The organism is Henriciella litoralis (genome assembly GCF_002088935.1).
In the GTDB taxonomy this organism is placed as follows: Bacteria; Pseudomonadota; Alphaproteobacteria; order Caulobacterales; family Hyphomonadaceae; genus Henriciella; species Henriciella litoralis.
The window spans coordinates 1456311-1512254 of record NZ_NCSS01000006.1; the positions used below are offsets into that span (position 1 = coordinate 1456311).

57 protein-coding genes (2 of these 57 running past the window's edge) are annotated in these 55944 nt (G+C 60.2%); 32 read left to right on the forward strand and 25 right to left on the reverse strand.

The features are described from left to right. From B8783_RS10485 to B8783_RS10510, 6 genes are all read right to left on the reverse strand, one after another. On the reverse strand, positions 1-830 hold the 5' portion of the coding sequence (locus tag B8783_RS10485) for an FMN-binding glutamate synthase family protein (protein WP_084422057.1). The gene continues 760 nt to the left of window position 1, outside the view; the window shows 830 of its 1590 coding nt (coding positions 1-830); the start codon lies at positions 828-830; the stop codon falls past the left edge of the window. 303 nt (positions 831-1133) lie between these two features. Continuing rightward, positions 1134-2270, reverse strand: a complete 1137-nt coding sequence (locus tag B8783_RS10490) for an acyl-CoA dehydrogenase family protein (RefSeq protein ID WP_084420076.1) — start codon at positions 2268-2270, stop codon at positions 1134-1136. A 68-nt stretch (positions 2271-2338) separates the two neighbouring features. Further along, entirely contained in the window at positions 2339-3553 is a 1215-nt protein-coding gene (locus B8783_RS10495; protein ID WP_084420077.1) for an acyl-CoA dehydrogenase family protein, read from the reverse strand. 132 nt (positions 3554-3685) lie between these two features. Beyond that, complete coding sequence (locus tag B8783_RS10500; protein ID WP_139792329.1) at positions 3686-3913, reverse strand: hypothetical protein; 228 nt, start codon at positions 3911-3913, stop codon at positions 3686-3688. After that, positions 3883-5403 (reverse strand): glycosyltransferase, encoded by a 1521-nt coding sequence (locus B8783_RS10505; RefSeq protein ID WP_139792330.1) that lies wholly within the window; start codon positions 5401-5403, stop codon positions 3883-3885. Before B8783_RS10505 ends, B8783_RS10500 begins: the two co-directional genes overlap by 31 nt. A 23-nt stretch (positions 5404-5426) precedes the next feature. Further along, complete coding sequence (locus B8783_RS10510; RefSeq protein ID WP_084420080.1) at positions 5427-6395, reverse strand: NAD(P)/FAD-dependent oxidoreductase; 969 nt, start codon at positions 6393-6395, stop codon at positions 5427-5429. 114 nt (positions 6396-6509) lie between these two features. Between B8783_RS10510 and B8783_RS10515 the strand changes: the two genes are divergently transcribed. Next, entirely contained in the window at positions 6510-6671 is a 162-nt protein-coding gene (locus B8783_RS10515; protein ID WP_084420081.1) for a DUF2256 domain-containing protein, read from the forward strand. 495 nt (positions 6672-7166) lie between these two features. Here the strand turns inward: B8783_RS10515 and B8783_RS10520 are convergent, their stop codons facing one another. Continuing rightward, the gene (locus B8783_RS10520) at positions 7167-7685 is read right to left on the reverse strand and encodes a SixA phosphatase family protein (protein ID WP_169711777.1); all 519 of its coding nucleotides are present in this window, start codon (positions 7683-7685) and stop codon (positions 7167-7169) included. Between the two features lie 123 nt (positions 7686-7808). Between B8783_RS10520 and B8783_RS10525 the strand changes: the two genes are divergently transcribed. Further along, positions 7809-8444, forward strand: coding sequence for a peroxiredoxin (locus tag B8783_RS10525; protein ID WP_084420083.1), 636 nt, complete (start codon positions 7809-7811; stop codon positions 8442-8444). 309 nt (positions 8445-8753) lie between these two features. On the opposite strand, the gene B8783_RS10530 is transcribed toward B8783_RS10525, so the two are convergent. Further along, positions 8754-9644: a branched-chain amino acid aminotransferase gene (locus B8783_RS10530; protein WP_084420084.1), complete on the reverse strand. Its 891-nt coding sequence runs from the start codon at positions 9642-9644 to the stop codon at positions 8754-8756. Between the two features lie 53 nt (positions 9645-9697). On the opposite strand from B8783_RS10530, the gene B8783_RS10535 reads away from it, so the two are divergent. From B8783_RS10535 to B8783_RS10545, 3 genes are all read left to right on the forward strand, one after another. Beyond that, positions 9698-10174 carry a MarR family winged helix-turn-helix transcriptional regulator gene (locus B8783_RS10535; RefSeq protein WP_169711778.1) on the forward strand — a complete coding sequence of 159 codons (477 nt, stop codon included), beginning with the start codon at positions 9698-9700 and terminating at the stop codon, positions 10172-10174. Beyond that, positions 10171-10848, forward strand: a complete 678-nt coding sequence (locus B8783_RS10540) for a response regulator (RefSeq protein ID WP_084420086.1) — start codon at positions 10171-10173, stop codon at positions 10846-10848. Before B8783_RS10535 ends, B8783_RS10540 begins: the two co-directional genes overlap by 4 nt. A gap of 107 nt (positions 10849-10955) precedes the next feature. Next, positions 10956-12269, forward strand: a complete 1314-nt coding sequence (locus B8783_RS10545) for a sensor histidine kinase (RefSeq protein WP_084420087.1) — start codon at positions 10956-10958, stop codon at positions 12267-12269. A 3-nt stretch (positions 12270-12272) separates the two neighbouring features. Here B8783_RS10545 and B8783_RS10550 read toward each other — a convergent pair whose 3' ends face one another. Continuing rightward, complete coding sequence (locus B8783_RS10550; RefSeq protein WP_084420088.1) at positions 12273-13322, reverse strand: class I SAM-dependent methyltransferase; 1050 nt, start codon at positions 13320-13322, stop codon at positions 12273-12275. Positions 13323-13364: 42 nt separating this feature from the next. Continuing rightward, positions 13365-14342: a prolipoprotein diacylglyceryl transferase gene (gene lgt / locus B8783_RS10555; protein ID WP_084420089.1), complete on the reverse strand. Its 978-nt coding sequence runs from the start codon at positions 14340-14342 to the stop codon at positions 13365-13367. A gap of 86 nt (positions 14343-14428) precedes the next feature. On the opposite strand from lgt, the gene B8783_RS10560 reads away from it, so the two are divergent. Further along, positions 14429-14668: an accessory factor UbiK family protein gene (locus tag B8783_RS10560; RefSeq protein ID WP_084420090.1), complete on the forward strand. Its 240-nt coding sequence runs from the start codon at positions 14429-14431 to the stop codon at positions 14666-14668. A gap of 6 nt (positions 14669-14674) precedes the next feature. On the opposite strand, the gene modC is transcribed toward B8783_RS10560, so the two are convergent. The 3 genes from modC to modA are packed head-to-tail and all read right to left on the reverse strand — an operon-like array spanning position 14675 to position 17218. Then, a complete protein-coding gene (gene modC / locus B8783_RS10565; RefSeq protein ID WP_169711779.1) occupies positions 14675-15775 on the reverse strand; it encodes a molybdenum ABC transporter ATP-binding protein in 1101 nt (366 codons plus the stop codon). After that, positions 15765-16436: a molybdate ABC transporter permease subunit gene (gene modB, locus B8783_RS10570; protein ID WP_084420092.1), complete on the reverse strand. Its 672-nt coding sequence runs from the start codon at positions 16434-16436 to the stop codon at positions 15765-15767. Before modB ends, modC begins: the two co-directional genes overlap by 11 nt. Next, positions 16436-17218, reverse strand: a complete 783-nt coding sequence (modA, locus tag B8783_RS10575) for a molybdate ABC transporter substrate-binding protein (protein ID WP_084422058.1) — start codon at positions 17216-17218, stop codon at positions 16436-16438. Before modA ends, modB begins: the two co-directional genes overlap by 1 nt. A gap of 222 nt (positions 17219-17440) precedes the next feature. Between modA and B8783_RS10580 the strand changes: the two genes are divergently transcribed. From B8783_RS10580 to B8783_RS10615, 8 genes are all read left to right on the forward strand, one after another. After that, positions 17441-17944, forward strand: a complete 504-nt coding sequence (locus tag B8783_RS10580; RefSeq protein WP_084420093.1) for a type III secretion system chaperone family protein — start codon at positions 17441-17443, stop codon at positions 17942-17944. Then, the gene (gene proC, locus B8783_RS10585; protein WP_084420094.1) at positions 17931-18737 is read left to right on the forward strand and encodes a pyrroline-5-carboxylate reductase; all 807 of its coding nucleotides are present in this window, start codon (positions 17931-17933) and stop codon (positions 18735-18737) included. Before B8783_RS10580 ends, proC begins: the two co-directional genes overlap by 14 nt. Before the next feature lie 3 nt (positions 18738-18740). After that, complete coding sequence (locus B8783_RS10590; protein ID WP_084420095.1) at positions 18741-19403, forward strand: hypothetical protein; 663 nt, start codon at positions 18741-18743, stop codon at positions 19401-19403. Between the two features lie 179 nt (positions 19404-19582). Continuing rightward, on the forward strand, positions 19583-22225 hold the full coding sequence (locus B8783_RS10595) for a TonB-dependent receptor (RefSeq protein WP_084420096.1): 2643 nt from the start codon (positions 19583-19585) through the stop codon (positions 22223-22225). Between the two features lie 74 nt (positions 22226-22299). Then, positions 22300-23187, forward strand: a complete 888-nt coding sequence (locus tag B8783_RS10600; protein ID WP_084420097.1) for a hypothetical protein — start codon at positions 22300-22302, stop codon at positions 23185-23187. A 59-nt stretch (positions 23188-23246) separates the two neighbouring features. Further along, positions 23247-24026 carry a peptidoglycan editing factor PgeF gene (gene pgeF, locus B8783_RS10605; protein WP_233355749.1) on the forward strand — a complete coding sequence of 260 codons (780 nt, stop codon included), beginning with the start codon at positions 23247-23249 and terminating at the stop codon, positions 24024-24026. A gap of 112 nt (positions 24027-24138) precedes the next feature. Continuing rightward, positions 24139-25071, forward strand: coding sequence for a ribose-phosphate pyrophosphokinase (locus B8783_RS10610; protein ID WP_084420099.1), 933 nt, complete (start codon positions 24139-24141; stop codon positions 25069-25071). A 186-nt stretch (positions 25072-25257) separates the two neighbouring features. Beyond that, positions 25258-26655 (forward strand): NAD-dependent succinate-semialdehyde dehydrogenase, encoded by a 1398-nt coding sequence (locus tag B8783_RS10615; protein WP_084420100.1) that lies wholly within the window; start codon positions 25258-25260, stop codon positions 26653-26655. Between the two features lie 88 nt (positions 26656-26743). Here the strand turns inward: B8783_RS10615 and B8783_RS10620 are convergent, their stop codons facing one another. Together B8783_RS10620 and B8783_RS10625 are read right to left on the reverse strand one after the other, a co-directional pair. Beyond that, a complete protein-coding gene (locus tag B8783_RS10620) occupies positions 26744-28180 on the reverse strand; it encodes a M23/M56 family metallopeptidase (RefSeq protein WP_084420101.1) in 1437 nt (478 codons plus the stop codon). Continuing rightward, entirely contained in the window at positions 28177-28578 is a 402-nt protein-coding gene (locus tag B8783_RS10625; RefSeq protein ID WP_084420102.1) for a BlaI/MecI/CopY family transcriptional regulator, read from the reverse strand. Before B8783_RS10625 ends, B8783_RS10620 begins: the two co-directional genes overlap by 4 nt. 201 nt (positions 28579-28779) lie before the next feature. Between B8783_RS10625 and B8783_RS10630 the strand changes: the two genes are divergently transcribed. The 4 genes from B8783_RS10630 (at position 28780) to B8783_RS10645 (ending at position 32047) form a co-directional block, all read left to right on the forward strand. Further along, positions 28780-29463, forward strand: coding sequence for a 50S ribosomal protein L25/general stress protein Ctc (locus B8783_RS10630; protein ID WP_084420103.1), 684 nt, complete (start codon positions 28780-28782; stop codon positions 29461-29463). Between the two features lie 77 nt (positions 29464-29540). Then, positions 29541-30149 carry an aminoacyl-tRNA hydrolase gene (gene pth, locus B8783_RS10635; RefSeq protein ID WP_084420104.1) on the forward strand — a complete coding sequence of 203 codons (609 nt, stop codon included), beginning with the start codon at positions 29541-29543 and terminating at the stop codon, positions 30147-30149. Positions 30150-30253: 104 nt separating this feature from the next. After that, positions 30254-31351 carry a redox-regulated ATPase YchF gene (gene ychF / locus B8783_RS10640; RefSeq protein ID WP_084420105.1) on the forward strand — a complete coding sequence of 366 codons (1098 nt, stop codon included), beginning with the start codon at positions 30254-30256 and terminating at the stop codon, positions 31349-31351. A 204-nt stretch (positions 31352-31555) separates the two neighbouring features. Further along, positions 31556-32047: an NAD(P)H-dependent oxidoreductase gene (locus B8783_RS10645; protein ID WP_084420106.1), complete on the forward strand. Its 492-nt coding sequence runs from the start codon at positions 31556-31558 to the stop codon at positions 32045-32047. A gap of 12 nt (positions 32048-32059) precedes the next feature. On the opposite strand, the gene B8783_RS10650 is transcribed toward B8783_RS10645, so the two are convergent. Further along, the gene (locus tag B8783_RS10650) at positions 32060-32293 is read right to left on the reverse strand and encodes a BolA family protein (protein WP_084420107.1); all 234 of its coding nucleotides are present in this window, start codon (positions 32291-32293) and stop codon (positions 32060-32062) included. Between the two features lie 77 nt (positions 32294-32370). Between B8783_RS10650 and B8783_RS10655 the strand changes: the two genes are divergently transcribed. Both B8783_RS10655 and B8783_RS10660 read left to right on the forward strand, forming a co-directional pair. After that, on the forward strand, positions 32371-33327 hold the full coding sequence (locus B8783_RS10655; RefSeq protein ID WP_084420108.1) for a M20/M25/M40 family metallo-hydrolase: 957 nt from the start codon (positions 32371-32373) through the stop codon (positions 33325-33327). A 57-nt stretch (positions 33328-33384) separates the two neighbouring features. Next, a complete protein-coding gene (locus B8783_RS10660) occupies positions 33385-33891 on the forward strand; it encodes a thermonuclease family protein (protein ID WP_233355750.1) in 507 nt (168 codons plus the stop codon). A 54-nt stretch (positions 33892-33945) separates the two neighbouring features. On the opposite strand, the gene B8783_RS10665 is transcribed toward B8783_RS10660, so the two are convergent. Next, complete coding sequence (locus tag B8783_RS10665) at positions 33946-35811, reverse strand: M2 family metallopeptidase (RefSeq protein ID WP_084420109.1); 1866 nt, start codon at positions 35809-35811, stop codon at positions 33946-33948. 219 nt (positions 35812-36030) lie between these two features. Here B8783_RS10665 and B8783_RS10670 point away from each other — a divergent pair, with 219 nt between their 5' ends. Then, the gene (locus B8783_RS10670; RefSeq protein ID WP_084420110.1) at positions 36031-36537 is read left to right on the forward strand and encodes a DUF1993 domain-containing protein; all 507 of its coding nucleotides are present in this window, start codon (positions 36031-36033) and stop codon (positions 36535-36537) included. Positions 36538-36786: 249 nt separating this feature from the next. Here the strand turns inward: B8783_RS10670 and purL are convergent, their stop codons facing one another. Then, the gene (gene purL / locus B8783_RS10675; protein WP_084420111.1) at positions 36787-39066 is read right to left on the reverse strand and encodes a phosphoribosylformylglycinamidine synthase subunit PurL; all 2280 of its coding nucleotides are present in this window, start codon (positions 39064-39066) and stop codon (positions 36787-36789) included. Between the two features lie 134 nt (positions 39067-39200). Here purL and B8783_RS10680 point away from each other — a divergent pair, with 134 nt between their 5' ends. From B8783_RS10680 to B8783_RS10690, 3 genes are all read left to right on the forward strand, one after another. Further along, entirely contained in the window at positions 39201-39566 is a 366-nt protein-coding gene (locus tag B8783_RS10680) for a hypothetical protein (RefSeq protein WP_084420112.1), read from the forward strand. 108 nt (positions 39567-39674) lie between these two features. After that, entirely contained in the window at positions 39675-40286 is a 612-nt protein-coding gene (locus tag B8783_RS10685) for a hypothetical protein (RefSeq protein WP_084420113.1), read from the forward strand. A 174-nt stretch (positions 40287-40460) separates the two neighbouring features. Then, positions 40461-41576 (forward strand): FAD-dependent oxidoreductase, encoded by a 1116-nt coding sequence (locus B8783_RS10690; protein ID WP_084420114.1) that lies wholly within the window; start codon positions 40461-40463, stop codon positions 41574-41576. 17 nt (positions 41577-41593) lie between these two features. Here B8783_RS10690 and B8783_RS10695 read toward each other — a convergent pair whose 3' ends face one another. Further along, the gene (locus B8783_RS10695; RefSeq protein WP_084420115.1) at positions 41594-42862 is read right to left on the reverse strand and encodes a DUF3089 domain-containing protein; all 1269 of its coding nucleotides are present in this window, start codon (positions 42860-42862) and stop codon (positions 41594-41596) included. A 158-nt stretch (positions 42863-43020) separates the two neighbouring features. Here B8783_RS10695 and B8783_RS10700 point away from each other — a divergent pair, with 158 nt between their 5' ends. Continuing rightward, complete coding sequence (locus B8783_RS10700) at positions 43021-44178, forward strand: GNAT family N-acetyltransferase (protein ID WP_084420116.1); 1158 nt, start codon at positions 43021-43023, stop codon at positions 44176-44178. On the opposite strand, the gene purQ is transcribed toward B8783_RS10700, so the two are convergent. Then, on the reverse strand, positions 44167-44829 hold the full coding sequence (gene purQ / locus B8783_RS10705; RefSeq protein ID WP_084420117.1) for a phosphoribosylformylglycinamidine synthase subunit PurQ: 663 nt from the start codon (positions 44827-44829) through the stop codon (positions 44167-44169). The two genes, B8783_RS10700 and purQ, sit on opposite strands and share 12 nt — an antisense overlap. Before the next feature lie 175 nt (positions 44830-45004). Between purQ and B8783_RS10710 the strand changes: the two genes are divergently transcribed. The 4 genes from B8783_RS10710 (at position 45005) to B8783_RS10725 (ending at position 47267) form a co-directional block, all read left to right on the forward strand. Next, positions 45005-45145, forward strand: coding sequence for an entericidin A/B family lipoprotein (locus B8783_RS10710; protein ID WP_084420118.1), 141 nt, complete (start codon positions 45005-45007; stop codon positions 45143-45145). 81 nt (positions 45146-45226) lie between these two features. Continuing rightward, on the forward strand, positions 45227-46198 hold the full coding sequence (gene trhO / locus B8783_RS10715) for an oxygen-dependent tRNA uridine(34) hydroxylase TrhO (protein ID WP_084420119.1): 972 nt from the start codon (positions 45227-45229) through the stop codon (positions 46196-46198). Next, positions 46198-46599 (forward strand): GFA family protein, encoded by a 402-nt coding sequence (locus tag B8783_RS10720; protein WP_084420120.1) that lies wholly within the window; start codon positions 46198-46200, stop codon positions 46597-46599. Before trhO ends, B8783_RS10720 begins: the two co-directional genes overlap by 1 nt. Before the next feature lie 2 nt (positions 46600-46601). Next, positions 46602-47267: a glutathione S-transferase gene (locus B8783_RS10725; RefSeq protein WP_084420121.1), complete on the forward strand. Its 666-nt coding sequence runs from the start codon at positions 46602-46604 to the stop codon at positions 47265-47267. On the opposite strand, the gene alaS is transcribed toward B8783_RS10725, so the two are convergent. Further along, positions 47264-49915: an alanine--tRNA ligase gene (gene alaS, locus B8783_RS10730; RefSeq protein ID WP_084420122.1), complete on the reverse strand. Its 2652-nt coding sequence runs from the start codon at positions 49913-49915 to the stop codon at positions 47264-47266. The genes B8783_RS10725 and alaS overlap by 4 nt on opposite strands. Before the next feature lie 214 nt (positions 49916-50129). Between alaS and B8783_RS10735 the strand changes: the two genes are divergently transcribed. Beyond that, positions 50130-50975 (forward strand): class I SAM-dependent methyltransferase, encoded by an 846-nt coding sequence (locus B8783_RS10735; RefSeq protein ID WP_084422060.1) that lies wholly within the window; start codon positions 50130-50132, stop codon positions 50973-50975. Positions 50976-51083: 108 nt separating this feature from the next. Beyond that, positions 51084-52076: a sodium:calcium antiporter gene (locus B8783_RS10740; protein WP_267889694.1), complete on the forward strand. Its 993-nt coding sequence runs from the start codon at positions 51084-51086 to the stop codon at positions 52074-52076. A 10-nt stretch (positions 52077-52086) separates the two neighbouring features. On the opposite strand, the gene B8783_RS10745 is transcribed toward B8783_RS10740, so the two are convergent. Beyond that, the gene (locus tag B8783_RS10745) at positions 52087-53076 is read right to left on the reverse strand and encodes a helix-turn-helix domain-containing protein (RefSeq protein WP_139792331.1); all 990 of its coding nucleotides are present in this window, start codon (positions 53074-53076) and stop codon (positions 52087-52089) included. A 106-nt stretch (positions 53077-53182) separates the two neighbouring features. Between B8783_RS10745 and B8783_RS10750 the strand changes: the two genes are divergently transcribed. Continuing rightward, complete coding sequence (locus tag B8783_RS10750; RefSeq protein WP_084420125.1) at positions 53183-53449, forward strand: tetratricopeptide repeat protein; 267 nt, start codon at positions 53183-53185, stop codon at positions 53447-53449. Between the two features lie 9 nt (positions 53450-53458). On the opposite strand, the gene B8783_RS10755 is transcribed toward B8783_RS10750, so the two are convergent. From B8783_RS10755 to B8783_RS10765, 3 genes are all read right to left on the reverse strand, one after another. Next, the gene (locus B8783_RS10755) at positions 53459-53896 is read right to left on the reverse strand and encodes a hypothetical protein (protein WP_084420126.1); all 438 of its coding nucleotides are present in this window, start codon (positions 53894-53896) and stop codon (positions 53459-53461) included. A 65-nt stretch (positions 53897-53961) separates the two neighbouring features. After that, complete coding sequence (locus tag B8783_RS10760) at positions 53962-55158, reverse strand: serine hydrolase domain-containing protein (RefSeq protein WP_084420127.1); 1197 nt, start codon at positions 55156-55158, stop codon at positions 53962-53964. 117 nt (positions 55159-55275) lie between these two features. Then, positions 55276-55944, reverse strand: the 3' portion of a protein-coding gene (locus B8783_RS10765) for a LytTR family DNA-binding domain-containing protein (protein ID WP_084420128.1). 135 nt of this gene lie beyond the right edge of the window; 669 of the gene's 804 nt are visible here — the last part of the coding sequence; its start codon lies off the right edge, out of view; the stop codon is at positions 55276-55278.

A 55944-nucleotide genomic window follows, 5' to 3' on the forward strand; every position in this document is an offset into this window, starting at 1 on the left:
GGCGGCGACACGCAGGTTTCACCGACGGCAACGCCCCGTGCTTCTGAAATTTCCTCTGTCACTTTTGCGCCGGGCAAAACGCCGCCATGTCCGGGCTTTGCACCCTGGCTGAGCTTGATCTCGATCATTTTGATCTGATCGTCCTGCGCGACGTCGGCAAACCTCGCCGCGTCGAAACTGCCATCCTTCTGGCGGCAGCCGAAATATCCGCTACCGATCTCCCAGACGAGGTCACCGCCGCCGGCTTTATGGTAGCGCGAGACACCACCTTCTCCGGTGTCGTGATAAAAGCCGCCCTTCGCCGCACCGCGATTGAGAGACTCGATCGCCTTGCCGCTCAGCGCGCCAAAACTCATCGCTGAAATATTGTAGACGCTGGCTGAATAAGGTTTGGCACAATGGTCAGCGCCGACCATGACTCTCGGATCACGATCCTCGGTTTTGCGCGCTGCAATTGAGTGGGACAGCCACTCATAAGGCGGGCGATCCATATCCAGTTGCGACCCGAACGGCTCGACACTGGAGACGTCCTTTGCGCGCCTGTAAACCATGGCCCGCTGCTCATGGTCGAAAGGACGCCCCTCTGTCTCGCTTTCGACCAGATAGGCCCGGAAGAACGGTCTGAGCGCCTCCATGATCCAGCGGATACGCCCGATGATCGGGAAGTTCCGCCAAAGTGTGTGACGCGTCTGGAAGTGATCATAAAGCCCCAGCGCAAGGCACACGCCGACGATAACAAGGCCAATTGCAAACCATGCGGAGACCTGCAGCAGCCACGCAAAAACGACGAACAACAGAATGGCGAGAAGAAGGGGAATGTAACGATGCATATGAGGCGTCCGAATGATTGAGCGATCCAAACTAGACCACTTAGCCCACACCTCAATGATTCATTGCGCAATCGCCCGGTTAGGATATGCTAATCGCAAGTGCCGACGGGTGATATTGCAACCAGACCGAGATCTACATCAGCCCGCCGGGAACCTGACCATCATCGATCCGTTGATCGGACAGGATTCAGGCATCAGGATTCCATGCATGCGTATCCGGACCATTCACAAGTGCATGGATGTTGGGCCGGAGCTCTTTTGAGCTCCGGTCCTTTTTCGTTTCAACGCTGAAGTCTTCCGGCCCTAGAAGCCGTTGATCCGGGCAAACCGGTCACGGTGGAAGCTGGCAGACCCAAGCAGGGCTTCCTGAACGCGGGCCCGCTTCATGTAGAAGCCGGAATCATGATCATCGGTCATGCCGATACCGCCATGCATCTGCACCGTCTCATTCGACACCAGATGCACCGTTTCACCGGCGCGGGCCTTTGCAAGGCTGGCCAGTTCGGAAATGTCGTTGCGTTGCTCATCCACGGCCGTCAATGCCGCGCCGACGCAGGATTTGGTCAGCTCCAGCTCGGTGAACATCTTGGCAGCCCGGTGCTGCATGGACTGGAACGAACCGATCAGCTGACCGAACTGTTTGCGCGTCTGCAGATATTCATGCGTCAGCTCAAACGCTGCCGTCGCAGAGCCCAGCATTTCAGCTGCCAGGGCAATCCGCCCACGGTCGAGAACCGGCTCCAGAAGGTCCATGCCCTTGTCCGGCGCGCCAAGCACATGGCTTTCAGGCACGTGCACATCTTCCAGTGTCAGATGCGCGGCGCCATGGCTGTCGACCGTATTGAGCGACTTGACCGTCAGGCCCTTGGCATCGCGCGGGACCAGGAACAGCGTCAGGCCATGCGTGTCGCCAGCCTCACCAAATGTGCGTCCAACGACAATGAACACATCGGCATGGTGACCGTCAGAGACATATTTCTTCGCGCCGTTCAGCGTATAGCCCTGGCCGTCGCGTTCAGCTTCCGTCGCAACGCCCGCAGGGCTGTGGTGTGAGCCTTCGTCCAGCGCCAGCGCCGTCGTGACTTCACCGGAGGCGATCTTTGGCAGCCATTCCTTCTTCTGCTCTTCAGTGCCGCCCAGCAGGATGGCCGAAGCGCCCATGCAGGCGGTTTGCAGCAGAGCCGTCGCCGCCAGCGTGCGGCCTTGCGCTTCCATGACCTGGCCGAGCGCGACCATGCCCATGCCAACGCCGTCATACTCTTCCGGGATCAGCACACCGAAGAAGCCAAGCTCAGCGAGCTTCTGGCGCCCTTCAGCGTCCACCCCGTTCTTGCCGCTATCGCGCAGGCTGCGCAGATGCTTCACCGGCAGCTCATCACGGGTAAAATTCACTGCGGTATCGCGCAGCATTTCCTGGTCTTCAGTCAGTACAAAAGTCATTTCTGGTTTCCTTCAAACAGCGCGCCTTTGCCGGTCTGCGCTGGTAAATCCGATCAAGCGATGAGTGGCTACTGGTGGTCGCGCAGGCCGAGCACGCGCTTGGACACAACGTTGAGATTGATCTCGCTCGTCCCGCCTTCGATCGAATTGCCCTTCGAGCGCAGCCAGGCGCGGGTCGCCATCTTCGCGCCCTTGTCAAAGCCTTCGCCTTCCCAGCCAAGACCTTCGGTGCCGAGCGCTTCAATCATCAGCTCGAACTTGTCCTGGTTCATCTTGGCGGCAGCATATTTGATGATCGACGCGGTGTGACCAACTTCCTGACCAGCCTTTGCCTGCTCGCCAGACCGTTTCACCGTCAGGCCAAAGGCCTTGGCGTACATCATATGGTCAGAGATGCGCCCGCGAAGATCGCCGTCGAGCAGTGCGCCATCCTTATCGGTGCCGACATGGATTTTCGCATACTCTTCAAGACCAAGCATGCCCGATCCGCGCGCCGCGCCGAAGCCGGACGCAGAGATCGATGAACGCTCAAACTGAAGAAGGCGCTTGGCGATTTTCCAGCCGCCATTCACGTCGCCGACGAGCTGGTCTTTTGGCACTTTCACATCCGAGAAGAATGTCTCGCAGAAGGGCGACGAACCGGAGATCAGTTTGATCGGTCGGGTCTCGACGCCTTCGCTTTCCATATCGAACAGGATGAAGCTGATGCCTTCATGCTTGACGGTGTTGTCGGTGCGCACGAGGCAGAAGATCCAGTCAGCCTGGTCGGCATAGGAGGTCCACACCTTCTGACCATTGATCAGATAGTGGTCGCCCTTGTCCTCACATTTGGTCTGCAGACCGGCAAGGTCAGAGCCGGCACCTGGCTCGGAATAGCCCTGGCACCAGCGGGTGCGACCATGAATGATGTCCGGGATGAAGCGCTTTTTCTGCTCTTCATTGCCAAACTCCAGAAGCGCCGGGCCGAACATCCAGAGACCGAAAGAATGCAGCGGAATACGCGCATTGATACGGCCCATCTCCTGATGAAGGATTTTTGTCTGCTCACGGTCCAGTCCGCCGCCGCCCAGTTCCTTTGGCCATGTCGGCGCGGTCCAGCCCTTTTCGGCCATACGCTCCAGCCAGACTTTGGAGTCCGGGTTCTTGAACTTCTCACGGCGCCCGCCCCAGACAACCTCGTCTTCCGGTTGCGGCGTGCGCATCGATTTTGGGCAATTTTCTTCCAGCCACTCACGAACTTCCTGGCGGAAGGCTTCTGGGTCGGACGGTGTATCGTAAGGCATGGTCGGTCTCCCTCGACTGCTTATTCTGGATTTCGCGGCAAACTTTAGCGCGCCAGTTCAGCGAGGTCACGGCTTACTTTGCGATAGGCTGCTATATATTTCAGTTGTGAAGTAAATTTCAGGCGCGTGCGCTCAAAATCGCCCGAACAGGCTGTGCTCCGGGCCGGTCTGAAGACCGAACACGTTCAGCAAATGCACAATGGAGATGAAAATGCCCATGGCGCAGAACACCATGACGAAGCCCCATGGCACCTGGTTTGGCCGTCCATCTGCCCTTGGCTTCCCCATACGGCGATTGGCCTGGTAGATGCCGCCAGCCATCACAGCGATTATGATTGTCGGGATAATCCAGTCGAGCACGTGACGTCATCCAAGGTGTCATCGGGTTGATGCGGCGTCTTTGCCCAGAAGAATGGGCGCACCGCAAGTCCGTAAACCGCTTTTCCTGCAGCGATCATATGCAGGGGCCAATAGAGCGGCCGCGTCACCACCGCCAGAATGCGCATCAAGGACCATCGTCCCGGCGCCAAAAGATCCGCGAGGCCGCAGGTCAACCAGCCCGATATGAAGAGCAATAAGTCGGAGGTCGACAGGGTCCATCCCGGCGCGATCAGGCTGATCGCTACGAGCATGGTCATTGGTCCATTCAGCGCGGCGCTGGCCAGGGCACCCCCAAGCGTCAGCTGAAGGCTAAGCCATCTAACCGGCCCAAGCTCCCGCAAGAGCTGGATCGGCGCGCGCCAACACACCAGCCAGGTCTGCAGGAAGCCTTTTATCCAGCGACTACGCTGCGCGAGCCAGATCTTTGTTCGGGTCGGCGCCGCTTCGAGTGTTGGGTTGTTGATCGTCTGCGTCGTACCGGCGAGCCGCGCCAGTCTGAGCCCCAGATCTGCGTCTTCGGTCACGTTCCACGCATCCCAGCCCCCGGCCATCAGGAGGCTCTCGCGCCGGAAATGATTGCTCGTCCCGCCCAGCATGATCGGCAAGCGCATCTTGGCCATAACCGGCATATGGAGGCGAAACTGGACATCATATTCCAGCGCCCACTGCGCGCTAAGCCACGCCTTCTCCCCATTTGAAGCGACGAGCGGTGCCTGAACACACATCAAGTGCTCTGGACCAACGCAGAACGCCTCATGGGCCGCGCGCAGTTGTCCGAGGTCAGGACGATCCTCGGCGTCATAGACGGTGATATAGCGTCCACGCGCATGGGCGAGGCCATAATTGAGAGCGCGCGGCTTTGTCATCGGGTTGCCCGGAGGCACTTTCAGCAACAGCGTCCCCTTCGGGAAGTCAGCGCGCGCGGCGGCCGAATAGGTGGCGGTGTCGTCTTCCTCGATGAGCAGAATGATTTCCAGCTTGTCAGCAGGCCAGTCCAGCCGGGACAGATTGGCCGCCAGCTGTCTCATCATTGCCGCCTCATCGCGCAGCGCAATCAGGACCGAATAGACGGGCAGCAATTCATCCGGAACACGCACCACGTCGCCAGACGACAGGTTTGAAAGCCGCGCCGCGCCGCCAAAGACGGTCAGCAACAGGCGCCAGACGACGGTGAGCGAGAACAGGCCCCAAAGCCCGACATAAAGCGTCAGATACAGGACGTGTATCGACAGGACCAGACAACAACCGGAGGCGAAAACCAGACCCCCGCAAAACTCCCACTGGGCCCGGCTGAGGCCCAATCGGCTACTGAGCTCGGGTGGCAGGGCCGCCGACCGGGACACAGCATCGAGGAGCGAAGGCGCACCGGGCCCAAGAGAGGCCAGCAGTACAGCTCCATCCTTCTCAGGCCAGACAAGCGAATCATCTGTGGTGAGCCCCGAACGCATGGCGCGAATACGGGCACACAAGTTTTAATTCATAGTTGCGAGGCTCAATCCTTGAGAAAATCAGCGATCGCCCTCCCGCTTTCCCAGGCCGCTTCTATGCGCGGCGCGATCCGCCAGTCGCCTACGGCTCCAATGCCCACATCAGCATCCCAGCCAAAGGGCGAGCCTGCCCCCTGCTCTACTTGCGCCAACAGCCATCTATGCGCACCACAATACACCGGAGCAGGCGCGCCTGTTTTCTGCTGAAACAACGACCATAGCGTTTCGGCCACGCTCGACGCATCGGCATCGACATGGGCCCGGCTCCAGTCAGCGGAGGCATGAAGGATCCACGTTTCGGCGTCCCCGCGTCCCGGCTTGCTGGCATTGCGCGCGGCCCAGGAGATGGGCGCGCCCTCGAAAGCAGCCGCATCCCAGCTGGTCTCCAGCTTCTCATCGAAGGCCAGCATGACGGCCCAGCAGGGCGCAGACCGGACAGCGGCCGCTTCGCCCGCCAGCTTATCGCTGACCCCGGCGAGCAGCTCTGCTGCCTGCTCAGCTGGAATGGCGACAATCACGCGATCGAAAGGCCCTTCCAGTCTGCCGTCTTCAAAACGCAGCTGCTTGCCTTCAGGTGATACGGCAATCTCTGAGACGCGGCGCCCCCATTCGACATCCAGATCAGATGCCATCGCCTTGATCACGGCATTCATACTTGGCGTGCCGACATATTTGGTATCGCTTTTCCCCGGCGCGGCTTCGCTGTCAGCAAGCATCCGAGGTGACCAGGCCGCGACGGCGCCCGCCTCCATCATCTGTTTTGTAAATGTTCGAAAGCCTTCGCTACGTGCGGTGAAGAACTGCGCACCATGGTCCCAGCGTACTTCGCCGATTGGCGTCTGCGCCCGCCGCGTCGATAGGCGCCCACCTGGCCCGCGTCCCTTGTCATATAAAGAGACGTCATGTCCGGCAGCCACCAAAGGGCGTGCCGCCGCCAGTCCCGCCATTCCAGCCCCAATGATTGCGATCTTCATATTGTCCGTCCCTCAGTCTCAACAGCTGACATAGACCGCCGCATGATTTGGCAAGCGCCTCGACAGAGGACGGCAGCTGCCTAAGTCCATCCGGCGCTTTGAAGAAAGAGACCCATGGCTGGCAAACAGAAACGCCCCGGCGCTCGCGGTAAGACGCACTTGCCGGAGAAATCCTGCGCCAGATGTGGGCGCCCGTTCAAGTGGCGGCGCAAATGGGCCGACGTCTGGGATGACGTCAGATATTGTTCTGATCGCTGCAAACGCAGCCGGGACTAATGGCTACCCAGTTATTATCGAAAAACAACATATTTTAGATATCTGAATCTATTCGGTTTTTTAATTTTTCGCATTGTTTTTCAATAATCACATATTGTTTTTCAATAAACCGCATCCTATCTCTGTTTTGTCGATGACACGGGAAAGCCCGGCGCCGACAAACCTAACCAGCCGGCAAAGACCGGTAACTTGCAAAGAAGGATGAAATCACATGCAAACGCTCGCCTCCCAGACCCCCGCCACCACCATAGCGGTCAACCGTGCTCCGGCTTCTGCCCTCGCAAAATTTGCACTGGGACAAGCCTCCATCAGCCCGGCTAATGACAATAAAGCAGGCTGGCGTCCAACCCTCCTGGTGCGCCGTCGCCGCCGGATGACACGACGCGGCAGCTTTGCCTGACCCCATTCGGAGCTGAAGCCGGTTTAACATCGCACCCGGCCGGCCAGATGTTCCGATACGAGCCGCCCTGCCCCGCCCGGCAGGGCGGTTTCAATTTATGAGGAGAGCGATTTTGGACGCAGGAAGTCCTGCAGCTTGAAATAGACAGGCAAGAAGATGCTGTCCTCGTCAGCCGCGAAGAGCGCAGCCGCGCCCGTCGGAAATTTCTCAGACAATTTGACCGATGCCCGGTGATTCTCACTGCCGGCATCTCTCAGCAGAAGTCTTGCAAAGTCATGCAGGCCCGGATTGTGACCGAGGATGAGCAAAGTATCGCAATCGCTGGCGGCAAGCTTCACCAGTGCTTCCAGAGCGGGCAGTCCGGCGAGATAGAGATCATCCGTGATCAACAGGCCGCACGAGGTAAACGTCTCGGAAAGATGGCGCCAGGTTTCCCGTGTGCGACGCGCCGAGGACACAATCGCCTGATCAGGGGCCCAGCCGATACGCTCAAGCTCAGTCGCCATAAGCACGGCGTCATCATGTCCCCGCTCAACCAACTTCCGGTCACGGTCACGAATCCCGTCATTCCAGGGTTCGGTCTTTGCATGGCGCATCACGATCAGACGTTTCATATGAAGTCCCACCAGACCCGCTGGCATTAGTAAAGGTAAAGACCTGAATCAGCGACGCAAACTTGTCGCCCCCCTTGGAACGGCCCATCTATCGGCAAGATAAAGCAATCAGCGGAGAATTCCATGAGCCTTCTGCTTGGCGATACAGCCCCAGATTTTGAAGCCGAAACAACTAAGGGAAAAATCAATTTCCATGAATGGATTGGCGACGACTGGGTCGTTTTCTTTTCACACCCGGCCGACTTTACCCCCGTCTGCACAACTGAGCTAGGCTACACAGCCAAGCTGAAAGACACGCTCGCTGAGCGGAACGCAAAAGCGATTGTCATTTCGGTTGATTCTGTTGAGCAGCACCAGGCCTGGATCAAGGACATTGACGAAACCCAGGGCGCCCATGTCGATTTCCCGATCATCGCGGACACCGAGAAAAAGGTGGCGTCGCTCTACAACATGATCCACCCGAAGGCCGATCCGAAGGTCACCGTGCGGGCCGTCTACGTGATCGACCCGAACAAGAAGATCCGTGCCTCGATCATCTATCCACCGAGCGCTGGCCGCAACTTCGACGAGATCGTTCGCCTGATTGACTCGCTTCAGCTGACCGACAATTACAAGGTCGCGACGCCAGTGAACTGGCAGCAAGGCGACGATGTCATCATCGTACCAAGCGTCTCTGATGAAGATGCCGACAAGCTGTTCCCGAAGGGCTACAAGACCGTGAAGCCTTACCTGCGCACCACACCGCAGCCGAATAAATAGGCGCTACCAAAAGGCGGATTGCCTTCACAGAAAATAGAAAAGCCACGCCGGTCATCCTGGCGTGGCTTTTTCTTTTTGGATGGTTTGTCTGCCTAGCGGACCAGCAAACTCAGCAATTTTCGCTTCGGGCTGATCGAACGCCGCTTCAGGCCCAGTCTCTTGCGAACAGATTTGGGCTGGTGCGTGATAGAGCGCAGCACGCGAAGACGCGCAAGCGCGCTGGATGACCGGGTTTTCTTGCTGAAACGGGCGATGGTGACCTCACTTCCTTGCGCGCTTTATAGCACAGAATGGTCCGTCACCGAACCCTCAGGCCGGCATTTTCATCTTGCCATTCACCAGATCCGAATAGTCGGTCACAAGCGCTTCGGTCGCCGCGGCAGGTTTGTAATTGAACTCACCGATCTGACGCACCGGCGTAATCTCTGCTGCCGTGCCCGTGATGAAGCATTCGGAGAACGTGCCGAGTTCTTCCGGCATGATCGTGCGCTCAATGACCTCGATCTGGCGCGCCTTGGCGAGCTTCACCGCCGTCTGACGCGTGATCCCGTTCAGGAAGCAGTCCGGTGTCGGGGTATGCAGCGCGCCATCGCGCATGAAGAAAATGTTCGCGCCCGTCGCCTCAGCAACGTGCCCGCGCCAATCAAGCATCAGCGCATCAGCAAAACCATCGCGCTCTGCGGCATGCTTGGACAGGGTACAGATCATGTAGAGACCGGCCGCCTTGGCTTCACAAGGCGCAGTCTTCGGGTCCGGGCGACGCCACTGGGCATGTGTCATCGCAATGCCCTTCATCTTGTCAGCGAAATAGTCGCCCCAGTGCCAGACAGCGATCGCGAGATGGATCGTGTTGTTCTGCGCCGAAACGCCCATCATCTCAGACCCGCGCCAGGCAATCGCCCGCACATAAGCGCTGTCGAGCCCAGACTTGGCCAATGTCTCAACTTTCGCCGCCTCAATCTCATCGACGGTGAACGGGATGTCGAAGCCCAGAATGCGCGCAGAATTATGCAGTCGCTCTGAGTGCCTGCGTGATTCGAAGATCTTGCCGCCATAGGCGCGCTCGCCCTCAAACACAGAAGAGGCGTAATGCAAGCCGTGCGTCAGGACGTGGACCTTCGTATCGCGCCACGGCACGAACTCGCCGTCCATCCAAATGTAGCCATCTCGATCATGGTACGCAGCGGTGTCGGCAGCCATATTTTTACGTCCTTGCTTGAACTCTTACTGGAAAACCGCTCCATTCTCAGATTGTGGCATCCGAAGTCAACCAGAAGCCGGGCGAAACGGGGCGGGTAGACCCGCGACTCTTTCTCAGGGAGGAAGAGCTTGACCATGGTATTGCCTTGTTACTGGCCAGTGAGCGCGCCCTTGGAGAGGCCATCCGCAAGGGCCGTCGCTCAACAGGTCTGAACGCATCGGGCCTGCGCCTGCTGATCACAATCCGCTTCCGGCCGGGCCTAACCGTGACTGAACTTCGGGCCCTCACTGGCACGACAACACCGACGATGGCGCGAATCCTTGGCGAACTCGACAAACAGAATCTGGTTGTGAAAACCCAAGGCGGGCGTGATGCCCGGCGACGGCGACTCACTATATCCGAAGATGGGGAAGCGCTGATCCGCCCGGTCGTCGAGAATCTGCGCGCGGCGCTGCGCGAAGCATACCGCGATGCTGGCGCAACAGCCGTGGCCGGCACACGTGCCGTTCTGGAGGCACTGACGAAATGAGCGAAGCTCAGCACCTGCTCGTCGTTGATGACGACAATAGAATTCGGGATCTTCTGAAGAAGTATCTCATCAGCAATGGCTACCGCGTCAGCGCGGCCGCCAATGCCGCAACCGCGCGCAAACTCATCACCACCTTCGACTTCGATCTGGCTATCTTCGACATCATGATGCCGGGCGAGACGGGGTTGGAGCTGCTTGAAAGCCTGCGCCAGGGCGGCGTGCGTGTCCCCGTCCTGCTGCTGACAGCACGCGGCGAGACCTCTGACCGGATTGAAGGGCTGAAAAGCGGCGCGGATGACTATCTCGCCAAGCCGTTTGAGCCTGAAGAACTTATGCTGCGCGTCGCAGCAATCTTGCGCCGCACGCATGTTGAGCCGCCGCCCGAAGAGATCGAAATGTCGGGGCTGGTCTTCAACGCCAAACGCGCCGAGCTGAATGATGGCGAGCATCATGTGCGCCTCACCGAGGCCGAAACGCATCTTCTCTCGATGTTGGCGGCAAAAGCTGGAGAACCGGTCAGCCGCGAGGAACTTGCTTCAAAGTCCCCCGGCAGCACGGAACGCTCGATTGACGTGCAGGTCACGCGCCTGCGCCGCAAGATCGAGCCGGACCCGAAACAGCCCATCCACATCCAGACCGTACGCGGCATTGGCTACCGTTTGATGCCGGACTGATCATCCCCTCAGCGCAAAAGACCGATAAGCCGCATCTTCGCCAACTATTTCGCGCCTGCATCAGTCTGATGCTTTCGCATCCGCCCGCCTGCGGCTAAGCCAATGATATGGCCTCACTCTTCAAGCTGCGTTTGAGAGACATCACCCCCCGCGGGCTCTATCCGCGGTCGGTGCTGATGGTCGTGCTGCCAGTTGTGCTGCTGCTAACAGCGGTGACCTATATCTTTTACGACAGTCATTGGCGCCACACCTCCCGCAAGCTCAGCCAGACGATCTCCAGCGAGATCCAGTTCATGGTGATGCTGCGCCACCAATATCCTGACCAGTTTGCCCTGCTCAGCGACGAAGCGCGCATTGCCATGCAGCTCGAAGTCGAGGTCCTGCCTGACACTCAATTACCGACCGAGCAGAAACAGCTGTTCTTCACCGCCCTCGATGAAATCCTGTCGCGCGAGCTCGACGTCTCGCTGGAGGCGCCGTTCTGGTTTGACCTCTCCGGCTATAGCGAAAAGGTCGAAATCCAGGTCCAGGACGGGCCGGATGTCCTGCGCTTCTTCGCTGAACGCGACCGCACCTTTTCGACCACCGGCCATATTTTCATCGTCTGGGTGATCGGGGCGACAGGCATTTTGGTGGCGCTGGCGCTCGGCTTCCTGCGCAATCAGGTCCGCTCCATCCTCAGACTGACCGAGGCGGCAAAGGCCTTCGGACGCGGGCGTGACACCTACCCCTACCGCCCGTCCGGGGCGACCGAGATCCGGGACGCCGCAAAGGCCGTTCTCGACATGCGCACCCGGCTGACCACGTTCGCAGATGAGCGCACCGAAATGCTGGCCGGCATCAGCCATGACCTGCGCACACCGCTCACCCGGCTAAAACTCCAACTCGCCATGATGGAACAGACCGAGGACATCAAATCAGCCCGGGGCGACCTTGCCGAAATGGCCGCCATGCTCGACGAGTATCTCGCCTTTGCGAGCGGAAGCGAAGGCGAACAGCCGGTCGAATTCAGGCTGGACGATCTGGTCGAGGAGGTGGTGGGCGCCTTGGGCAACAAGTCCGACATCCGGGCCAGCGAGCCGATCACGCTGATCGCCCGCAAAAGCCTGATGCGCCGCGCTGTCTCCAACCTCATCTCCAATGCGCAGGGCTTTGCGACCAAGGTCGAGATCCACGTGATCAAAGGCCCGCATATGGCAGAGCTTATTGTCGATGATGATGGCCCCGGCATCCCGGAAGATCAGCGCGAAGAAGCCTTCAAACCGTTCCGGCGGCTCGATGTTTCACGCAATCAGAATGTCCCCGGCACAGGTCTCGGCCTGTCGCTGGCCCGCGACACAGCCCGTCAGCATGGCGGCGATATCCGCCTTGAGGACAGTCCCCTTGGCGGCCTTCGCGTCCGTCTTCGTTTGCCGATCTAGCGTCTAGAAGCCTGCAGGGCGCGCGAGCCCCGGCGCGCTGATACAGATCACCTTGAAGCGGCTACCGAGCTCCGCCGGATCGACCAGGCGGCGCACGCCCTCATAAATCGCTTCGGCCTTCGCCGGATTGGCCGCGACCAGCGCCTGCATCCGTGCCTCGGCGCCTAGCGCCATCAGAAACCCGCCTTGTTCGATCGGCCCTGACACCTCCAGCCCAGCCTTCTGCGCCATGCGCGCCAGCCGTCCAAAGTCGATATCGACGGTCAAATCCGTCTCGCCCGGCGCCTCAAATGGACTGACCTGCTTACCATTCCGGAACGCCCGCAAGGTGTCACCCGGTGCGCCGTCCGATGGACCATAATCGATAAACAGCGCCCGGCCCGGCACACGCGCGAATGCGTCTTTCAGACTGTCGACCAGCGTCTCCAAAGCAGGCTGCACTTCGACGACACGCTGGTTTTCCGCTGCCTCTGCATCCAGCGCAACCGCTCCGTCCGCAGCAATACCAAGCGACACCTCACCAGCCTCATTCAGGCCGACCACCCGCTCCTGCCAGTTCTCGCCTGAGCGCACGAACTGGCGCGCCGGCAGACAGTCCAGCCACTCATTGGCGAACAGCAAAAACGGTGTTTCACCGATCTGGTTGAACGCACCCAGAAAGTCTGGATGAAAATCCGAGAGGCGCGTTCTCTGGGCCTTTGAATAGACCGGGCTCGCTTCGCTGATCGCCAGGCTGAAATTGCCCCCCGAACCAGTTTGCCCGATGGCGCGCATCATGTCGGCCATCATCGTGCCCCGGCCCGCGCCCACCTCGCACAGCGTAAAGGGCTGCGGCGCGCCAAGCCCCTGCCATTCATTGAGGCACCATAGCCCCAGCAATTCGCCAAACACCTGGCTGATCTCGGGCGCGGTGATGAAATCGCGGCCAATGCCCGGACGGGTCGCGTAATAGCCATGCTGCGGGTCATGCAGGCAGGCATTCATATAGGCCGACAGCGGCAAGGGCCCGCCCGCCTTAATGAGGGATGCCAGTTTCGCTTTCAGCTCGCTCACATCAGTCCTCGCGGGGCGCCCGGGCAGCGCGCCTTCACAGCTTTAGGGATTGGTCGCAGGCACACCGCCGCCGGGCGGCTTGCGCAGTGCATTCCACACCAGCAACGCGCCGCCGATCCACATTGGCAGCGACAGAAGCTGTCCCATCGTTACCCAGTCCGGCAACACGCCCAGCGTAAAGCTGTCTGGCATGCGGAACTGTTCAGAGATCGACCGGCCTGCCGCATAGAACAGCAGGAACATGCCCGCCGCGAGACCCGGCCGTTTCAGGATGCCTGACTTCCAGACAAGGAATGAGATAATCAGCGCCGGGATAAGCCCTTCCAGAACCGCCTCATAGAGCTGGCTCGGATGGCGCGGCATTTCTGCTTCGCAAAGACGATAGGCCGGGTTCTGATCGGCGCAGTAGACCCATTCATTAGTCTGCCAGTCATAGGCCGACGGCGTGCCGCCCGTATTCGCCTCAGGGAACACCATACCGATGCTCGCATCAGTATGACGGCCATAAAGCTCGGCATTTATAAAGTTGGCGAGGCGTCCAAACATCAGGCCGAACGGCGTCACCACACCGGCAATATCTGCGATGGACAACAGCTTGATGCCGCGTTGGCGCGTCACTAGCAAGATCGCAATCGCGACCCCCAGCAATCCGCCATGGAAAGACATGCCGCCTTCCCAGATGCGCAACAGCCCCCACGGGTCCCGCATGATGCTGTCGAACTGGAAGGGCAGCTGGTAGAACAGGATATAGCCGATACGCCCGCCAAGGATCACACCGAGCGTAATGTAGAAGATCAGATCATCGACATCGTCGCGCGAGGCTGGCGGTTTTCCTGCCCAAAGCCGTTCCTTGCTGACCAGCAGCAGCGCATAGCGCCAGCCGATCACGAGGCCCGCAATATAAGCCAGCGCGTACCAGCGAATGGGGAAACTGCCGAGCCCAAGAAAGCCAAGATCGATCTCAACCAGCGCCGGGCTGAACTCCGGAAAGCTCATTGCGGCTGTATAAAGTGCGTGCATGCGTCGTCTTTTCCCTGTCGGAGACCTGGCTTATCTGTCAGGAAACCGCCTAGTCAGTCCCTTTATTGGCGGCAAGGAGTAACCGCATGGCCAACACAAATCCACTGCTTGATGACCTTGCTGGTCTGATGACCGGCGCAATGGGCGCTGCAAAAGCTGCTGGCGACGAAGCCCGCACCGCGATGCAGGCGCGCGTCCGCTCGCTCATCGCCGACATGGACCTTGCAGAACGCGACGAGATCGAAGCCGTCCGCGCCATCGCCGTCAGCGCGCTGGAGCAGGTCGAGGCGCTGGAAAAGCGCGTCGCAGCCCTCGAAGCCAAATAGGCAGCTTCAGCCAAGCTCACCGGCGAGGCGAACGCTCTTGATCAGCGCGTAAACCTCGCGGCCGGGCGCGAGCGCCAGATCGGCGACCGCCGCTGGCGTCAGGCTGGAGCGAAGGCGTTGATCCCCCAGCGCCAGCTCCACCGTGACAGACCTCGCCTGCTCGTCGGGCGTGATCCGCTCAATCTTCGCGGCCACAATATTGCGAATGCTGATCTGCTCAGGCTTCTGAAGCGCGATCGACACATCACCCGCATGAATATTCACGCGGACCAGCGAGCCAACTGACAGCGACCGGTTCAGCGGCAGCCAGAGCGTTTCATCACCCACGCCAAGACGCGTCAGCCCCGCCTGCCCGTCATGGCCACGCACCAGCCCTTCGATGATCGCGCCTTGCCCCCCTGCCATCGACAACGGCATCAGGTCCATCAGCCGCGAAACCTCGACAAGCCGTCCATGCGCTTTCACCCGCCCATCACCGAGGATCATGATGTGATCGGCCAGCGCCGTGATCTCTTCCACGTCATGCGTGACATGGATCACCGGCAGAGCGAACCGTTTCGGTAGGTCGCGGATCATCGCCAGCAAGGTGCGCCGCGCTGGCCGGTCCAGCCCGGTCAGAGGTTCATCCAACAGCAGGAGTTTCGGCCGCGACAGCAAGGTCCGCGCGAGTGCCACTCGCTGCGCTTCGCCGCCCGACAGCGTCTCGACCCGTTTGTCCAGCAAATCGCTGAGCCCTGTCGCGCTGACGGCCTCATCAAACGAGATGTCGTTCGCGCCCTTCGTGCTGCGCCGATCGGCAAAGGCAAGATTTCCGCGTACGTCGAGATGGCTGAACAGACGCGGCGTCTGGAACATGTATCCCGCGCCTCGCTTGTGCACCGGAACGTCAACGCCTGCCGCGCGATCGTACCAGGTCTCTTCGCCAAACTGGATATGCCCGCCGCCCGGCCGGTCCAGCCCGGCAATCGCGCGCAGCAGGGTCGTCTTGCCGCTGCCACTACGCCCGAACACCGCCGTGATGCCGGAGAGCTCCAGCGGCTCGCAAACGGCCAGCTCAAACCCGCCACGCTTGCAAACGACATCAAGAAGGAGGCGATCAGCTGACACGCAGACGATACCTCCCATTCAACGCATAGACGCCCAGCAGCGTCACGAAGGAGAAGACGAGCAGGCCAATCGACAGAATATGGGCCTCTGCATATTCGATATTCTCGACATGCTCATAGACCGCGATTGAAATGACGCGCGTGCGCTCGGGAATATTCCCGCCGACCATCAGCACGACGCCAAACTCCCCAATCGTGTGCGCAAAGGTCAGGATGCAGGCGGTCAAAAGCCCCCGCCGCGATTGTGGCAGCACGACACTTCGAAACGTATCGAAGGGCGACGCGCGCAGGATGGCTGCCGCCTCACGCTGGTCCCGCCCCACACTCTCAAACGCGGTTTGAAGCGGCTGCACCATGAAGGGCAGCGAATAGACCACCGACGCAATCACCAACCCCGCGAACGAGAAGCTCAGCGTCCCCCCGGTGAGTGATACCCACAACCCGCCAATCGGGGCTTCAGGATTGAAAAGAACAAGCAGGTAAAACCCGATCACCGTCGGTGGCAGCACAAGCGGCAGCGCCGTCACCGCCTCGATAATCGGTTTCGCCTTTGAGCGCGTCGACGACAGCCACCAGGCGAGCGGAATACCGAGCGCCAACAGCACCAGCGTCGTCACCAGCGCCAGTTGCAGGCTGAGCAGAACGGCGCCGAAATCAGGCATCACTCCTCAACCCCATAGCCGCTGCGCGCGATGATGCGGCGCGCTCTCTCGCTGCCAAGATAGGCCAGAAACGCCGCCGCCGCCGGATTGTCCGCACTTCCGGTCAACAAAACACCATCCTGTCTGATCGGCGCATAGAGCATGCTCGGCACCTCCCAGAAATCGCCCTGTAAATCGTCGCCCTGCGCCATCATTTGCGAGAGCGCGACAAACCCCATCTCGGCATTCCCGGTCGCAACAAGCGCATAGACCTGCCCGACATTCTGCCCCCGCACGAGCTGCCCCTGCAATGCCTCTTGAAGGCCAAGCGCCTCAAGCACTTCGATTGCCGCAGCGCCATAGGGCGCAAGGTCCGGATTGGCGATGGCGAGCGCGCGAAAATCCCCATTGCGCAGCCTCGCGTCCACGCCATCCGGGCCGCCCACCTCATCACGGCTCCAGAGCGCCAGACGCCCGATCGCATAAGTGAAGCGCGAGCCCTCCTGCGCATAGCCCGCCTCTTCCAGCATCTCAGGCCGCCGTTGATCAGCCGCGAGGAAGATGTCGTACGGCGCGCCATGCGTAATCTGCGTGTAAAGCTGCCCCGTCGAGCCACTGACGAGATTGACCGCCACATCCGACTGGCCCTCGAAATCGCGTTCCAGCGCTTCAGCAACGCTCAGGAAATTGGAAGCCGTTGCCACCATCACGGGCTGCTCTGCCCCGCGCGAACACGCGCTGATACAGGCGATCGCTGCCCAAAGGGCGATCATCGCGAACCGGGGACCCTGTCTGAGCGGCATAAATTCGCCTAGCATCGCACTCTTGCCGCGGCAACAAGATCGCCGAGCCTCAAAGCTGCACCATTAACTGCACTCGGCGATTGCAGTGACCCGCGCCTGCATGCGACGAAACTTTCTGGGCGCTTCCACAACCGAAAAGGGAAGTGCGGTTGCAGGGGACCCTGCCCGTGTTACCGTCCTGTCCAGTGGCAGCCCGCCACGTTGATTCGGAGGACATAGCCGATGAACCTCAACCTCGATCACGCCCGCGATGTTCAAGCCGATCCGCTGGATCTCGTCGAAGCCTGCCTGGAAAATGCCGGCTGGGAACATCAGCGCGACGAAGACACCAGCCTGCAGTGCATTGCCCAGTCCCGTTGGGGCGAAATGGGTGCGCTGTTTGCCTCGCGCCGCGAGCCACCTGCCCTGCACTTCACGGTCACGCTCGACCTGAAACCGACAGCTGCTCGCGCCAATGCAATCTCGAAACTGGTTCTGATGGCGAATGAGCGTCTCTGGCTCGGCCACTTCGACTACTGGATGGAGGACAATCTGCTCCTCTTCCGCCACACCATTCCGATGCTGGACCGCGACGAACCAGAGCCGGGCGAAATCCGCGCCGTGCTCGCCGCGGCAACCGATGCGGTGAACATGTTCGTGCCAGCCTTCAACTTCGTGATCTGGGCCGGCAAGACGCCTGAAGAGGCCATTGACGGCGCGATGTTCGAAACCGATGGCGAGGCCTGAGCCGGGACTGACCCTGATCGGCGGGGGCCGTATGGGATCGGCCCTTGCTGGCGGCTGGATCAAGTCCGGCTATGAAGGCCCGATCTCAATTCACGATCCCAAACCGTCTGACCTGCTGACTGAGTGGCAGGCCGCTGGCCATATCGCCCTCAACCCAGATCCGACCCCGGCGGCGACGCTGGTCATCGCCGTCAAACCGCAAGTCTATCCCGATATTCTCGGCGCCATCCGCGCATTGGTTGGTCCGGACACGCTCGTTCTCTCCATCATGGCTGGCGTCACTCTGGACGCGCTCGCCCGCGATGTCGGCACGCGCCGCGTTGCCCGCGCCATGCCCAATACGCCCGGCCTTGTCGGCGAAGGCATGACGCTTCTCTGCCCGCCCGCCGATGCAAGCGACGAAGACACTGCCTATCTGCATGACCTTTTGACCCCGCTTGGCGCCGTCGAAGGCCCGATTGGCGAGGACCAGATTTCCGCCGCCACCGCCATTTCAGGCTGCGGCCCGGCCTACGCTTTCCTGCTCGCCGAAGTCATGGCGGCTGCCGGCCGCGCGCATGGCCTCGACGAAGGCCTTGCCCTTCGCCTCGCGCGCAAAACGGTACAGGGCGCGGGCGTCCTGATGATGGACAGCGAGGACCCGCCATCTCGCCTCCGCGAGAACGTTACCTCGCCCGGCGGCGTGACCAAGGCTGCCCTCGATGTCTTGATGCGTGACGGCGCGATGCCATCTCTCATGGAAGAAGCTGTAGGAGCTGCGATCCGCCGAGATCGCGAACTCTCTGGAGAGTAAACCATGACCGATCTTCGCAAGGACACCGTCGAAAAATGTGTCCGCGCCGCCCTGACCCTCGCCGCCAAAAAGCCCTGGCCTGAGCTGACGCTTGCCGAGGTCACGAAAGAAGCGGGCGTTTCCCTGGAGGATGTTCGCGGCCTGATGGACAAGAACAAGCTCGCTGACGAAATCGACAGCTTTTTCGACAGGGCGATGAGCGAAGGCGCTTTCGATGATGATGAGAGCCCGCGCACGCGCCTCTTTGATGTCATCATGATGCGGTTTGAAGCGATGGAGCCTCATCGCGAGGCGCTTCTTTCCTTGATGGAATGGCGCAAGACACAGCCGCTGCGCCTGATCAGCCTGATCGCCGCGCGCGAAGACACCGCCAACTGGGCGCTCGCCTGCACCGGTCTCGACAAGACAGAAGACCTGCCAAAACCGGTCCGCACTGCCTCTGTCGGCTGGGCCATCACCCGGGCTGAGCGCGCCTGGCGCAAGGAAGACAGCGCAGACCTTTCTCGCACCATGGCAAGCCTCGATGGAGAGCTGCGCAAGATGGAAGAGCGTGAAGGCTGGCTCAACAAATGGCGCGGCAAACTCAGCGGTAAATCTGAAGATGAGACCGCCGAACGCTCGCCCACCGACGACACCGAACCGACCACAGAACAACAGCCAAGCTAAGCTGTATTCGGGGACGCCTTCGGCCTCAAACACCTCACGTTTTCATCCATAAGGATTTGATTTAACGCCGTAGTTTTGCGCCCCTGAAGCTGTATTAAATGTTTCAGCAAACCGTCATCAAATCGATGCCAATCCATCTTTAACAGCGGCCCCGTCAACCAAGTTGAGGGGCCTGATCCATGCTGAAAACATTACTATTCGCGACGAGCGCACTAAGTCTTGCTGGGCTAACCGCCCCGGCATTCGCGCAGGACGCATCCACACCGGACGAGGACGAGTACAAGCTCGACACCGTCACGGTTTCCGGTTCACTTCTCGCCCGCCAGCGCGGCATCGGCGAGAAGCGCGATGCACTGCAGGTCATCGAAGCGCTCGGCTCTGATGAGCTCGGCCAGTTGCCAGACAATAATGTCGGCGAAAGCCTCAACCGCCTCGCCGGGGTCTCGATGCTCGTCGAGAAAGGCGAAGGCCGCTACGTCCAGATCCGCGGCATCAATCCTGCCCTCAACAATGTCACGATCAATGGCGCCAATCTTGGCTCCCCCGAGACCGAAGGCGGCGGCCGCAATGCCCCGCTCGACATTATTGCAGGCGGTGTCCTCGGCTCTGTGCAGGTCATCAAGGCGCCCACCCCGGACATGGACGCGCAGGGCATTGGCGGCACTGTCAATGTTGAGACCAAATCCCCATTTGACCGGACAGATGATTTCTACGGCTATCTTACCGCCCGCTATGGCTTCGATGAAATAGAGCCGAAGGACGGCGCCTATGGCGGCGAGAACCCTTATGCCATTGATGCCACGCTGTCTGGCAAGACGATGGGCGGCAAGCTTGGCTGGCTGGTCGGCGCGTCATGGTCGGACCGGGAATATATCGCGCCCGGCTATTACAATGATGACTGGGTCAGCTATGACCCGGACCCTGCCTCCGGATCGATCGGCGGTTCCGCCCCGGAAAACGTCAAGAACAATTACTATGTCATCGGCCGCGAGCGCCTGAACATCAATCTCACCGGGGAGTACCGCCCGGACAGCAATTCAAAGTATTTTGCCCGCGCCTTCTACGCCAGCTGGGACGAATTCCAGCACCGCAACCGCTATGAACAGAATTTCGACAATGATGTCGTCTTCACCACGCCAACCAGCGGAACGCTCGGCCTCAACCGTATCGCAATCAATTTGCGGCTCGAAGATGCCGAGAAAGAGGTCATCACGCTCGCGGCGGGCGGTGAGAATGTCTTCGGCGATTTCACGCTGAACTATGAAGTTACCGGCAATGAGAACTCGATAAATGAGCCATACTCCTATTGGGAGTGGCGCTCGGGCCGAAGCTTCGGACCCTCCAGCTTTGACATTTCTGGAGACGGCATTGTCACCATCACGCCAGATGCCGGCGCCCTCGACCGCCAGGACCCATCCCTGATCGACTTCCGCCGCGCCCGCTTCCGGGACTCCGACATGGAAGAAACCGGACTCGCCGGTCAGGTCGATCTACGCTGGGACATGGATGAGCAGACATGGTTCAAGGCAGGCCTGAAAGCGCGCACCGCAGACCGCGACTGGGACTTCCAGACCGTGCGCTATGATGGCGGCGCGCTGGACCTTGACCTTGGCACCGCGCCTTCCTTCACCAATGGCGCCTTCTTCAATTGCTTTGAGAAAGGCTGCGGACCGAACATCTTCCTGGATGTCGATGCCATGAACGCCTTCCTCGCCGACCCGCAGAATGCAGGTTACTTCGCGGTCAATGATGGCGACACCTTCATTCGAGATTTCGCATCGGACTATGAGATTGAGGAAACCGTGCTCGCTGGCTATGCGATGGGCGTGCGCCAGTTCGGCCCTGTCGAGGTAATCGGCGGTGTTCGCATCGAGGCGACTGACATCTCATCTTCGGGCTATCTGCTAAACGGCGACACGGCGCAGAAAATCCATGATGGCAGCGACTATATCACGGTCCTTCCAGCGCTTTTGACGAACACCCGTCTCACGGACTCGCTGAAACTGCGCGCTTCGGTCACCCGCGCACTTGGCCGCCCGGACTATGACGCCATCGCGCCCCGGTCGAGCTATGATGAGGAGTTTGGTGTCGCCCGACTTTCCATCGGCAACCCCGATCTGGAAGCGCGTGTATCCTGGAACTATGACGCAAGCCTTGAATGGTACCCCAATGACCTGACGCTTCTCTCGGCGGCCGTCTTCCTGAAGGACATTTCAGATGATCTGGTTGGCCTTTCGGAGCGTTACACGACGCAGGCCGACATCGATGCCGCCCTCGCCCAGCGCGGGCTTGCAAATACGGTCGATACCTCACAGCTCACCGAGCTTAATATCTCCACGACAGTCAATGGCGGCAGCAGCGAACTGAAAGGTCTCGAACTCATCGCGCAGACCCAGTTCGATCCCTTCCTGCCAGAGGCGCTCGCCGGTTTCGGTGCGTCCGCATCGGTAACGTTCCTCGACGGGGAAACCGAAGTGAACGGCGAAACGCTTCCGGTGCTTAATCAAGCGGAGAAGACCTACAGCGTCACCGCCTTCTACCAGAACCACAATATCGATGCCTCGGTCAGCTATGCCTATAATGACGACTTCCTGACCAATGTGAATCTGGACCAGCCTGCGTTTAACCTCAATCAGGGATCGTTCGGACGCTGGGATGCGAAAGTCTCCTACGAACCGAAGCAGGATCTCAAATTCTTCGCTGAGGCTGTGAACATCAACAATGAGCCGACCAGCGAATTCCAGGGCGGCGATGAAAGACAACGTACCGAGTGGGAATATGTCGGTACGACCGTCTATCTCGGCGTCAGCTACGGCTTCTAGAACACCTCCACCTCTCGAAGGCATCCAGCTGCGGCTGGGTGCCTTTCGCTTTCACGCGACAAAGGCCCCACCCCATGAAACATTTTCTTGCAGCCTTGATGCTTTCCGGCCCCGTTGCCTGTGCCGCAGCCCAGACGGCACCGCTTCCCTCACATGAAGTCGAGCCCTACCAGGCCCCGACAATACAGACACTGACTGGCGAAACCCTGCGCGAGTATGAAGCCCCCGAGGCCGACCAGGGCGTCGCCGTCGATGACACCTTTTTCTACCCCATCGACAATTCGGTGATCGGCAAGTACCGCCTCGACACAGGCGAGCTTGTCGCCCGCTTCGCGGCGCCCGCCAAGGGCCTCCTGCGCCACATGAATTCCTGCAAGACTGTCGGCGACAAGCTCTGGTGCGCGAACTCAAACTACTCGCTCAAACCCATGGGCTCATCGGTTGAAGTCTTCGACACCAGCGACATGTCCCACGCCGCCTCGCACAGCCTTGGCATGATGGATGAAGGCTCACTGACCTTCCTCGACACGCTTGAAAACGGCCGCCTCGCAGGCTTTGCCCACTATAGCGGCAAGGGCGGTCTGGATTTCAAGGACGCGACCTTTGCCAGCATCGTCACATTCGACGAGGCCTGGCGGCGCACCGGCGGCTGGATGTTCCCCGCCTCGGTGATTGACCGCATGGCCCCCTATGCCGCGTCCGGCGGCGCAATCGGCCCGGACGGTCTGCTTTACATTCTCGGCCATGATCGCCCGGAGATGTACGTGCTCGCCAAGCCCGCCATGGGACCGGTCATGCTCCACGTTGCCACCATCGTGATCGAAGCAGAGGGCCAGGCCTTCAGCTGGGCCACCGATGGCAGCCGGTCTGTCTACACCATCGACCGGCGCAAGGGTCTCGTGCGCCATATCGCGCTTCCAGACGTGGAGATGACTGCACCGGAAATGCTGCGCTTTCGCTAGGGCAACATTCGTGCGCTCCGGCCCTCGCAAGACGGCTGGAAACTCGCTAGACCGGGGCCATGGCTACTATCCCCCACACGCTCGCGCCCCGAATTGCCGGAATGAACGGCATCAAACACGGCTTTTTCGGCCGTCAGGGCGGCACGTCCGAAGGGATTTATGACAGCCTCAATCTCGGCATCGGGTCGGACGACAAGCCAAAAGCGGTGATGCGTAATCGCAGGCTCGTCTCGGACCTGATCGGCACGCGGGAAGTCGACCATCTCCTCTCCTGCCACCAGACCCATTCTGACCTTGCCATCCTGGCCACCATGCCCTGGGGCAAGGATCGCCCGCAGGCCGATGGCATGGTCACCACATTGCCCGGCATCGCGCTCTGCATTCTGACAGCTGATTGCGTCCCTGTGCTTTTCGCCGACAGAAAAGCCGGCGTCATTGGCGCCTGTCATGCAGGCTGGAAAGGCGCGGTCGGCGGCATTTGCGAGGCCACCATCGCCAAGATGGAAGAAGCCGGTGCGCACCGCAAAGACATCCACGCCGCCATCGGCCCGTGCATCGGCCAGGCGAGCTATGAGGTCGGCCCGGAATTTCGCGATGAGTTCATGCAGCGCGCCCCATGGAGCGCCAACCTCTTCCACCCCGGACAGGGCGACCGGTTTCACTTCGATATCGAGACCTTCGTGAAGAACGTCCTCGTGCGCCAGAAGCTCGCCTGGGTCGACGTCATCGGCCACGACACCTGCGAACTGGAAGACATGTATTTCTCCAACCGCCGTCGCAATCATTATGGCGAACCCGATTATGGCCGTCAGGGCTCGGTCATCATGCTGGAAGGCTAGGCGCGGCGGCGCGATTTAATCTAGCAGGATTGAGTCATCCTTTTCCTTGCGACTCGAGCGCCTGTAGGCCACAAGCACCTCGACCTGCATAGAAACCGAGAGCTGAGACGCGATGAAACTCATTTCCTGCAACGCAAACCGCCCGCTTGCCGAAGCCATTGCAGACCATCTCGACTGCCCGCTTTCGAATGCCGAGATCAAGAATTTTGCCGACAATGAAATCTTTGTCCGCATCAACGAGAATGTCCGCGGCGAAGACGTGTTCGTCATCCAGTCGACGTCGAAGCCTGCCAATGACAATCTGATGGAGCTGCTGATCTGTATCGACGCACTTGTCCGCGCCTCGGCCAGCCGTATCACCGCCGTCATCCCATATTACGGCTATGCCCGTCAGGACCGTAAAACCGATGGCCGCACGCCCATCTCCGCCAAGCTCGTCGCCAACCTGATCGCCAAGGCTGGCGCAGACCGCGTGCTGACCATGGACCTTCATGCTGGCCAGATTCAGGGCTTCTTCGATGTGCCGACCGACAATCTCGTCGCGATGCCGGTCATCGAGAACGACGTCCGCAGAACGCATACCGGCAAGAATTTGATGGTTGTCTCACCAGACGTTGGCGGCGTGGTCCGCGCGCGCGGCCTTGCCAACCGGCTGGGCGTGGACCTTGCCATTGTCGACAAGCGCCGCCCGGAAGCTGGCAAATCGGAAGTGATGAACATCATCGGCGATGTCGAGGGCCGTCATTGCGTGCTCGTCGACGATATCTGCGACTCCGGTGGCACGCTGGTCAACGCCGCTGCCGCGCTGAAGGAAAAAGGCGCGTCTGGCGTTTCGGCCTATGTCACGCACGGCGTTCTTTCCAACAATGCCGTCAAGCGCGTCGAGCAATCTGTCATGGATGAGATCGTCATCTGCGACACGATCAAGCCGACCGAGGAAGACTTTGCTTCGAACGCCCTGCGCGTCCTTTCCGTGGCCCCACTCCTTGGCGAAGCGATCCGGCGGATCGCAAACAATGAGAGCGTGTCGAAACTGTTCGACTAGTCTGTCCCAGACCGGACACGCCTCTCTCCATCCCCGCCCCAAAAACTTCAAAAACGCCGGGTGAGCGATGCTCATATCCGGCGTTTTTCATTTCTGGCGCGCCAGCCGACCTCAGCTCCACCGGAACATTCGTCCTCCCTTTCGTGTTGATACACTGAAAGAAAACAAGCGAAGAGGACATAGAATATGGCCGACAGTCAGAGACTGAGCGACATGCTCACCACCATCAATCCCACCACCGGCAAGGAACTCGAGCGCTACCCCATGATGGGCGATAGCGAAGTCGAATCCACGGTGAAGAAGTGCCATGAGGCGTTCCTGTCCTGGCGCCACGAAACGCCGGAAAAGCGCGCCGAAGTCATCCGCGCGATCGGCAAGGGCCTCAAAGACAATAAGGACGAGCTGGCAGAGCTGATGACCCGCGAAATGGGTAAACTCGTCAAACAGGGCAAACAGGAAGTCGACCTGTGCGCAGGCATCTGCGACTGGACTGCCGAAAATGGCCCCGACAACCTCAAGACCGAAGAACGCAAGCTGCCCAATGGCGGACGCGGCCTTGTCGCCTATTCGCCTATTGGCGTCATTTACGGCATCCAGCCTTGGAATTTCCCGACCTATCAGGTCGTTCGGTACGCGATCGCGAACCTGATGGCCGGCAATGGTGTCCTCTTGAAGCACGCCGAGAACGTCACCGGTTCAGGCCTGATGATCGAGAAAATCTTTCGCGAAGCTGGCCTTCCGGAGAATTTGTTCTCGGTTCTGCGCATCAGCCATGACCAGTCCGACAAGGTCATCGAGCATGATCTTGTGCGCGGCGTCACACTGACAGGCAGCTCGGCAGCTGGCGAAATCATCGGCAAGAAAGCCGGTGAGCAGCTGAAGAAAACCGTTCTCGAGCTTGGCTCAAATGACGCCTATCTCGTGCTCGAAGATGCCAACCTCGAAAAGGCTGTGAAGCAATGCGTCATGGGCCGCGTCTATAATAATGGCGAGACCTGCGTTGCCGCAAAACGCTTCATCGTCGTCGATGCGATCTATGACAAATTCCGTGATGCGTTCGTCGAAGCGATGAAGGGCGTCAAACACGGCGACCCGATGGGCTCCGACGCCGATATCGGCCCGATGGCCCGCGAAGACCTGCGCGATGACCTGCACGAGCAAGTCGAGAAAAGCGTCGAGAACGGCGCGAAAATCCTCTGCGGCGGTGAAGTGCCTGATCAGGACGGCTGGTGGTATCCATCCACCGTGCTCGAAAACGTCAAGCCGGGGCAACCGGCCTATGATGACGAGTTGTTCGGCCCCGTCGCATCGCTCATCCGCGCCAAGGATGCTGAAGACGCAATGCGCATCGCCAATGATAGCCGGTTCGGCCTCGGCGGCGGCATCTTCTCCGAGAATAAGGAGAAAGCCATCGAGCTTGCCGAGAAGCATTTCGACACCGGCATGGTGTTCATCAATGGCTTCGGTCTTGCCCAGCCCAACATGCCGTTTGGCGGCGTGAAGAATTCCGGTTTTGGCCGCGAACATGGTGGCTTCGGCATGAAGGAATTCGTGAACATCAAGGCGATCAATGTGATGGGCTAGGCCCACACATCGCCCCCAACAAAATTGCGGCGCCAGCCTGTTTAAGGGCTGGCGCCGTTTTTGTGTTCAAGCACTGAATCTCTAGCAGCTACCCACCCGCCATCAGGACAAGTCCCTCGGACTTCGACGGATCGCTCGGCTTCAGCTTGGAAATGCCGTCCTTATCCTTGGTTATGGTCCAGTGCTCCAGATGCAGGTGCGGGCCTGTCGCCCGGCCAGACATACCGACCGTGCCGATCTGCGTGCCGACAGCCACCTCCTCGCCCACTTCAACGTCGCGATCAGCGAGCTGTGCGAACCGCATATGGCTGCCATCGGAGAAAGCGATCTCGATTGTCTCGCCATAGTTCACCTTGTAGCCGGAGAAGACCACAGTTCCGCAGGATGGGGTGTAGACCGGTGTGCCCTTCGGCGCCGCGATGTCTGTCCCCTTATGCCACTTGATTGTGTTGCTGAATGGGTCCGGCCGCTTGCCAAACCGGCTGCTGATACGGGCCTTCGGACTATTGATCACCGCATGGGAGAATTCCACGTCTTTCACGCCCGCATTTTCAATGCGCAAAGGCGCTTCCTTGCCTGCCTCAGCCAGCGCAAATGGCGCAAGGGACAGCGCGAACACCGAAGCCGCAATCGCCACACCGGGACGGCTGCGCGTCGGTCCACCTTCCAGCAAACGCGAGAGCCGCTTCGGAAGCGCGCTTTTGCGCGGCAGGATAAAGGCCGCAACAGGCAAAGCCCGCGTCGGCGCACTCAGACGGGCCGCATAGGCCAGCGTGCGGGCATAACCGATCCGGTCTCCGCTAAGGTTTGAAGCGATCTCATCGCACACGGCCTCGCGCCAGAAATCGAGCTCGCGCCGCATCATCCAGGCGAAGGGCGAGAACCAGAAAATATCCGCCACCAGTCGCTCTATCGGGCGCGTCACCAGATCGCCGCGGCGAACATGCACGCATTCATGGATCACGATCTGGCGCAGATCGCCCGGCGTCTCCAGGCCTTGCGGCACATAGATGGCCCGGTCCAGAATGCCCGCGACAAAGGGCGAGCCTCCTTCAATCTGACGAAGCGCAGGTACCCGCTCGAAACCTTGGAGTGTCAGGGAAAGGTTATCGATAGTTGCATCGATAGGTCTCGAGCGGGATTTCAGACGCTGGAGCCTTGCCTGGCCCAGCAAAAAGAAGACGGCACGGCCAAGCCAGCCAGCTATGAGCACACCGAGAAGTGCCGGCGCTGTCCAATTCCATTCCGGCCCGGACACAGCGGACTGCAGACTGGCCGATGCCGTGCTGACAGCGCCTGCGGCAGGCTCAACATAAGGCAGGTCCGGCAAGGCGGACGGCAACTCAGCCGGCATCAGGGACAATAACGGAACAATCAGAAGCGGAAGCACCGCGAGCAAGGCCGCGCCCCGCCAGACCGTCTGCGCGAACCGCGCATTGATACGGCCATTGGTCAGCAGGCTGGCACCGCCCGCCAGGGCGCTCGTCCACAGCAGCGAAACAATTATAAACCAGGCAACGCTCACTTTTTGCCCCGCTCATTCTCTTTTTCGGCCCCCTCAGCCGCATTGATAATCGCCTCAAGTTCCTCCAGCTCGCTCTCAGACAGGTGCGGGCTGTCGGCAAACAGGGCGGCTGGCAGCGGGCCTTTCAGGTCCAGAACCTGCCGCGCAAGCTGGCGCACCAGCTCTCCCAGCGTTTTCACCCGGTCCAGAACCGCGACATAGAAGGCTGCAGCATCAGCGGACTCCCCGTCCCGCTTCACCCAGCCCTTGGCTTCCATCCGGTTGATGACGGTGCGCGTGGTGGACAATTGCCACCCTTGGCCCGGCGCGACTGCCTCATGGATTTCCCGCGCGGTTCGCCGCCCGGCTGACCAGAGGTATTTCAAAATGACAAGTTCAGATGCATTCGGTTTCGACATGTGGTGACCCTTCCACGTTACATATGTAGCTTGTTACACATGTAGCGGCGTTGTCGTCAAGCCTCATTCAGTTCAGCCGTTGCGAACTTGGCGCGCCTGTTGTAATGCCCCCGCTTCGAAAGGACGGCGCAAGGCCGTGCCTGTCAGGCTGTCACCGACCGGAAGAGACCGGCGGCGGACTTCAGGACGAAAGGAAAAAACATGTCGAGCAGTATCAGTCTTAATGTCGAAGTGCGTGAACGTACCGGTAAGGGCGGCGCACGCGAAGCCCGCCGCAATGCTATGGTCCCAGGCGTCCTTTATGGCGGCGGCGACGATCCGGTCGCAATCACGCTGAAGCTGAACGAAGTGATCAAGGCCATCAATACCGGCCAGTTCCTGACCTCCACAGCGAACCTCGTTCACGAAGGCAAGAAGCAGCTCGTTATCCCGCAAGCGATCCAGCTGCACCCGGTCACCGACATGCCGATCCATGTTGACCTCTACCGCGTCAAAGCAAGCCAGGTCATCTCGGTCGAAGTTGCAGTTCACTTCATCAATGAAGAGAAGTGTAAGGGCCTCAAGCGCGGCGGCGCCCTGAACGTTGTGCGTCACACGGTTGAGCTGAACGTCCGTGCCGACAGCATCCCTGATTACCTGACGGCAGACCTTGAAGGTCTCGACATCTCCGACAACGTCAAGATTTCGGACATCGAGCTTCCAGAAGGCGCAGAGCCAACCATCACCGACCGCGACTTCACCATCGCGACCATCGTTGGCCGCATGGCCAAGGTAGTCGACGAGACGGCGGAAGAAGAAGCAGAGGCCGATGAGGTCGAAGCCATCAACCAGACCGATGAAGATGGTGAAGGCGACGCCGAAGGCGAAGCAGAATCCAAGGAATAGTCCGCAGGGTTCTGGGCTGGCTGAAAGGCCAGCCCGGCCCGTCGGGGCCAACACCAACGCAGACAGTGGAGCCTGTGATGCATATCCTTGCAGGACAGGGCAATCCCGGCGCCAAATATGCTGGCAACCGGCATAATATCGGCTTCATGGCAATCGACAGGATTGCTGCCGACTATAATTTCGGCCCCTGGAAATCCCGCTTCCAGAGCCAGACCGCTGAAGGCACGATCAAGACGTCCAGCGGCCCGGTCAAACTTTTGCTGCTCAAACCACAGACCTTCTACAATGAGACAGGCCGCGCTGCAGGTGAAGCTGCCCGCTTCTACAAGCTCGGACCGGAAGACGTCACAGTCTTCCATGACGAGATTGACCTTGCGCCCGGCCGTGTCCGCATCAAGCGCGGCGGTGGTCACTCGGGCAATAATGGGGTTCGCTCCATGCTGTCGCATCTCTCTCCAGAGGTGCGCCGGGTGAGGATGGGCGTTGGCCATCCGGGCGACAAATCGCTCGTCATGCCCTACGTCCTGTCTGACTTTGCCAAGGCCGAGAAAGACTGGCTGGACGCGCTGCTCGATGCCTGCTCGCGCGCCCTGCCCTTGATGTTCGAGGAAGATGAGGGGCGCTACCAGACAGAAGTGATGCGTCTCGCCCCCGCGCCCAAGCATGACCCGAAACAGGCTGGCTGACCGGCTAAAGCCTGCGAAAACCAGCTGACCAACACGAAACCCCCTGCCCTTGCGGGCAAAATGCGCTAAGCCGCGCGCCAGAACAAAGATCAAGGAGCGCCCCCATGGGATTCAAGTGCGGAATCGTCGGCCTGCCGAACGTTGGCAAGTCCACTCTCTTCAATGCGCTGACCCAGACAGCCGCAGCCCAGGCCGCGAACTATCCGTTCTGCACGATTGAGCCGAATGTCGGCGAGGTTGCCGTGCCAGAGCCGCGCCTGTCCAAACTGGCAGAGGTCGCAGGCTCGAAAGAGATCATTCCGGCCCGCATGAACTTCGTTGATATTGCTGGCCTGGTCGAAGGCGCGTCCAAGGGCGAAGGCCTCGGCAACCAGTTCCTCGCCAATATCCGCGAAACCGACGCCATCATCTATGTCCTGCGCTGCTTTGACGATGATGACATCACTCATGTCGCTGGCCGCGTCGACCCGATCGCGGATCTCGATATCGTCGAGACAGAGCTGATGATCGCGGACATGGAAAGCCTCGAAAAACGCCGTGCAGGCGTCGAGAAGAAAGCCAAGTCCGGCGAGAAAGACGCCAAGGAAACGCTGGTCCTGCTGGATCTGGCGCTGGCGGAACTCAATGAAGGCCGCCCGGCCCGTATGGCCGACGTGCCGAAGGAAGACCGCAAGAACTGGCGTATGCTCCAGCTCCTGACCGCCAAGCCTGTCCTGCTCGTCGCAAACGTCGACGAAGACAGCGCCGCCACGGGCAACAAATATTCCGAAATGGTGATGGAGCGCGCCGCCAAGGAAGGCGCAGAAGCTGTCGTCATCTCAGCCCAGATAGAGGCCGAAATGGCGGTGCTCGAACCGGCCGAACGCGCCGAATTCCTTGAGATGCAGGGCCTTGACGAACCCGGCCTCAACCGCCTCATCCATTCCGGCTACAAACTGCTCGGCCTGCAGACCTATTTCACGGTCGGCCCCAAAGAAGCCCGCGCCTGGACAATCCGCCAGGGCTGGACCGCGCCGCAAGCGGCTGGCGTCATCCATGGCGACTTTGAAAAAGGTTTCATCCGCGCCGAAACCATTGCCTATGATGACTTCGTCAACCTCGGCGGCGAAAGCGCGGCCAAGGAAGCCGGCAAGATGCGCCAGGAAGGCAAGGAATACATCGTCAAGGAAGGCGACGTCCTGCACTTCCGGTTTAACGTCTAGCGGCACTTCAGGAGACGCGTCACCCTCGACCGCCTCATCCTGAGCTTGTCGAAGGACGCGGTCAGAGGGCCCATCTCCTGTCATAGAGGCAAGCGATTGGGGTGATGGCGGGAGATAGGCTCTCAGATGAGCCTTTCGGCTCATCGAGAGTGACGCATGACTGTTCCATCTTGGCTGAAACAATCAGCTGGTTAAACTCGCCCCATGCCCAAACTCCTCATCGTCTATTTCTCCCGTACAGGCGGGGCCGAGCAGATGGCCAAGGCCGCGTTCGAAGCTGCGCAAGCTGAAGACGGCACTGAAACCGTTTTGAAATTTGCCACCGAGGCGGGTGCGCAAGACCTACTGGGCGCCGACGGCTACATCTTCTGCGCGCCGGAAAACCTCGCCGCCATTGCAGGCGGCATGAAAGAGTTTTTTGACCGCACCTATTATGAGGTGCTCGGCAAGATCGAAGGGCGCCCCTACGCCCAGATGATCTGCGCAGGATCTGATGGCGAAAACGCGATGAAACAGACCGCCCGCATCGCCAAGGGCTGGCGCCTGAAAATCGCGCAGGAGCCCTTCATCATCTGCACGCACGCGCAGACAACAGAACAAATCCTCGCCGACAAGACGATCAGTGAGTCCGACCTACAAAAATGCCGCGACCTTGGCGCCGCCATGGCCGCCGGGCTTTCAATGGGTGTTTTCTAGAGGCTCGGAAGCCTAGTCCGGCGCGCGAGTCTTCAGCGCGAGGGCGTGCAGCTCGCCGCCCATCTTGCCCTTCAGCGCGGCATAAACCAGCTGATGCTGGCGCACACGCGGCATGCCGGCAAATTGCGGCGACACGATTTCGGCCTGCCAGTGATCATTGTCACCCGCCAAATCCGTCAACACGATTTCAGCTTCCGGAAAAGCCTCTGTCAGGTGCGCTTCGAGCGTTTCGCGATCCATTGCCATATCGGTGTCTCCTTGCGCTGGCACATGGCGTCCAATCGGTTTAGCGTCAACCCACTGGCCGCGATCAGGAGTCCAAGATGAAGCGTCTGTGTATTGTGATTCTCTTCATGGCGGCCGCCTGCACCGCGCCCCAAACCGACAGCACAGCCACCACCAGCATTGCGACAGAGCCTGCGCTCTACGCAGCGCAATTGCATGACGCTGCCCGCGCCTTCGCGACATTGGAAACGCTGGCATCAGACGAGATGGCGGGCCGCGAAACCGGTGAGCCGGGCAATCAGCGCGCGATCGAGTACATCGAAAACCGTCTCACCGAGATGAAGGCTGAGCCAGCGGGCGAGACCGGATACCGAACGACGTTCACCAGCGCCGCGAAATACGAAACCACGCGTACCGGCACAAACATTCTGGCCATCGTGCCCGGCACATCCGAAGATGCCAAAACCATCATCATGTCCGCCCACTTCGATCATCTCGGCGAGCATGATGGCGAGATTTACAACGGCGCAGACGACAACGCCTCCGGTGTTGCCGCGCTTTTCGAAATCCTCGCAAGCTTTCAGGCGTCCCCGCCCGAAAACGACGTCGTGTTCGCCTTCTTCGATGCAGAGGAAAAGGGCTTTGGCGGCTCCAAGGCCTTTGTCGAGGCTGGCAGCGATGCCCCACCAGCCTTCAACCTTAATCTCGACATGGTCTCGCGCGCCGACAAGGGAGAGATCTACGCTGTTGGCACCTATCATTTCCCGGCGCTTAAGCCTGTCATTGAGAGCGTGGCGCAGGAAGCCCCCCTCACCCTGCTAATGGGCCATGACAGCCCCGAATGGGGCGATCAGGACTGGTCGCTCCAGTCAGACCATGCCCCCTTCCTGGAAGCGGGCATTCCGATCCTCTATCTCGGCGTTGAAGACCATGCCGACTATCACCAGCCCACAGATGAAAGCGACAAGGTCGATCCGGCCATTTTCGCCCGCTCGGTAGACACCGCCATCCTCCTCGCACGCGCCGTTGACGACTGGGTCGCCGCCCAACCGTAAACGCACTGGTAACTTTTTAAGAGCACCTGTCGGCGCATCCAAATCGGAGCGCCGGGCATGCAAACGCTCATCAAGAACGTCTTCTTCAAACGCTGGATCAGCCTGCAGGGCGGCGACGTCTCGCTCGGCCCTATTCTGGTGCTGCTGATCGCTGCGATTGCCGTCTCCTACTGGATGCGCCCGGACGACACCTCCTCCGAAACGCTTGGGCCCGTCTATTTCTCGATGTGCGGAGATGGCCCGCGCCTTAACTGCGTTGTCGATGGCGACACAATCTGGGCGAATGGCGACAAGGTGCGCCTCGCCGACATCGATGCGCCGGAAGTCTTCTCGCCAAAGTGCAGGGCCGAAAAAGAGCTTGGCCGGCAGGCCACCCTGCGGCTCGCAGAGCTTCTGAACACCGGCGAGGTTGAGCTTGCCCACTCCGGCACGCGTGAAACCGACAGATATGGCCGCACATTACGGATCGCGCGGGTCGATGGCCGGTCGGTTGGCCGCAGCCTCGTCAGCGAAGGTCTTGCCCACAAATGGGGCAACCACCGTCAGGGCTGGTGCCAGGCATAAAAACGCCCGCAACCTGAAAGGGCTGCGGGCGCTCTGTTCAAACTGGACGACTAACTAGTCCCAGCCGCAGGACCGGCCTGCATTCTCTTCCTTCAGATAGGTCATCAGCGGGTCGAAATACGCGACAATCGCTGAGCCGTCCATTTCACGCGTGCCGGTGAAGGTTTCAAGAACGTCCGGCCATGGCTCGGATGCGCCCATTTCCATCATCGCATTGAAACGCGAACCAACTTCCTCGTTTCCATAGATCGAGCAACGGTGCAGCGGGCCTTCCCAGCCAGCCTGCTCACAGGCCGCTTCGTGGAACTGGAACTGCATAATGTAGCTCAGGAAGTAGCGCAGATACGGCGTGTTGCCGGGAATGTGATACTTCGCGCCCGGATCAAACGCATCGGCAGGCCGCGGCCCCGGCGGGACAATGCCCTGATACTTGGTGCGCTTTTCCCACCAGTCTGCGTTGTAGTCCTCAGGCGGCGTCGTGCCGTCGAGAACATCCCAGCGCCAGCTATCGACCGTCAGCGCGAAGGGCAGGAAAGCAATCTTGTCGAGCGCAGTGTTCAGCAACAATGCCGTGTCCGCATCCGCACCCGGCACCTGATCTTCAGTGATGAGGCCGATATCAACCAGATAGGACGGCGTGATCGACAGAGCGATAAAGTCGCCAATCGCTTCATGGAAACCGTCATGGGCGCCGGACTTGTATAGATAGTCCTGATCCTTGTAGGCGCGCTGGTAGAAATTATGCCCCAGCTCATGGTGGACGGTGTAGAAGTCTTCCGCATTCACCTCGGTGCACATCTTGATGCGCACGTCTTCCTCGTCATCAAGGTCCCATGCAGAGGCATGACAGACGACCTCGCGCGGCGCAGGTGGGCGCACGATCATTGATCGCTCCCAGAACGTCTCTGGCAGCGGCGCAAGCCCAAGCGAGGTGAAGAACGCTTCTCCGGTCTCGACCATCTTGATCGGGTCATAGCCCTTCTCAACCAGCTCTTCGGTCAGGTCATAGCCCTGTCCCGGCAGGCCTTCCGGCGCGACGACCGGATAGATGCTCGACCAGCTCTGCGACCACATATTGCCAAGCAGGTCAGCCCGGATCGGGCCGGTCGCAGGCTGCACCTCGTCGCCATATTCGGCGTTCAGCTCAGCGCGGACATAGCAGTGCAGCTCCTTGTAAAGCGGCTCAACCTGCGTCCAGAGGCGCTCGACCTCGGCCGACATCTCTTCCGGCTCCATGTCGTAATTGGAGAGCCACATCGTTTTCAGATTGTCATAGCCAAGCTCGGTCGCGCCTTCATTGGCGATCTCGACCATGCGGGCATAGTCATCCTTCATCGGCGGCGAGATCGTGCGCCAGCCTTCCCAGACGGCTTTCAGCTCTTCCGGGTCACGGCTCGTCTCGATAATGGTCGACAGCTGATCAAGGTTCAGTTCCTCTCCCTTATAGGTGAACTTGCCGGTGCCATAGGCCGCGTCGAGACCGGTGGTGATCTCGGACAGTTCCTCAGCAGCGCCGTCTGTCGACGGAGCCGGAATTGTGACGCCCGACTGCAGCCGCTTCATCTTGCGCTCAAGCGCCGGTGGCAGATCTACATCGTTGAACTGTTTGGATTCATTGGCGAGAGAGACAGCCATCTTGGTTGCGCGCGCCCCGGCTTCGGCGGCGGCGGCATTCGTCTCATCTGTGATATTGGTCGCCTGCTCCCAGAAGATCGGGCTGATCTCTTTCGACATGGCCGCCATTTCAGACTCGGCGCGGGCGATGAACGCTTCGGCGTCCGCAACGGTTGGGCCAGCATTTTCCACTGGCGGCATCGGCACTTCGGCCGGTGGAACATCGTCGGACTTGGTATTTGTACAGCCGGCAAGAATGGCCAGGCTAAGCGCAGCAGCGCTGCTTGAAAGCAAGATTGATTTCATCTGGGGACCTCCATGAAGGTCGCAAACGAAGCCGCAACCGGGCCGAAGGTCAATGGCACAGCTTCCATTTTCATGGCTTCTTGGCGCAAAATTCTTGCCGTTCTTTCCGACAGCACGACAGCGATGTGCACATGAAAGCGCTGAGCCGACGCGAATACGCCTTGGTGCGGCGCTACCCCACGCCCATATCCGCCCGGACGCTATAGGGAGGATCACACTATGAGCGAGACTATTTCCTACATCCTGAAATCATCATCGGCCCAGACACTCGGTGCGATGGCCAGCATTCTGGAAAAGACCAAGGCCCACGCAGCAGAAGCCGAAGTTGATGAGGCGGTCTATCTCTCAGCCCGCGTCTTCCCGGACATGCATCCGCTGAGCCGTCAGGTCCAGATTGCTTGCGACACCGTCGCGCGCGGCGCAGCCCGGTTGGCCCGCAAGGATGTGCCGAGCTTTCCCGACACCGAGACAACAATTGATGAGCTGATTGCCCGCTGTCACGGTGCGCTCGCCTTCGTCAACTCGATTGAGGACGAAGCGATCGACGTAAATAAACGCGTCACCCTCGAAATCCCGATGGGGCCGAACACCATGCAGATGGAAGGCCGCCAGTATCTGTCGAGCTTTGTCCTGCCGAACCTGCACTTCCACGCCGCCATCATGTACGCCCTCCTGCGCGCCCAGGGCGTGAAGATTGGCAAACGCGACTTTCTGGTGCCCGCATAAAATCTCGGGCAGAGACGCGAATGAGTCAGCCAGAATGAATGGACCGCCGTCCTGGTAGCCAGTGGGGGGGGGAAAGCGCTAACCAGGACGGGCGGGCCGAAGATGAGGCACCGCCAAGGTGGGGGACACAGTGCGGACCGCTCATCTTCACGGCAACAGATACGCCAGCGAAGCGTGGACGGATCACCCCACGTAAAATTTTAATGCAGAACCGCGCAGTACGGCGCCTCGGCCCGGCCGTCGCGAGGACTATTCGCCCTGCATATAGCGCGGCAGCCAGCCTTCATGCGCCTCGCGCAGGGTCTCGAGCGGAATGCGTGCGTGCACGTCTTTCTCGCCAAGGACGAGCTCTGCCACGTCGGTATTCACCGCACCAAACGTCACGGCTGGAACACCTGCTTTCGCAGCCGCTCTTAGCGCAGCATCCGCGTCCTCGGCGGCCAACGTGCAGACGAAGCAGCCTTGATCTTCGCCAAACAGCGCGGCGACATCTGCCTGCTTGTGGCCCTTCAGGGGCGCTTCCAGAACATCGGTCCAGACAGACACGCCTTTAGCCGATTGCAGAGCAAGGTCTGCGACAGCGCAAAAGACGCCGCCATCTGACACGTCATGGATTCCATGAACCCGGCCGGTATGCACAAGACCGCGCACGAACTCACAAGTGGTCTTGGCCACCGCAAGATCTACCGGTGGCGGAGGTCCGAGCTCCTCGCCCTTGAGGCCCAGCCATTCACGCGCATAAAGCGAGGCGCCAAGGTGCCCCTTCGTCTCGCCGATGAGGATGAGCACGTCGCCCTCCTGCGCACCTTTCAGCGTCGCGATCTTGGAAACGTCTTCGATCAGCCCCACACCGCCCACAACAGGGGTCGGCGGAATGGCGACGCCATCGGTCTCATTATAAAGGCTGACATTGCCGGACACGACCGGAAAGTCGAGGTCGCGGCAGGCTTCGGCCATGCCTTCGATAGCTTTCACGATATAGCCCATCGTGGCGGGCTTTTCCGGATTGCCGAAATTGAGATTATCGGTGATCGCAATCGGCGTCGCACCGACGGCTGACAGGTTGCGATAGGCTTCCGCCACCACCGCCTTGCCGCCTTCATAAGGATCGGCAGCGACATAGTGCGGGTTGCAATCGGAACAGATCGCCAGCGCTTTATTGGTGCCGTGGATGCGGACAATCGCCGCGTCGCCCATGGACTGCGAGCTGTCGACCGTATCGCCCATCACATGGCGGTCATACTGCTCCCAGATCCAGCGCTTCGACGCCATGTCGGGTGACGACATCAGCTTCAGAAGCACTTGCGCATAATCATCAGGCTCAGGGTATTTCGAAATATCGAGTGGCGCGCGCTTCTTCGGCTCTACCCATGGCCGGTCATAATTCGGCGCGTCTTCAGCCAGCGGCGGCACGGGGATGTCACACACCACCTCGCCAAACTGCTTCAGCACCATGCGGCCAGTATCGGTCGTTACACCAATCACTTCGGCATCAAGGTCGTATTTCTCGAACACCGCCTTGGCGACATCTTCCTTGCCTGGCTTCAGCACCATGAGCATCCGCTCCTGGCTTTCCGACAGCATGATCTCGTAGGCCGTCATGCCGGTTTCGCGCTGCGGCACAGCGTCGAGGTCCATCTCAATGCCGATGCCGCCCTTGTCGGCCATCTCGACCGATGAGGAGGTGAGGCCAGCGGCGCCCATATCCTGAATGGCCTGGATGGCGTCGGTTTCCATCAGCTCCAGACACGCCTCGATCAGCAGTTTCTCGGTGAACGGGTCACCCACCTGCACGGTCGGGCGCTTTTCCTCGTCGCCTTCGGAGAATTCAGCCGACGCCATGGTCGCGCCATGAATCCCGTCGCGGCCGGTCTTGGAGCCGACATAGAAGATCTGATTGCCGGGCGTTGCGCCGCGCGCGTAGAAAATCTTGTCCTGATCAGCGAGGCCAACGGCCATCGCATTGACGAGGATATTGCCATTATAGCCCTCATCAAACTGGGTCTCGCCAGCCACAGTCGGCACGCCGACGCAATTGCCATAGCCGCCAATGCCCGCAACCACACCAGCCACAAGACTGCGCGTCTTCGGATGATCGGGAGAGCCAAAGCGCAGTGCATTGACCAGCGCAATCGGGCGCGCGCCCATGGTGAACACGTCACGCAGAATGCCGCCAACGCCCGTCGCCGCGCCCTGATAGGGCTCGATATAGGACGGGTGATTGTGCGACTCCATCTTGAAGATCGCCGCCTGCCCATCGCCAATATCGATGACGCCCGCATTCTCGCCTGGCCCCTGAATGACGCGGTCATTCTTGGTCGGGAATTTCGAGAGGTGACGGCGCGAAGATTTGTAGGAGCAGTGCTCAGACCACATCACCGAATAGATGCCCAGTTCCACAAGGTTCGGATTTCGCCCGAGACGGGAGACAAGCCGCTCCCATTCCTCGGCATTGATGCCGTGTCCGGCGCCGTCGGCCTGCGACTGCTCAGCTTGAAGATAGGCGAGAATGGCGGATGTGTCTGTCATGCCCGCTCCATAACGCGCAAGCGGGGGATTCGGAAGGCGTCACATGCGAGGAATCTCGCAACACAGGAGAAAGCGTTTGCACATTGGCGGAAATAGGCGCTCACTAGGGGCTAACCTCAGGGAAGGGGCCATTAATGACCAAGAAAACCCAGCGCCAGCCAATAGGCGCGTTCCCACTCGCCACGGCTGAAACCAATGCCATCATGATGGGCGCCCCCTTCGTGATCGCCAGCCGCATGAGCCAGTTCTGGATGTCGATGCTCTCGACACGCCCACAGGACCAGTTCGACGCCACTGACATGGTGTCTGAAAAGATGATCGCCGCCCAACAATCCATTGTCGCGATGAATGTTGCGGGCATGGAAGCGGCCATGGACGCTGCAACCGCCATGATGTCCGGCAAAGCCGCCAAGGATCCGACAGATGCTATTCTGGCCGCGGGACTAAAGCCCTATAGTTCCAAGGTAAAAGCAAACAGAAAGCGCTTTCAGAAAAGCTGAACTCTTTCGCGCGACGTCTCAATATTTGTTTGTCTCAGCACATCGTGCGCAACTTTCAAACATGCCCCGCGTTTGGCTGCTGTTCGAAAGTTTTGAGAGGAACACATTATGCGACTGATCCTGCTTGCTCTTCTCCCGGCGGCCCTGGCGGCCTGCGGTAATGAGCCCGCCCAGACCGGTGACACCATGCCGGCCCCGTCACAGTCTGACCCGGCTGAAGCAACCGATACCGCCTCCGTCGAGACACCTGCCGTCAATACCCAGACAATGGATGGCGTTTGGGTCACGGCTGACGACAGGGGTGACCCGTCAGCCATGTTCGGTCCGGAAAACAGTGAAGCGGTCTTCAAGGTCATCTGCCGGTCAAGTTCGGTCGAAGGCGAAGGCAATTCGCTGGTCTTCCAGCGCGCCATTAGCGGCGAGGCCGCAGGCGACACGCTCGACTTTCTCACCTCGGCCGGGAATGGCAGTATCGATATCGTCCCACTGGACATGGAAACGCCCATGGTCGGCGGCTCGCTCGATCCAGCCAGCAATGTTGCAGCCACGCTTGCCAATGCCGACGGCGCGTTGCGCGTACGCACCAGCTCGGATGAAATCGTCATTCCGCTGAGCGACGAAATGCAGACCGTTGTTGACGATTGCCGCCCAGAGCCTGCCATGGCTGAAGACACCGAGGCGATGGATGACGAAGACATGTCGGAAGAAACCGGCGATTAGGACCTGTCCGACAGATCAAATCCAAAGGGCCGGCGGCGAAAGCTCCGGCCCTTTTTTGTGCCTGTCCATAAGCCATTCCTGAAACCGCACGCTCTGCCCCTTGACCGCGCGCCGAATAATTGAACTCTGATGTCCCGAGACACCCCGCCAAACGGGCAAGACAGGATAACACGGATGAAACGGCGAGACTTTGTATCCGGCTTGGGGCTTGCGACGCTCGGGGCCTGCACAACCGCGCCGACCGGGCAAGCCGCGAGATCGTTCGCCGCACAGCTCCCGCCGGTCAAATCCTCAATGGACCGCGTGACCCGCACCGTTGTCGGCCTGAGGCCCTATCGCCCCGAAGGCTACCGGCTGGACAGCGAAACGCTCGGCGACAAGACCGTCATCCATAATTATGGCCATGGCGGCTGCGGCGTGACCATGTCATGGGGCACCGCAACCGTCGCGGCCGATATGGCAAGCGCCCCGCGCGCCCGAGACGTCGCCGTGCTCGGCTGCGGCGTACAGGGGCTGACGTCGGCGCTGATCCTCGCGCGGCGCGGCCATGACGTCACAATCTATGCCGCTGACCTGCCCCCGCATACCACCTCCAACGTCGCTGGCGTCCTCTGGCTGCCCACCGGCTATTTCGATGAAGACGTCGCATCGCCGCAATTTCACGATATGGACCGCAAACTCATCCGCCTCGCCTATTATGGCTTCCTGCCCTATGTGAACCGGCCGGGATACGGCGTGTCCTGGGCCGATCATTACAGTCTTGGACGGCGCGTGCCGGCCGCGCGCGATGAACTGCCCGGCGGCGACGATATCTACCCGCAACTCAGCGTCAGCACATCGGGCAATCTGTTCGGCTATGCCTATCAACAGCGGTTCAATGCGCTCATCATCGACCCCGATTATTATCTCGACGCCATTCTGAAGGATGCGCAAATCGCCGGCGCGAAAGTCGTGCGCCGGTCATTTGGGTCTATCGATGACGTCATGGCGCTGAAAGAAAGTGTCGTCGTGAACTGCACCGGCCTCGGGGCCGGCGCACTGTTCGGCGATGAAAGCCTCCGGCCTATCAAGGGACAGCTCACCCACCTCTTGCCGCAACCTGAAATCACCTATTCCTATGTCGCGCCGACATCAGAGGGCATTCTCTACATGTTTCCGCGCAAGACCGGACTCGTGCTCGGCGGCACGCATGAGTTTGGCGTCTCCACGATGGAACCGGACCGGGCAGAGATTTCCCGCATGGTGACGGGACACGCCGCATTGGCGGACCGGCTTGGCGCGGTGGCCTGACCGGTCCGCAGGCCGCGTTACTCTTGCGTGTCGGATGGGTGCTCAGCCACCCATGTATCTGCCTGCGCACTGACAATCTCGACCAGATTGCCCATGGCGGCGTGCATGTCGATCAAGTGCAGGCCCCAATCCCGGTTCGGACCGGTTGGCCCCGGCACGTCACCGTCAATGTCATCGACGCGCGGATCGGCTGGATCGCCATTCACCGTCATCTCAAGATAGGTGTAGCCGTCTGTCTCGACACATTTAGCTGTCAGAAGGCCGGGCACTGCCGCGAACGGCGTATCGACACCCTCGCCATTGGCGAACTCGGCATCCGCACCGCCAAACCAGCCTTTTGACGACAGGCGTGCATCCAGAACGCCGTCATCGCCGGTCAGCTCTGCAGGGTTGACGCACATCGCGCGATTGCCGGCCGGTCCGCTTTTGCCGAACAGCGCCGTTGGGGGCGGTGGATTGGTCGAGCGGTAGGACGAATAAGCAATGATGCAGCCGGTCTGCGAGGCCTCTGCACAAGGCTCAAACGGGCCGAAATTGCCGGTGTCCGCATCTGCATAAGTCGTAATACCGATAGGCATGACCGACACGATCTTGTCTTCCATCTCAGAGCCGACGATTTCCTTTTTCACCAGCTCCTGAACAAGGCTGGAGCCTTGCGAGTGACCAAGGATCACGACGCCGCGCCCATCATTCTCGTTCTCGACATAGTCGTTCCAGGCGCCTGTCACATCGGACCAGCGCATGTCCATATTCGCCGTGAACCCTTGTCCCGTCATCGCGCGGCGCAGTTCCGGCACCGTGATCTGGCGATACATCGGCGCATAGATCCGGCAGGTCTCGGCAAAGCGGGCGAGCTGACCTTCGGCAACGCGCAATTCTTCATCATTGGCTTCCAGGTCACTATTCGCCGTCTCATCCATGGAGACGGTCGGATAGATGTAGAAGCAGTCGATTGGCGGGTTTTCGGCCGCTTCAAACGTCTCGGCCGTGGTCGTGCCATCGGCATTGACGATGGTGTAGCTGAGATCGACATCGCAGGCGTCATTCGCCTTGTCCGGATGGCACAGCCAGTTCTCCATCTCGGCATAATTGGTGACCTCGAAATCGGCAGGGTCCGCCGACGCGTCGGCAGTTTCAGCCTCCTCCGTCTCAGCGCTGACATCCGTTTCGGTGTCGGCCACTTCCATCTGATCATGCGGGTCGCCCGCATCGGCCTGATCGGTTGGCTCGCTGCATCCAGCCAGAATAGCCGTTGATGCCAGCAGCGCGGTCCAGAGTAATTTCATCCGTTAAGTCCTCCCAAGACTTCAGTGTTGTGAACTCTCATAACCATAATATCAGCGCCGCAAAAGGATTTTCAGGATTTGATAAAATTCACATGGTCTACTTCAGGGTACGATGAGTCTTGATCTGATAGGAGACCGTTTCGCCAGTGAGATCAGAGATGAGTTCAATCCGCCCATTAAAGCCAGACGATATCCCGGCGATTGCGCAACTGATCGCCCGGGCGGGCTTTCCGAAGCGCAGCCATGACGGCCTTCACTGGGCGTTTTTTGGCAATCCGCAGCAGGGCGACATTCCGGCTGGATTGCTGAAAGAGAAAGAGGGCAAGCCGGTCGCGATGATCGGCCTGCAGGCGCGCGACTTCAAGATCGACGGCCAGTTGGAAAAGGCGGTCGTCGGGCACACTTTCATCTCCAGCCCGGAAGGCCGCGGCGCGGGCTTCATCCTGGCGCGAAAGGCCCTCAAAACACCGGGCATCGCTGCGATTTACTCGCTGAACAATAACGCCCTCGCTGGCCGGTTTCACAAGAAGATCGGCCTCACCGCCTGGCTTGGCGAGGCAGGCCGCAAACGTATGGAATGGCCGATACGGCCGATCACCATGGCAAAGGGCCTCGCTTTGTCCGGGCTCGCCCGCAAGGAAAAGCTATATGATCGCCTGTCGAAGCGAGAATTCTTCAAGGTCCGTTTTGACCGGCTGGATCATTACAGCCTCAGCCAGCCATTGACCCAGTTCCTGGCGCCTGAAACCCCGCATCACGCTGCGCTCATCAATGAATTCGGTCGTCATGTTGGTGATGGCACCACGGTTTCCCCTGTAAGGACCGGCGAGGTCTACGCATATCAGATGGCAGACCCCGATGCCCCCGGCCGCATCGCGCTGATCGGCCTCAATGAAGGCCGATCTCTCAGCGCAATCATGCAGGTTGCGCTGACCAAGCCCAACTCGTTTGAACCGGCAGAGCTGGAAGTCATTGATCTTGAAACAGTCCCCGGCTGCGACCCGGCCCGCCTCATTCAGACATTGATCCGCGAGGCACAATCGATTGCCCGGCAAGCCGGTCTGTCGCGGGTGCGTCTGCCCCTCGCAACACGTTTTCCAGACAAGGTCTTTAGCCATACCGGCCTCAAGCTGTCGCGTCGCTTTAGCTACGACCCGGCTCATGCCTGGTTTGCAGACGAGACTGGCGAAATGGCAAAAAACTGGACGCCGACCGGCTTTGAAGGTGACTTCTTTTTCGCGCTCAGGCTTTCAGAGCCGATGCCGGATAACGAACCTCAGGCCTCAGCGAGACTCGAAACCGTCTCAGACGGTTGACAGCAGGCTTTCGAACATGCCGCGCCCATCGGTGCCGCCTTCATGGCCACCAATCGCCCGCTCCGGGTGAGGCATCAAGCCAAGCACACGGCCATTTTCAGACAGGACGCCCGCAATATCGCGCGCGGAGCCGTTTGGGTTGCCGCTATAGCGGAACGCCACGCGGCCCTCGCCTTCAAGTCGCTCCAGCGTCTCTTCATCGGCAACATAATTGCCGTCATGGTGCGCGATTGGAATGGTGATGTCACTGCCGGCTGCATAAGCGCTTGTGAACGGCGTATTGGTATTCTCGACCTTCAGCGCCTGCGGCTTGCAGACAAATTCGAGGCCTGAATTGCGCAGCAGGGCGCCGGGTAGCAGCTGCGTTTCCGTCAGCACCTGAAAGCCATTGCAGACACCGAGGACATAGCCGCCGCGTTCGGCATGCTTCTTCAGCGCGCCGATCACTGGCGAGTTGGCCGCCATCGCGCCGCAGCGCAGATAGTCGCCATAGGAAAACCCACCTGGCACCATGACAAGGTCGGTCCCGTCCGGGATTTGCCCATCCTTGTGCCACACCATGGCCGGAGCCTGTCCGGTCACCTCATGGAGGGCCACTTCAGCGTCCCGGTCACAATTGGATCCGGGGAAGACAATAACTGCGCTTTTCATGGCTGCTCCTTTAGCAGGGAGTCGGCCCGTTTGGGAATGTCGCACTGGCAGAAATTACGCAGCAGCTGCCGCATTTAAGACACGCTAAATTTGGGAACCGCAGGCCCGTTTGCGATTTATGTTGTCTAATCCGGATCCGCAGTGGATATCTTCCGGCATTAGAGGAGAACTGCTCATGAAGAAACTTGTCCTGGTTGCCCTGACCCTTTTCACGCTGCCTATTCTGACAGCCTGCAATACGGTCGAAGGTTTTGGCGAAGATGTTTCCACCGCTGGCGACGCGCTGGCCCGTGAAGCTGACGAAGCCAAGAACTAACAGACGGGCGCGCATCAAACAGATGCGCCATCTGCCCCTGAAACTGGAACTGGACGGTCTGCTCTGGCATAAGCTGGTCGCATGACCGTTCGAGTTTCTGCCTTCTATAAATTCACGCCTTTCGAGGCGCCTGACGACATCCGCGCGAGCGTCGATGCCGCGCTATCCCCCTTGGGCGTCAAAGGCACCGTCCTTGTCGCGAGCGAGGGCCTTAACGGCACCATCGCTGTCGAAGGCGATGCGATGGATACGGCGCTCGATATTCTTCGCGCACTGCCCGGCTGCGCCGATCTTGAGCACAAGGAAAGCCATGCCGACGAGATGCCCTTCTGGCGCCTGAAAGTGCGTCTGAAGCGCGAGATCGTCACCATGGGTGTCCCTGACACTGATCCAACGTCGCTGGTCGGCACCTATGTTGACCCGGAAGACTGGAACGCGCTGATCACCGACCCCGACACCGTCGTCATCGATACCCGCAATGATTACGAATACGGCATCGGCACCTTCGAAGGCGCCATCGATCCGGAGACGCAAGCCTTCCGCGAATTTCCGGACTGGTTCCGCGAGTTCCGCCAGAAGCTCGAAGCCGAAGGCCGCAAGCCGAAGATCGCCATGTTCTGCACCGGCGGGATCCGCTGTGAGAAAGCCACCAGCTTTGTAAAATCAGAAGGCATTGATGAGGTGTTCCACCTGAAAGGCGGCATCCTCAAATATCTCGAGACCGTCCCGGAGCCGGAGAGCAAATGGCAAGGCGAGTGCTTCGTCTTTGACCAGCGCGTCTCCGTCGGCCACGGCCTGAAAATCGGCGACTACGCCCTCTGCCATGCCTGCCAGGCCCCGGTCAGCGCCGAGCAGCGCCAGGACGAGCGCTTTGAGCCCGGCCTTTCCTGCCCGGCCTGTTATGACAGCCTCACCGATGACCAGCGCGCCCGCTTCGCCGAGCGCCAGCGCCAGATCCGTCTCGCCCGTGAACGCGGCGAAGCGCATATCGGCCGGACCGCGAAATCCGAACCACGTCAGCCGGAACGAGAGCCAGCAAACGGGGACACGTAATGCTTGAAGGTAGCTGTCTCTGCGGCGCAGTTCACTACCAGGTCAACGCTGAAGCTGGCCCGATCATTCATTGCCACTGTCAGACCTGCCGCAAGGCGCATGCCTCGGCTTTCTCATCCCTGATGCCCGTCTCGCGAGAGGCCTTTGACTGGACATCCGGCGAGGAACTGCTGACGGCATTTCAGTCCAGTCCCGGCAAATACCGGCATTTTTGTAAAGTGTGCGGGTCGCAGCTTCTTGCCGAACGCGAAAATCAGCCCACTGTTATGCTCAGGCTAGGCTGCCTCGATACGCCCATCACCACCCGGCCACTCGCCCATATCTGGCGCTCAGATTGCGCCGACTGGTATGACCCTGGCCTAGACCTGCCGAGCTTTCCAGAAGGAATACCACCCCAATAGTCATGTCGCCCACACGTCCCGTCCTCTACTCCTTCCGCCGCTGCCCTTATGCGATGCGCGCGAGGCTCGCCATCCAGTCTGCCGGACTGGAGTGCCGCCTGAGGGAAGTCGTCCTCCGCGACAAACCCGCCGAAATGCTGGACGCCTCGCCCAAGGGCACAGTGCCCGTGCTGGTGCTGGAGGGCGGCGAGGTCATAGATGAAAGCCTTGACGTCATGCTGCACGCGCTTGGCAAGAATGATCCTGAAAACTGGCTCACCCCGCCAGAAGGCGAAAGCGATGACATGATGGCGCTGATCGCGGCCTGCGACGGCCCGTTCAAGCACCATCTCGACCGCTACAAATACGCCAATCGCTACGCCGATGAAGGCGCCGTCTCGGAAGACAACCGCACCGCAGCCATGCCATTTCTGCAAACGCTGAATGAGCGCCTCGAAAGCCGGGGCCAACTCTTTGGAGACCGCATCTGCCTCGCCGACATGGCCGTGATGCCCTTCATTCGCCAGTTCGCGAACACAGATCGCGGCTGGTTCGACAAGACACCGCTGCCGCACCTGCAAGCCTGGCTCGCCGGGCATTTGGAAAGCGCCCGGTTCAAATCCATCATGCCAAAGTTTGAGCAATGGAAAACCGGCGACGTTGAGCCGGTCTTCCCCGCAGCGAGCTAGCCTGCCAGCGCCTTGCGGACTGCGTCGAGCGCGGCATCTGCCTTATCGCCATCCGGGCCGCCCGCCTGCGCCATATCAGGCCGGCCACCGCCGCCCTTGCCGCCGACTTCAGCGGCCGCAACGCGCACAAGATCAACCGCCGACACCTGGCCAACCAGATCCTCGGTCACGCCGACCGCAACTGCGGCCTTGCCTTCATTCACGCCAATGAACACGGCAATGCCAGAGCCCATCTTCGCCTTGGCTTCATCGATCAGGCCGCGCAAATCCTTGCCGCCAACGCCTTCTGCGACGCGGGCGATCAGCTTCATGCCGTTGATCTCTTCGGGGCCCGCTGGCGCTGCACCGCCGCCCCCGCCCATGGCGAGTTTGCGCTTGGTGTCTGCCAGTTCGCGCTCCAGCGAGCGGCGTTCCTCGCTAAGCGACGCCACCTTGCGGGCAACATCCTTCAGCGGGACTTTCAGCTGATCGGAAAGGTCGAGCGCGACCTGCGCGCGGCCTTTGAGGAAGTTCAGCGCCTCTGCCCCGGTCGCCGCCTCGATCCGGCGAACACCGGCCGAAACACCGCCCTCAGACGTAATAACGAAGGTCGCAATATCACCCGTACGAGACACATGCGTGCCGCCGCAAAGCTCAACCGAATACGGCTTGTCATCTGCTTCCAGTGCCTGTCCCATCGACAGCACGCGCACCTCGTCGCCATATTTCTCGCCAAACAGCGCCAGTGCGCCGGCCTCAATGGCTTCATCAGGCGCCATCGTCTCGATGGTCGCCTCATCATTCTGGCGAATGATCGCGTTCACCTGGTCTTCGATCGCTTCGATCTCGGCGCCTGTCACCGGCGCCCCATGCGAGAAGTCAAACCGCAGCCGGTCTTCCTCAACCAGTGAGCCCTTCTGCGTCACATGTGGCCCAAGAATATTGCGCAGGGCCGCATGCAGAAGGTGCGTCGCCGAGTGATTGGCGCGAATACGCTGACGGCGCTCATAGCTCGCCTCCAGCTTGGCCTCGTCGCCAACCGAAATCTCGCCATCTGTCAGCTCACCGATATGGACGTGCAGATCGCCCGCGCGTTTCTGCACATCGCGCACGATGAAGCGTGCCCCGGACGCGAAGTGAATCTCACCCCGGTCGCCGGCCTGCCCGCCGCTTTCGGCATAGAAAGGCGTCTTGTCGAAGACGAGCTCACAGTCTCCGCCGGACAACGTGTCGGTCATCGCGCCCTCGGCGACGATGGCTTTCAGCGTGCCGTCACCTGTCGTGCCCTCATAGCCAAGGAACTGAGTTGCGCCGACCTTGTCGCGCACTCTGAACCAGACCGCCTGCGACCCTGAATCGCCCGAACCTGACCAGGCTTCGCGCGCAGCCTTCTTCTGATTGTCCATGGCCGCATCAAAGCCTGCCTGATCAACGCTCATGCCGCGCCCACGCAGAATGTCGGCCGTCAGATCGATCGGGAAACCAAAGGTGTCGTAGAGTTTGAAAGCCGTGTCGCCGGAGAGCTGGCCACCGGACTTCAGATCGCCCGTCGCCTCATCAAGCAGGGCCAGGCCGCGCCCCAGCGTACGCTGGAAACGGCCTTCTTCCTGCTCAAGCGCCGCCTCGATGGCGGGCTGTGCGCGGCGCAGCTCCGGATAGGCCTCGCCCATCTCGTCGGTCAGCGCGCCGACCAGCTTGTACATCGCCGGCTCACGTGCACCGAGGATGTGCCCGTGGCGCATCGCGCGGCGCATGATCCGGCGCAGGACATAGCCACGGCCCTCATTCGACGGCGTCACGCCATCGGCAATCAGGAAGGCCGATGTGCGCAAATGGTCAGCAATCACGCGGAAGGAGGCCAGCTGATCGCCCACCGCCTTTGCGCCATACACATCTTCTTCAGCCGCAATCAGCTTCTGGAAAAGATCGATCTCGTAATTGTTATGAACGCCCTGCAGCACGGCCGCCATGCGCTCAAGCCCCATGCCGGTATCGATGGATGGCTTCGGCAAATCGGTGCGCGTGCCATCGGCCTGCTGCTCATATTGCATGAAGACCAGGTTCCAGATCTCGATGAACCGGTCGCCATCCTCATCGGGTGATCCAGGTGGTCCGCCGGGGATGTGATCGCCATGGTCGAAGAAGATTTCCGAACAAGGGCCACAAGGCCCCGTATCGCCCATCGACCAGAAATTGTCCGAGGTCGCGATACGGATAATCCGGTCATCCGGCAGGCCAGCCACCTTTTTCCAGATCGCAGCGGCTTCATCATCCTCAGCATAGACGGTAACGAGCAGACGGTCTTTCGACAGGCCAAGCTCTTTGGTCACCAGGTCCCAGCCAAAGGCAATCGCGTCGTCCTTGAAATAGTCGCCGAACGAGAAATTGCCCAGCATCTCAAAGAAGGTGTGGTGGCGCGCGGTATAGCCGACATTGTCGAGGTCATTATGCTTGCCGCCAGCGCGCACGCATTTCTGCGAGGTCGTCGCGCGCGGCGCAAATGGCGTTTCGGCGCCAGTAAAGATGTTCTTGAACGGCACCATGCCGGCATTCACGAAGAGCAGCGTAGGATCATGGTCCGGCACAAGCGGCGCAGAGGCGCGACGCGCATGGCCTTTTCCTTCGAAGAAGGAGAGGAAGGATTCGCGAAGCTGATTGACACTCGTCATTGATCTGTCTGGCCCTGTCTGTCCGGCATTTTTCTTCACCAGCGCGGTTGCACCGGATCACGTCACAAGCGGGATATAAAGGCTGATCAGCAACACGCCAAGCACTGGCGCAGTACAGCGTTCAGTTCACCTGCCTATGGCCAAGAAAAACCCAAATTCGCTTCTGCGAAAAAGCTCCCCATATTGGACCTGCGCAACCGAGGAAGCCGCCATCATGACAGACGCCAATACGATCCGTGAGCAGCAACAGGACCTCTGGAACGGGACGTCCGGTAAAGCCTGGGTAGACGCGCAATCCATCATGGACGCGATGTTCGAACAGGCCGCACACCATCTGGCCGGCTTCGTTGCCGCCCAAACTCCCAAAAACGTCCTCGACGTTGGATGCGGCACGGGCGCGGTCACCCTCGCCGCGGCGAACGCGATAGAAGACGGCGGCGCCTGCACCGGGATCGACATCTCACAGCCCATGCTGGCCCTCGCCCGCGAGCGCGCAGCTCAGCAAGACGCCAATGCGACCTTCATCAACGCCGACGCGGAAACCCATGATTTTGGCGATCAGAAATTCGACACCATCATCTCGCGCTTCGGCGTGATGTTCTTCGGTGATCCAGTCGCAGCTTTCCGCAATCTGCGCTCTGCGACAGCCCCTTCAGCCAAGATGTGCGTGCTCGCCTGGCGCGCGCCGGACGAGAACCCGTTCATGACGACCGGCACGCGCGCCGCCCGCGAATTCCTGCCAGATATGCCGCGCCGCGACACAAGCGGGCCTGGCCAGTTCGGCTTTGCCGACAAGGCGTTCGTCACCGACATTCTTGAGCAATCTGGCTGGAAATATATCGAGATCATGCCGCTCGACATCGATTGCGCCTTCCCGGCCAGTGAGCTCGACAAGTTCCTCACCCGCCTTGGCCCGCTCGGTCAGCTTCTCAAAGACGAAGACCCCGCGCGCCGCGACGAGATCATGCGGTCCGTTAAAGACGCCTACAGTCATTTTATCGACGGCGACACGGTGCGCTACACGGCCGCTTGCTGGCAGATCGTCGCGAGCAACGCCTGAGGTAAGCGACCGGAAATTGCGGAACCCCTGACGCGCCGCGGCATTGCTTTCTCAACGCCTCACGGTCCACCAGCGCGAAAGTCGTAGCCGATCTCAACTGAAGTTGCCCTGCTTGTATTTCTCGCCGCGACCGTCGTCGTGACCCTGGCGGGAATCCGCATCATCGCGACCGCTGACCGTCTGGCAGACCGCACCGGCCTCGGCGAAGCCATCTTTGGCGGCGTTCTTCTTGGCGCAAGCACTTCGCTCTCAGGCATCGTCACATCGCTGACCGCCGCCTCAGCAGGCCTCGCCTCCCTCGCCGTTTCCAACGCTGTCGGCGGCATCGCCGCGCAGACCGCCTTCCTCGTCGTGGCCGACCTCATCTACAGGCGCGTCAATCTCGAACATGCCGCCGCCGACGCGAACAATATGCTGATGGCGGCGGTCCTCGTCCTCCTGATGAGCCTGCCGCTGGCGGCCAATCTCGCGCCGGAATTCACCATCTTCGCGGTCCACCCGGTCTCGATCCTGCTCTTCATTGTCTACATTTTCGGGGTGCGCTCGGCCGTATCTCTGAAGAACAGCCCGATGTGGGACCCGCGCACCACATCAGACACGAAGGAAGACACGCCCGACGAGGACGAAGCGCAGATCCATTCCCTGCCGGTGATGATCGCCATCTTTGTCGGCCTCAGCCTCGTGCTCGCCGCAACCGGCTTTGCCATCGCCGAGTCCGGCGCCGTCCTCTCAAAGAATCTCGGCATCTCGCAGACGGTGGTCGGCGCGCTTCTCACAGCGGTTGCGACCTCCCTGCCCGAACTGGTGACCACCCTCGCCGCTGTCCGGCGCGGCGCGTTGCAGCTGGCTGTTGGCGGTATCATCGGCGGCAACACATTCGACGTGTTGTTCCTGTCCCTTTCCGACATCGCCTATCGTGATGGCTCGATCTATCACGCGATGACGCAGGCCGACTCTCTCCTGCTGATCGGCGCGACGATCATCACCGCCATTCTTTTGATGGGTCTTATCCTGCGCGAACGCCGAGGCATCGGCTTTGAAGGCCTCGCCATCCTCGCCTCCTATGCAGGCCTCATGGCAATCCAGATCAGCATCGGTTAGTCCGGCCAGATCAGGCCGTCAGCTCGAATCGTTTGCGATACGCATTGGGCGATGTCCCGGCAATGTCGCGGAACGCCGTGCGGAACGTCTCCACAGACCCGAAGCCCGACTGCATCGACACATCCACCAGGCTAAGCTGCGTCTTCTCGAGCAGGCCCATCGCGCGGAACACCCGCTCACGCCGCAGCCACTTGAGCGGCGTGGCGCCGGTCCCCTCGCGAAAGCGCCGCAGGAATGTCCGCTCGCTCATGCCGGCTTCATCGGCGAGGTCTCCAATCGTTAGCGGCTTGTCCAGATGCTCGCGCGCCCAGTCCAGCACGCCGGCGACCGACTGGCCAGACCGCTCCTGAAACGGCGCTTCGACATATTGTGACTGCCCGCCCTCCCGGTGAGGCGGCGTCACGAGGCTGCGCGCCAGCTGATTGGCAATCGCGGCGCCAAAATCTGTTCGGATAATATGCAGGCTGCAATCCACCGCAGCACTGGAACCGGCCGAGGTAATCACGTCGCCCTCATCGACATAGAGCACGTCCTCGACAATCTCCACGTCTGGAAAAGCCCGCTTCAGCGCGGCAAGGTCGCGCCAGTGCGTCGTCGCCCGCTTGCCGGACAGGACGCCCGCATGCGCCAGGACGAACGCGCCCGTACAATAAGAGACGATCCGCGCCCCCCGGTCATAGGCCGCCTTCACCGCGTCCAGCATGTCCTGCGGCGGGCGTTCGTTGATGTCGCGCCAGGCCGGCACGATCAGCGTGTCGGCGTCCGCCGCCACCTCATAGCCATGCTCAGGTGTCATGGTCATGCCACCCAGCGTGCGGATCGGCTCAGCCGGCCCCGCCACGGTGAAATCATACCACTCCACATCGATAATCTCTGGCCGCGACCAGCCAAAGATCTCAACCGCGATCCCGAATTCCAGCGGCCACAGCCGGTCATAGGCCAGCGTGACAACGCGGTGAGGCTTGTTTGATGCATGCGAATTAGGCGTTTTTTCCAACATTGGCGAAAATCTACCACATAATGGCATTTTCGCCAATAGCGGGCGACACCTTGCCACCCCATCCTTTGGTCATCGAACACATCAACCGTATCCAAAGGAGCTTCCCATGGCACAATTTGCCCTCACCGCCAGCCTCACTGCCCTGGCCGTCGCCACCCTGTCAGCCCTGAATTCTCCGGGCGCACAGACCTCACGCCCCCACACGCCAGATCGCGCCAACGCCTACACGACGCTTGCGCTAGTCTATCATGAGCGCGGAGACAAAAATGAAGCCCGCGACGCGCTGGAACGAGCGCTGCGCGCCGACCCCGACAACGTCGCCGCCCTGAAACTGATGGAGCTCTACCGCTATCGCGGCCCGCAAGCGAAGTAACGGCCGGCCCTAGTCCACCCGCGTCAGGGAGAAGTAGCCGCTATTGCCATCGCACCCGCAGGTGTCCGGCCTGAGGCAGGGCATATGCCATTTGCCCTCATACTGCTGGCCGTCCGGCCTGGCCTCGCCAGAGCAATGGAACGGTGCCTGCTTCATAGCACCTTCCTGCAGGCGCACGTCGAGCAACGCCAGATCGGCGGTAAGTTCGCCCTCAATGGCGGCGGGAACCCGCATCATTTCGCGCCCGCCCGTCACATAGGCCATGCCTGCGCGCCCGCTGAAGAAGGCGCCCAGCCGGACAAAGTCCACCACCGCCTTGAAATCCACCACCGAATTCATCGACGCCATCCGGTAAGCCAGATGGACCTCCCAGCAGCCCGCCTCTTCTGGCGCGGCCTCGGCTACGTCTTCAAGCAAGGAAGACCGGGTGAGTGTTTCAGTGGACATGGGACAGGGCTACTATACCCGGCCACTGCCGTCATCCTGCACGCGCGCACAAAGGCGACGAACCCTTAGTCAGACATCTCATACCCTGTCGGCCCATTTTCGCGGACGTCCCACCGCTGATATTGACCAATAAACGGCGAATGAGGGTCGAGCAGCTCAATAAGGTCGGGCATAACACGCAGCGCAAGACGAACCGGCGCATTGAGGAAGATGATTACGCCATCATCTGAGCCGGTATAGCCGTAAGCCACCGCGAGTTGCGACCAGTCATATCCCCCATGTCCAACCACGGTCGTCCGCGGATATTGCAGTATGATCGTGCCGTATCCATATCCCTGCCGCTCCGGACAGGGCGTCTGCATATCGCTTTCGCAGTCAACGACACCATCCTCGCCCGTATCCGCCTGCACCTTGTATCGCTGCTGCTGGATCGACTGGTCGTATCGCCCTTGGTCAAGCATGCCTGTCAGAAACCGGGCATAGTCCGGCACAGTCGTCATCATATTCGCCGCTGATCCCCACTCCCCGGGTTCGCGACACCAACCCGATTGCTCACGGCAAAATATACCTGGCGCCTCGCCATCTTCGGTCTGTCCAGCGACAGCATGTTCAGCAGCCTCCGGCCCGGCAGCCACATACGAATTGGACATGCCGAGCGGATCGAATACGTAATTTTGCACCAGCTCAGGAAATGTCTGGCCGAGCTTGCGTTCGGCGAAGCGCGCAAAATAGTCGAACCCCTCACCGGAATACCCATAAGCTTCGCCGGGATCGCGGTTGAAGGTGAGTTTTCCATCCGGCCGAAAGAAGCGCCAGTTGTCGAAACCCGTCCTGTTGGTGATGGCAATGCCGGGCGTCAGGTCGGCGTGGCGCGGGTCGTCGATAATATCTGGATCGAGCCAGTAATCGGACATCGGCTCGTCCATCGAAATTTCGCCAGCCTGCACGAGTTGAACCATCAATTCGCCGGTGACGGTTTTCGTGATTGACGCTACATTGAACCGGGTGTCAGCGGAGGCCGCTTGTCCCGACGCCTCTACGCCGTAATAGGTGGACCAGACCAGTTTGCCATCCTTGATGAGACCCAGGCCGGCCGTCACTATACCCTTGCTGTCCAGAATGGCGTTTACGCGTTCGTTCAGATAGTCGGCCCTGACAGCATCGACCTCGCTCAATTCACCGAAGGAACGTGAAGCGCCTTCGACTGACTGACAGGCGAGAGGTATGAATGCCAGACTCGCCAGCACGATTTCCCTTTTCATTAGCTTTGTTCCTCTGCGTTTATGTTCCAAACGCACGCAGCGTAGCGTTTCAGGTCCCGTGCAGAGAAATAACCCGCGAACAGACAGCAATTACAGCGAATCGACATTCAGCGCAGGCTAAACGGCCAGCGCCTTCAGCCGCTGCGCCCCCACGCGGCTGGTAACGAGTGTCCGCCCGCCATCGAGATTCAGGAGGAGCTTGCCATTGCCTGCTGGTTCTGCGCTGCGGATCGCCTCCAATCTGACGATGAACGACCGGTGCGCCCGCACGAAGCGCGCACTTGGCAACAAATCCTCAAACTTCGCCAGAGACGTCGTGGAGAGCAAGGTGCGTTCAGGCGTGACGACCTCGCAATAGCCGTCGGCACCGACGATGCAGACAATGTCGGACAGATTGAGCGGGATCACATCCCGGTCGCGCCGGATGAGCACGGTGTCCGCTGCCTTTTCAACAGCCGGTACCGCGCGCGCCGCCAGCGACGCCTCGGTGACGGCAGCTTCCAGCTTCCGCTCGGCGGCGCGCCAGTAGCTGAACAAAGCCAGCGCTGCATAGAGCGTGACGCCTTGAAAAATCTGCCAGACGAGCGCCACGTCACCAAACGGGGCGACCTGCAGGCCCGCTCGCGTCCATCCCGGCCGAAGGCTGAACAGCACGACGGTGGCCAAATACCAACCGAAAGCGAAAACGACAGCCAGCGCGACATGCATCGTTGCCACCCGCCACATCACGGGCTGACGAACGACATGGTTGACGATCAGCGTTGCCGGGACCGCCGCAATCAGTGC

What these genes read in the sequence shown, in the direction of transcription:
- proC (WP_084420094.1), top strand. Translation starts at nt 17,931, where the DNA reads ATGGCGAGGCCTGAGCCGGGACTGACCCTGATCGGCGGGGGCCGTATG.
- alaS (WP_084420122.1), bottom strand. Translation starts at nt 49,915, where the DNA reads ATGACGAGTGTCAATCAGCTTCGCGAATCCTTCCTCTCCTTCTTCGAA.
- B8783_RS10520 (WP_169711777.1), bottom strand. Translation starts at nt 7,685, where the DNA reads ATGAAACGTCTGATCGTGATGCGCCATGCAAAGACCGAACCCTGGAAT.
- B8783_RS10670 (WP_084420110.1), top strand. Translation starts at nt 36,031, where the DNA reads ATGAGCGAGACTATTTCCTACATCCTGAAATCATCATCGGCCCAGACA.
- ychF (WP_084420105.1), top strand. Translation starts at nt 30,254, where the DNA reads ATGGGATTCAAGTGCGGAATCGTCGGCCTGCCGAACGTTGGCAAGTCC.
- B8783_RS10560 (WP_084420090.1), top strand. Translation starts at nt 14,429, where the DNA reads ATGGCCAACACAAATCCACTGCTTGATGACCTTGCTGGTCTGATGACC.
- modA (WP_084422058.1), bottom strand. Translation starts at nt 17,218, where the DNA reads ATGCCGCTCAGACAGGGTCCCCGGTTCGCGATGATCGCCCTTTGGGCA.
- B8783_RS10690 (WP_084420114.1), top strand. Translation starts at nt 40,461, where the DNA reads ATGAAACGGCGAGACTTTGTATCCGGCTTGGGGCTTGCGACGCTCGGG.
- lgt (WP_084420089.1), bottom strand. Translation starts at nt 14,342, where the DNA reads ATGCACGCACTTTATACAGCCGCAATGAGCTTTCCGGAGTTCAGCCCG.
- B8783_RS10510 (WP_084420080.1), bottom strand. Translation starts at nt 6,395, where the DNA reads ATGAAGATCGCAATCATTGGGGCTGGAATGGCGGGACTGGCGGCGGCA.
- B8783_RS10625 (WP_084420102.1), bottom strand. Translation starts at nt 28,578, where the DNA reads ATGTCGAAACCGAATGCATCTGAACTTGTCATTTTGAAATACCTCTGG.
- purQ (WP_084420117.1), bottom strand. Translation starts at nt 44,829, where the DNA reads ATGAAAAGCGCAGTTATTGTCTTCCCCGGATCCAATTGTGACCGGGAC.
- B8783_RS10615 (WP_084420100.1), top strand. Translation starts at nt 25,258, where the DNA reads ATGGCCGACAGTCAGAGACTGAGCGACATGCTCACCACCATCAATCCC.
- B8783_RS10700 (WP_084420116.1), top strand. Translation starts at nt 43,021, where the DNA reads ATGAGTTCAATCCGCCCATTAAAGCCAGACGATATCCCGGCGATTGCG.
- pth (WP_084420104.1), top strand. Translation starts at nt 29,541, where the DNA reads ATGCATATCCTTGCAGGACAGGGCAATCCCGGCGCCAAATATGCTGGC.
- B8783_RS10685 (WP_084420113.1), top strand. Translation starts at nt 39,675, where the DNA reads ATGCGACTGATCCTGCTTGCTCTTCTCCCGGCGGCCCTGGCGGCCTGC.
- B8783_RS10590 (WP_084420095.1), top strand. Translation starts at nt 18,741, where the DNA reads ATGACCGATCTTCGCAAGGACACCGTCGAAAAATGTGTCCGCGCCGCC.
- pgeF (WP_233355749.1), top strand. Translation starts at nt 23,247, where the DNA reads ATGGCTACTATCCCCCACACGCTCGCGCCCCGAATTGCCGGAATGAAC.
- B8783_RS10600 (WP_084420097.1), top strand. Translation starts at nt 22,300, where the DNA reads ATGAAACATTTTCTTGCAGCCTTGATGCTTTCCGGCCCCGTTGCCTGT.
- B8783_RS10760 (WP_084420127.1), bottom strand. Translation starts at nt 55,158, where the DNA reads ATGAAAAGGGAAATCGTGCTGGCGAGTCTGGCATTCATACCTCTCGCC.
- B8783_RS10525 (WP_084420083.1), top strand. Translation starts at nt 7,809, where the DNA reads ATGAGCCTTCTGCTTGGCGATACAGCCCCAGATTTTGAAGCCGAAACA.
- B8783_RS10720 (WP_084420120.1), top strand. Translation starts at nt 46,198, where the DNA reads ATGCTTGAAGGTAGCTGTCTCTGCGGCGCAGTTCACTACCAGGTCAAC.
- B8783_RS10755 (WP_084420126.1), bottom strand. Translation starts at nt 53,896, where the DNA reads ATGTCCACTGAAACACTCACCCGGTCTTCCTTGCTTGAAGACGTAGCC.
- B8783_RS10665 (WP_084420109.1), bottom strand. Translation starts at nt 35,811, where the DNA reads ATGAAATCAATCTTGCTTTCAAGCAGCGCTGCTGCGCTTAGCCTGGCC.
- B8783_RS10745 (WP_139792331.1), bottom strand. Translation starts at nt 53,076, where the DNA reads ATGTTGGAAAAAACGCCTAATTCGCATGCATCAAACAAGCCTCACCGC.
- B8783_RS10735 (WP_084422060.1), top strand. Translation starts at nt 50,130, where the DNA reads ATGACAGACGCCAATACGATCCGTGAGCAGCAACAGGACCTCTGGAAC.
- B8783_RS10530 (WP_084420084.1), bottom strand. Translation starts at nt 9,644, where the DNA reads ATGGCTGCCGACACCGCTGCGTACCATGATCGAGATGGCTACATTTGG.
- B8783_RS10630 (WP_084420103.1), top strand. Translation starts at nt 28,780, where the DNA reads ATGTCGAGCAGTATCAGTCTTAATGTCGAAGTGCGTGAACGTACCGGT.
- B8783_RS10490 (WP_084420076.1), bottom strand. Translation starts at nt 2,270, where the DNA reads ATGACTTTTGTACTGACTGAAGACCAGGAAATGCTGCGCGATACCGCA.
- B8783_RS10645 (WP_084420106.1), top strand. Translation starts at nt 31,556, where the DNA reads ATGCCCAAACTCCTCATCGTCTATTTCTCCCGTACAGGCGGGGCCGAG.
- B8783_RS10610 (WP_084420099.1), top strand. Translation starts at nt 24,139, where the DNA reads ATGAAACTCATTTCCTGCAACGCAAACCGCCCGCTTGCCGAAGCCATT.
- B8783_RS10725 (WP_084420121.1), top strand. Translation starts at nt 46,602, where the DNA reads ATGTCGCCCACACGTCCCGTCCTCTACTCCTTCCGCCGCTGCCCTTAT.
- B8783_RS10540 (WP_084420086.1), top strand. Translation starts at nt 10,171, where the DNA reads ATGAGCGAAGCTCAGCACCTGCTCGTCGTTGATGACGACAATAGAATT.
- B8783_RS10515 (WP_084420081.1), top strand. Translation starts at nt 6,510, where the DNA reads ATGGCTGGCAAACAGAAACGCCCCGGCGCTCGCGGTAAGACGCACTTG.
- B8783_RS10495 (WP_084420077.1), bottom strand. Translation starts at nt 3,553, where the DNA reads ATGCCTTACGATACACCGTCCGACCCAGAAGCCTTCCGCCAGGAAGTT.
- modB (WP_084420092.1), bottom strand. Translation starts at nt 16,436, where the DNA reads ATGCCTGATTTCGGCGCCGTTCTGCTCAGCCTGCAACTGGCGCTGGTG.
- B8783_RS10595 (WP_084420096.1), top strand. Translation starts at nt 19,583, where the DNA reads ATGCTGAAAACATTACTATTCGCGACGAGCGCACTAAGTCTTGCTGGG.
- B8783_RS10660 (WP_233355750.1), top strand. Translation starts at nt 33,385, where the DNA reads ATGCAAACGCTCATCAAGAACGTCTTCTTCAAACGCTGGATCAGCCTG.
- B8783_RS10545 (WP_084420087.1), top strand. Translation starts at nt 10,956, where the DNA reads ATGGCCTCACTCTTCAAGCTGCGTTTGAGAGACATCACCCCCCGCGGG.
- B8783_RS10580 (WP_084420093.1), top strand. Translation starts at nt 17,441, where the DNA reads ATGAACCTCAACCTCGATCACGCCCGCGATGTTCAAGCCGATCCGCTG.
- trhO (WP_084420119.1), top strand. Translation starts at nt 45,227, where the DNA reads ATGACCGTTCGAGTTTCTGCCTTCTATAAATTCACGCCTTTCGAGGCG.
- B8783_RS10750 (WP_084420125.1), top strand. Translation starts at nt 53,183, where the DNA reads ATGGCACAATTTGCCCTCACCGCCAGCCTCACTGCCCTGGCCGTCGCC.
- B8783_RS10695 (WP_084420115.1), bottom strand. Translation starts at nt 42,862, where the DNA reads ATGAAATTACTCTGGACCGCGCTGCTGGCATCAACGGCTATTCTGGCT.
- B8783_RS10710 (WP_084420118.1), top strand. Translation starts at nt 45,005, where the DNA reads ATGAAGAAACTTGTCCTGGTTGCCCTGACCCTTTTCACGCTGCCTATT.
- purL (WP_084420111.1), bottom strand. Translation starts at nt 39,066, where the DNA reads ATGACAGACACATCCGCCATTCTCGCCTATCTTCAAGCTGAGCAGTCG.
- B8783_RS10680 (WP_084420112.1), top strand. Translation starts at nt 39,201, where the DNA reads ATGACCAAGAAAACCCAGCGCCAGCCAATAGGCGCGTTCCCACTCGCC.
- B8783_RS10655 (WP_084420108.1), top strand. Translation starts at nt 32,371, where the DNA reads ATGAAGCGTCTGTGTATTGTGATTCTCTTCATGGCGGCCGCCTGCACC.
- B8783_RS10650 (WP_084420107.1), bottom strand. Translation starts at nt 32,293, where the DNA reads ATGGCAATGGATCGCGAAACGCTCGAAGCGCACCTGACAGAGGCTTTT.